Here is a 56,970-nt window from a genome sequence, read left to right as displayed (position 1 = left end):
CTGGGAAAACGTACAATTCATATATAAATCCAAGTTTTTCACGAGAAAAATAGTCTGTATTTTCCCCTATTAATACCCATCCCATTACTTTATTTTTTTCTTTAACGATTAAATAGTATGCTCCTTTTTCTACAATCGGCTTTGTAATCTCAATTGCTTTCTCGGTACTTAATTGACAATTCCCTCTCGTCCCTTCAAAAAGCGATTGAGCCGAATATTTTAATATTTCTTTGGTATCTTCTTGATTCGCCTTAATTATCATTTTTCACAACTCCCCTTGAATAATAGGCATTACTATCGCTTGTTCAAGATTCTCCGCTTCCATAACAATTGCTGTTAATCCGTGTTCTGTACTTGTTTCATGGAGCTCTCCCTTTTCCCAAAACACAGCTTGTCCCGCCTCTATCTTTATCTTTTCTTTATTTACCCCACATACATATCCTGCTCCTTTCACAATAAGAAGCAGTTGAGATACAACTGCTTCATGATTACCGATGATTCCATTCTCGTGTAAATGCATAGCACCGATATGTATATTCCCTCGATGGTTTAATATTTTCGACATGATGAAATTAGATTGAAATACTGATAGGTGCTTTCCTACTTTTTCACTAAAATCAAAAATTTTCATTACTAGTCCTCCTTATACGTATAAAACCATCCTTACTGTCTGCATCATATGTCCTTCAAAGTCTTCTTCAAATTGCTCTAATTCAGCAAAACCTTTCGCTTCATAAAAGCGTTTTCCTTTTTCATTTGCTGCCTCTACATGTATGTACAATTTCCGTATCCCATTTAATTCCTTAATCCCTCTTTGTAATAAAGCACTTCCGATCCCTTTTCCTTGCTGATTTGGTAACAGATAAATCGCACCTAATTCCGCTTCGTTTTGTAGTCTAACAGGTGAAAAGTTCGCAAACCCTATTACTTCTCCTTCTTCTTCCGCAACGAATAAATGTGTATTTTTAAGACGATATTTCATTTTTTCATCAGAGTATGCCTCATCTAAAAAGCTATCTTGAATTTCTCTTGGAATAATGCCTTCGTATGTATCATGCCAAGCTATTTTTGCTACTGATTGTACAGCGTGAATGTCTTCTTGCTTCATTTCTCTAATTATATATGTCATCTCGATGTCTCCATTCTCTTTAAAGTATATTCTGCTAATATACTAGAAGAAACGGCAAAACCATTTTCATAATTCATCTTAATTAACTTTAATTTCTCAATTGAAGCTGTTGCAAAATCAAACTTTCCATAAATATATTCCATTACACTTAAAAACTGCTTTGTATGTAATCTATTTGCAATTGTACAATGCGGAACCCATTTTCCCGGTACGTAATATGAATTTGGGTTGTCATGAAAAGTTTTAAAATAATCATGATAAGAATAATGAAGTTTTAACAATTCATCAGTAACGGTCGGCGCTAGAAAGACCGTTCCATTAGTAGGAAAAATTCCAACAGAAGGAAAAGTTACTGCATCCATATTTTCTTGAATAGCTACAAACTTCCCTAGTTTCTCAGTATACAAATGGACATCTAACTCATTATAATCAGCTAACGTAATATGAGGTTCTACTCCAGCTAATTGATTTGTTCCAATTACATTTGTTAATTCATTTTGCAATTCTGTAATTTTATTAGTAAACACACGATCAAATGTAGCAATAATAGCGTACAATCTTTCTCACCCCTTCATTACACATAGTGCTTCCCATTCTTCACGAATCATGCCCATTCGAATAGAATCATAGTATGTTCCGTTATAATAACGACACTTTCGCATTCTACCTTCTAAGCTCATTCCTATTTTCTCCGCTACTTTCATCATTCGTTCATTGCCAGACCAAGTCGTGATTCCTACTCTACCAATCTCCATTTTTTCAAATAGCAAATCTCTATATAATGTCAATGTTTCTGTACCGTATCCACCATTCCAGTATGTTGGGTCATAAATCACAAGCCCCATCTCTAACCAACGCGTCGGTTTGTATTCCCAATAAAACCCGACTGTCCCAATGATTTGACCGTTATTTTCTATAATTAAATTTGACAGTGGTTCTTCTTTCAAACGAGTTTGCATCTTCTCTTTATAGGAAGAGTATTCTTGCATTGAGAACGGGAAATATGGCGCATCCCATTTCTTCCATTCTGGGCTTTCTTCTTTAAATATGATATTCCATAATGTTTTTATATCCGATTCTTCTATTGTACGAATTGTAACTTTCTTCCCCTTTAATACAACGTTTTGCATAATTCCCTCCTGCATTCCTCTTTATTTCATATATAATTATAATATTTTTTCAGAAAAATCAAAACTAATATCATTTATTATATTGTATAATTTTGTTATTAGATACCAATTATTGATTTAGAAAGCTGGTGATTCAGTGAAGAATCGATTTAGTATTGCTTTATTTCTCACTATTGTTACGACAAATATTATTCTATATTTCTTCTTACCATTAAGTATTGTTACGAAATGGGACTTTAATGGAACGCCTACATCAACAATGGATAAAAGCACTTTTGTAATCATAAATATAATTATATGTTCCTTCTTATTCTTTGTATTTTTAGCTTTATCTAAAGCAGCGAGTAACCAGAAATTTCTCCATTGGATCGGCAACACAATGTTACTATTCTTATTTTTTGTCGATATTGTCATCGCCCTCATCGCTCTTGGCTTTTCACTTCCTCTTGATCATTTCATATTTTTAGCATTAGGGCTTTTATTTATATTAATAGGTTATTTCAGTTCCAAAATTGATACGACTAAATCAACCGTTTCATTAGAATGGAATGATAAGTACCTTGAAAAAAGAGCTTCAAATATTAGTAGTATTTCAATGATGATAGCAGGTATTTTTTTAGCGATACTTCCTTTTATCGTTTCTGCTCCCTATAGAGGTTATGCTATACTAGCAATTCTTTTAGGAATGACGCTTATCATTCTGCCGAGTACGATTTATTTACTTATTAAAGACAGCAAGCAATCTACTCCTTAAAAAAAATAGGAGGTTATATCCCTCCTATTTCAGCTTAATGTTTTATTTTTCACTTTTTCTATCTCAACTAAAATCCCTTTCTCTATCCAACCCTCTACGCCATCTTTTTTAATTAAATCATATCCTGAACAGCTATCATCAATGAGAGAAACGATATCTCCCTTCCTAACGCTTATTTGCGCACAAGAAATATCAGTTTTCACTGTATATTCACCTGACTTAAGTTGTTTCATATATTCATTTTTTACAGTGAGCACATTATTCGTTTCCTTTTGTTTACATACGGTGTAATCTTGCACCTTCTCGATAGGCTCTATGTAATAATACGGATATGTCACTCCGCCCTGCATTTCTGAATTCGCATTAAAATCCGCTATTACTTCGTACTCTGGAAAATAGTCTACATATGTATAAGAAAACGTATCGTCCGTTTGTTTCCTCTGAATAATAAATACGTTTAACTGCCCTGCTTCTTTAATTGCATTTCCTCCATCAATTGCAATAATTTTTTTCTCCTTATCAATAACTGGATTATTAGACGGTGCTTCTTCAGAATAGTTCACGACAGGCCAATGACCGACTATTACATACTTATTTGCTTTATGTGATTGATTGAAAAACTCCGGCATTGCTATCGCATTTTTGCGCTCAGTTTCTTTCCAATCTACTCTATCTTCTAGACCGGCATGCACAAAAATATAATCTTCTGTTTCAATCGCCGTTGGCAACTCTGTTAGCCAATATAGTTCTTGTGAAAATTCACTTAACAATGCTTCTTTCACTTCACGAATTGAAGTGCCCTCATGAACTGAAAAACCCAATTGCTCTAGCCATTCATTAAAAATTGAATGCTTCCTCGTACATAAATAATTAATAAGACCAGGATTTTCATTTAGAAGAGCATCAACTAAAACTTCACAATTCCCTTCAACAACGTGAACCTTTGAATTGTTCTTTACAAGATTCATAACGTAGTTTACTACGCCTACGCTATCTCGTCCTTTCTCGCAAAGATCTCCATTAATAATTAAATAATCTTCATCTTTAAAGTTAACTTTATGTAGTGCTTCTTTTAAAAGATTTAATTCTCCATGAATATCCGATATGACGATAACTCTAGCATCATTAGGGATTGATAGTTTCTTTATTTTTTTCAAGTATAAGCGCTCCAATCATTCTCTTTATTAAATTAAAACTATTCGACAAAATACACTATATAACCTTTTCAAATACATATACCATAACTTACAACCTATTTACGGTTTAATAATAACTTAAAAAATAAGAAGGAGCTGTTCCCAACTTTTGCGGGACAACTTCTTCTTATTTTTTATAATTCTTTATGAAAAGAATAACTCACCTTATCATACCCTTCTCTTTCATAAAAACGATGAGCATCAATTCTTGAAAATGCTGACGTGAGGACGATAGACTCACATTCGTTTTCCTTTCCCCAGTTCTCTATATACGAAAGTAATACTTTCCCATGTCCTTTTGAACGATGTGCTTCTGCTGTTACAAGGTCATATACGAAAACGTGTTTCTTATTATAAAAGTTCGTACAAATCGCTACACCTGCAAGGCTAACAACTTCATCATTCTCATTACGCAGCGAAAATAGTTTATAATTTTCTTCTTTCATATTTCGAAATAAAGAGCTTGTTTCCTCTTTTGAAAGTTTCATTCGTAATTGCTGTAAAACAGGTAATACTTCATGTAATTGCTCTTCTGTTACTACTTCTTTAACATTCATTTTTAACTCTCCCTTAACTATTTAAATAATTTTCTAAATGTTATATCATTATTATAGAAAGTAACTGCCCTTTACTTAAGTGGCAGTTTAAGTGTTTTTTATAAGGCCAGTTTTAAAGGAGAGTTTTATATGGATTTTACTATCCCATTGCAATTACAAAGTAACACACCTATTTACTTGCAAATTTACGAATATATAAAAGCTGAAATTATACAAGGGACTATTTCTGTTGGCACACGTCTACCCTCACACAGAAATTTAGCATCACAACTTAATATTAGCCGCATTACTGTTGAATCAGCTTATCAACAATTATTAGCTGAAGGTTATGTAGAAAGTAAACCGAAACGTGGTATTTTTGTAGCAAATTTCGATATTGACGTTATCCCAAATAAAAAGCGAAATGCAGCAAAGAAGACGAGCAATTTGATAGACGAAAAATTTGAATATGATTGTAGCCAAGGACTTATTGATCAAAATGCATTTCCGATTACAAATTGGAAACGAGCATTACAAGAATCCATACTTACATACGAAAATGCACTATTTGCCAAAGAAGACCCTCAAGGTGAATTCGCTCTTCGAGAGCATATATCAACATATTTATATCATTCTCGCGGTGTCCATTCTTCACCTGATCAAATTGTGATTGGCGCCGGAACGCAGCCACTTCTCTGGCTACTACTTCAACTGCTTGGCCCTACAAAAGAATACGGCATTGAAAACCCTGGATTTCACCGTATACACGCAATCATTAAAAGCTGTGATAGACAAATTCATCCCATACCATTGGATGAAAAAGGTATTGATATTTCTAGTTTATACAATACAAATTCCAATGTCGCATACGTTACACCATCACACCAATTTCCACTCGGGATTATTATGCCTTTATCTAGAAGATTAGAATTGTTAAAGTGGGCTAATGATTGCAGCGGATACATTATTGAAGATGACTATGACGGAGAGTTTCGCTACGCTGGTAAGCCGATTCCTTCTTTACAAAGTCTTGATTCAAATGAACGCGTTATTTATATGGGGACTTTCTCAAAATCTTTTTTACCTTCTTTACGAATGGGATATGTTGTTTTACCACCACACCTTTTAAAAACATATCAAGAACTGCATGGAATTTTCAAACAAACAGTCGCTACAATACAACAACTTGCTTTTGCTAACTTTATACAAAGCGGGAATTGGGAACGTCACCTTAATCGGAGTCGTACACTATATAAAAGAAAACATCATGCGTTAGTAAAATCCATTATGAAAGAAATGGGGGCTAATGTTCAAATTCTTGGCGAACAGTCCGGACTTCATATTGTTTTATGTGTCCATAACAGTATGAATGAAAATGAACTGATTGAATCCGCTAAAAAACAAAGCGTTAAATTATACCCACTTTCTCCATATGATTTCGTGAATGATTTACGTAAGGAATCATACGTATTACTCGGCTTTGGTAGTATTCCAGAAAATAAAATTGAAACGTTGGCTACATTATTAAAAGACGCTTGGTTTCCTAGTTGCAAGGAAACTTTTTAACAGTGGATTTAACTTGTAACATGTTAACAATTCAACAAAATAAAAAAGAAGGCTGTTCCAAAATAACTTTTTGGACAGCCTTCTTCTAGTTATTCACCTGACCTAGCTTTCCTTCCCGGACGTTTCACACCAGTCGTTTCTGTTGAATAGGAAGCTTCGATTATAGCGGCTGGATCTACAGAGAGAACGAGATCTTTCATTTTCGGATAAATGAATCGGTTTGTAATGCAATAAATGATTCTCTTATGCTCCCCTAAAAAACCACCTTCTCCATGTAGATACGTAACAGATAGTTGCAATTCTTTCATAAGTAAATCGCCTATTTCTTTATTCTTACCAGAAATAATCATAACGCTCTTACCTTGATTAATACCATCTAATATAAAATCAATCATCTTCGTAACAATATAGAAAATTGCTAATGAGAACATCGCTTGTTCGATTGAAAATAAAATGGCAACAAAGATGAAAATAACTGCATTTACTGCAAGTAAAAATGTACTAATCGGTACATTAAAGTGTTTATTCATCCAAACTGCTAACATTTCCGAACCGTCAATTGCTCCACCCATTTTAACAACAATCCCAACACCAATTCCAAACAGTACTCCACCATAAAGTACAATTAATAACTCAGAAGTCGTAATTGCTGGAAATGGTTTTAAATAAATTAATCCGAGTGTTGTAACTACATTCGCATAAGATGTACGGATAAAAAATTTCTTTCCCATTACTTTTGCAGTAAATAATAAAATTGGGATATTAATTCCTAAGAACACACCATAAAGCGGCAATCCTGCGACTTTATTTGCCATAATAGCAATAGCCGTTACCCCGCCATCTACTAATCCATTAGGTGCTAAAATAAGCTCTAATGAACCTGCTACTATAATTGAGCCAATTGTTAATAATACGTATTCAAATACTTTCTTCATTCATTACCCCCAAAACTTATATATTTTCTTAGTATTATTTTAACGTAATTTTACTACTAATTCAAAGGTATCGATTTATATACACAAAAGTTTCTCCTTTATCGCTATTTTTATGTAACACATGTAACGCGTAATACTAAAAACACACTTACAAATTAAAAGTAAGTGTGTTTTTAACATCTATTTAATCTTTACGTACGGCTTCATTTTTAATTTGAATATTTCCTCAACTGCCCTTTGATATCCACCGGCATTTCTAAGCGACTCTCCCACTTTACGACTATTCTCCTTAAACGTCACATCATCCATTACTTTCTTTACAGTCTCACGTAACAATTCAGAAGTTAACTCGTTGCGATTAAGTCTTATTCCTGCCCCTACTTCAGTCAATCGTTTTGCAACGAATGGCTGATCTCCTGTTACCGGAATTACAACTAATGGAACACCGTAATATAACGCTTCACTCGAACTATTCATACCACCATGTGTCACGAATACATCAGCATGCTGTAAAACTTCTAATTGCGGGACATAATTATACAACTTAAAGTTTTTCGGGATATTTTCAAATTGACTTATATTTATCTTCTTACCAACGACTAATACGACTGTCGCATCAACATCTTTAAACGCTTCAAAACATTTTTCATACAAAGCAGGTTGTTCATTAAAAACTGTTCCCATAGAAATGAAAATCACTTTTTCATTTTTTAAATCTTCGGTAGGAAAACTCCCCACTTCTTTTCGAGTAGCAATTGATGGACCTACAAATTTATACGATTCATCAAATATCTCTGAACGCGGCTGATATTCTTTTGAAGTATATACAATCGTAATATCACCAGGATGGTTCATAATATCATACATACTATTACATTTCATTCCATACTGCTTATTCCATCTTTCCATTCCCGCTAAACAAGATTGATATAATGGATCCATTTCATCTACTTGTCTCGATTTTTGCTCATCATGAAAATTAATGTACTGATTAACAGCAAACGTTGTACAGGATGAAACGCTTGGTAATTGTAAAATATTCGCTATAATACGTCCTACTGGAAAATGATTATCATATATTAAATAATCATATTTTTCCTCTTTTGTTTCTTCTACAATTTGAGTAACAATACGCTCTGATGCTTCAATCATATGAGATAGCATCGTCAAAGGGCTCCCACCTTCATTTACTCGTTCCATAATATTAATTTGAGAGAGAAAATTCTCAAACACTCGGAATTCCGCACCTGTTGCTTCAACCTTCTTTCTATAATCTTCAATACAATAAGAAACAACTGTTTCCCCTCGCTGAATTAACTCACTTACAACAGCTAAAGTCGGATTAATATGACCTTCCCCAGGAAAATTTATTACGAGTACATTTGCCATAACATTCTCTCCTATCCAATTAATATAATAAAATTAACAATTAATTATATTAATTAATTTAAGTCTATTATAAATGAATGCATTCTACTTCTTCATGCTTTTCTCTTCATTTTATTATTGAGAAATATTTTCTATAGTCTACATTATTGTGATTCACAATCTTATAAATGAATGCTTAATTTTACTTTTACTCTTCATAGATTTAAAGATACGAGTCTTACATTCAAATATTACCACCATTATTTTTAGACAATTCATACAAAAATAGAGAAATATAATATTTTTAATGAGTTTTCACTATAAATGTTAGTATGCTGTCTATCTTTTTATCTTTATCCTCATAACACATCATCTGTTATATAATGAATTTATAGAATTTCCAGAAAAAGGAGTCTTTTCATGTTACAACAACTATTCAATTCACCTATTCTATCCGTTCAAGCCTTGCACCCAGGTTATGAAGATCATGCAAGTGATGTTTTTCTCGTTCAAACAGAAGATACAGAAGTTATCGTTCGTGCTTCTAAAATGAATGAAGAACCAAATAATGATTTTTGGTGGGGATGTAAAAATCTATTTGGAATTGATCCAAGGAACGTCCATCATTTAGAAACTGTACATACATTGCTGCAAGAACATACGAATCTTCCTATCCCAACAATATTAGAAAAACATGTTTTAAATAGCCGTGAATTTGTGGTGGTCGAAAAGTTAGTAGGTAACACAGTTCAATCTTTTATCGAGCAACCAGATTCTATTTTATTCAGCCTAGGAAAAGGACTTGCAGAAATACATAAATTTAAAGCCGATTTCATAGGAAACCCGTCAGGCAAGTTCCAAGTTCCACTAGATGAATTCCAATCACATATTTTAAACGTGAGTAAAGAGCTTGTGAATATGTTTTATTCCGATGATGAAAGCATACAAAATGCATTCCCTACTTTTGAATCACAACTTTCTTCCCTGTCCGTACCAAAGGAATCTACACTCGTCTTAATTGATATGGATCCTACTCAATTTTTATCTGACGGTACAACTATTACGGGTTTAATAGATACTGAAGCTTACGCTGTTGCTCCGCGAGAGCTTGATTTTATCGGACTAGAATATGTACTTACCGAAAAAGAAGCACATGCCTTTAAACGTGGTTACGAAACAATTATGTCTATTCCTCAATTAGAAGAATATAGACAGCCTTATCGTTATTTATACCGACTGTTATCTGTGCAAGGTAATGTGGAATTAAAGAAATGGTTAAGTCACCCATCCTATTTTTAAATACAAATGAGAGGGAGTATACAATGGATATTCAGAAAAAGCGTTCTGTAACAGAAAGTGAAATACAGCAAATGAAGGATTTGGCTTATATTTGTGGGCAACAAGACAATCTTGATTACTCTTCAGATTTACATATCAACTTTTTAAAAAATCGAAATGAAGATTATATAAACGATTTTCTTCTTTATAACGGTACTCAATTAATTGGCGCTTTAAATATGTATGATTTCGAAAGACCAACAAAGCTTGAACTAATAGGCTTTGTACATCCTCATTTTAGAAAACAACGTTTCGGAACTATCCTTTTACAAACTGCAATGAAAGAAATACAAAATAGAGAGACAGATGAAGCTCTTCTTATTATTAATGGGGATTCTATTTCTGGGAATGAATTTGTAAAACATATGAAGTTACCATATTTATATAGTGAATATAGTATGGAGTTCAAAACAAACGAAATTCAAAAAACAACAGATAATAATATACAGCTTACTCTTACACCTTCAGAATCACTTCTTGATCTTATTGAAATTTCTAGTAAAGCTTTTGGTGATTCAGTAGAAAATACGGCTACATGGTTACAAAAAATGATGAATTCATCTTCCCATCAAGTTTACAGTGCCCTTATTGCTGGAAAAGTGATAGGAACAATTACAGTTTCTAAACAAAAGCAATCTACTACACTATCAGGATTCGCCGTTCATCCTTCTTATCAAGGTAAAGGATACGGAAAAGATATTCTTTGTAATATAGTACATACTCTTATTACAGAAGGAGTTTCAACAATTGAGTTAGACGTCGAAACGAAAAATATCCACGCTTTAAAACTATATACACAATGTGGTTTTGAAATTAACACGAGGCATGACTATTATAATTTAATTAATTTTTAGGTGAATACATATGTTAAAAAAACAATTTATTCTAATTATGATATTTTAGCAAACATCTATAATAAACATTGGGGACATTTTGTTGAATACTCCTATCCAGCCTCGTTTTACAAGATGCTCTTCCCTACTCTCGTATATTAGATCTTTGTTGCGGGACTGGTCATCTCTGCCGGTGATAGTTTAATTTAGTTGAACTAAAAAGTGTGTTTCGCAAAGTTTACTCCGTATTACATAACGAGGGTATATTCGCATTTGATATGAATAAAAAAACTGAATCGAAATGATTCAGTTTTTTCTTAATATATTTACAATTGCAGTTGTTTCGTCATTTTCTTTATAGACACGCGGAATTCTTCTATCTAGCATACATGTAACTTCATAGTTTATTGTGCCTAACATATCCGCTATTTCTTCTACTGCGATATTTTCTTCACCTTGTTTACCGTAGAATACTACTTCGTCTCCTACTTGTACTGGCATCGCTTTTGAAACATCCAACATTAACTGATCCATACAAACACGGCCAATAACAGGTACTCGAACCCCGTTAATTAACGCATAGCCTTTATTAGATAATTGACGATTATAACCATCAGCATAACCAATTGGTACAGTCGCAATCCATTCTTCACCAGTTGTTACATACGTATTCCCATAACTTACACCACGATTCTTCTTCGCATGTTTAATATGAGCTACTTTTGATTTTAACGACAACGCAGGCTGTAAAGAAACGACTGAATGATCCACTTCTTTTGATGGATACATACCGTACACTCCTATTCCAACGCGTACCATATTTTGAAATGTGTTACTTAATTCCATTGATCCCGCACTATTTGAACTATGAATATATGGTATTTGAATTCCTAATTCTTTCGCTGTATTAACAACCTTTTCAAATAAACTTGTTTGCATATTCGTATATGATTTATCGATTTCATCTGCCGTAGAGTAATGCGTAAATATCCCTACTACCTCTACATACTCCATACGGTTTAATTCTTCTAAAAATGGTTTAACTTCTTCTTCTTGTAAACCGATACGACTCATTCCTGTATCAATTTTCACTTGAATTTGTACTTTCTTTTGAAGACGGTTTGCAATTTCATTTATACCATGTAAATCTTCTACTCTATAAACAGTCATCATAACGTCATATTGAATTACATCTTCTACAGCCGCTACTGGTGTGTATCCTAAAATTAAAATCGGCACAGTAATTCCTGCTTCTCTTAATTCTATTGCTTCATCTACAAATGCAACTGCAAGTTGATGTATCCCAGCTTCAATTGCAGCTTTGGCAACTTCAACTGCCCCATGGCCATACCCATTCGCTTTTACAGCAGCCATCATCTTAATTTCTTCATCATTTACATGTTTTTTAAATTCTTTTACATTATGTTTTACAGCATTTAAGTCAATTTCTACAATTGTATCTCTTCCATATTTCAAACTCATTGGTCTAACTCCTAACTCAATAATTGCATTCCATTCTATTTCACGTTTCATATGACCTTTTACAATATAATACTTTTCATTATGCTAGTCAAACTACCAGAATTTTCGGAATTTTGAGTATGATATAATATCCTCAAGAAACTATTATATACGGAGACGAGGAGAATTACAATGTTTGTTCAATCTGCATTGCATCAACTAAAAGTTGCTATTGATACTTCTATTTATATGCTTAACCAATATAGTGAAAACGATTTAAAAATACAACCGATTCACTCAAAACGATCATTATTTGAAATGTGTGCACATCTTTCTCTTATTTGTCATGCTGATTTACTCATTTTAAATGGTATTTCAGAAAAAGAATTACATACCTTTTATATAGAACATACACCCGTAACAGTTGCTCACATGCAACAAACGATGATTGAAGGATACAACCTTCTCTCTAAAACATTTCTTTCCTACTCCCAAATAGAATTAGCAGAAGTTATGACTGCCTATTGGGGGATTTCTTATTCGCGCTTTGAATGGTTACTTGAAATCGTTGCACACTTTTATCATCATCGTGGACAAATTCATATTTTATTATGCGAGCATATGAAAGATCCTCGCATTCCTTTATTTGAGTGATTTTCCACTCATTCATTAATTAGCTACAAAACCAATAAAAAGTATCATTCCTAATAAAATAAATGTTTGAGCATAACCTCCTATTTTCATAAGATAAATAGAAATGATAGGTCCTATACTAGTACCTAAAAATAAAATAAAAGTATATTCCCCTTGCTTTCCCTCCTAATTGACCTCCAAGAGAAACTAAAGACGGAACGGATATAGCAATACCTATTACAAAACAGACACTCATCATTACAAGTAGAGATAGATCCGAAACAAAGCCCATTGAACTTAGACTAAAAATAACAATCAACAATCCTCCTTGAAGAACTTTCCTTACTTCAAACCTCTTTGTTAAAAGACCTGCAAGTGGTGACAGCAACATACCAAACAGCCCTGCTAAGCGAAAATAAAGGATTTGTTCTGCAGTTAAATTGTAAGTAGGAGAGCTCAAATAATTCCCTAAAACAGTATACATATTAACAAAAGCCATTATTAAAACAGTATTTTTCACACTGACTAACTATTAGTTTTAAATAATTCGCAACTTCTTTAAGGCATAAGAAATTCCGCCTTCACTCGCCTTCGTTGTAACGAAATCAGCCCTTCTCTTCAACTCCTCTCCACCATTTCCCATCGCAACTCCTAATCCACATACTGCAACATCTCAATATCATTTCCACCATTGCCAAAAGCAATGGCTTCTAATTTACTAATGTTTAAATGTTCCAATACTTTTTGAATTGCAGTTAGCTTCGATACTTTACTATCTTCCAATACATTTATAACGTAACCATGAAAACGCTCAAACGTAAGTGCTGGATATCTTTCAATGAATTTTTGAGCTTCTGTATCATCAGCATACAGACATATGCAATACATCTCATCTGATAAGTTTCTAACTTTGTCAGGATACCGCTCTAAATTTAAAGTTTCATTTAACGCTCGCATGACACGTTCATCTTTGGAAGCAATATTATTCATTGCAAATTCTTCTGTAAAGTAAGAAACACTGTGACCATCTATTATGTATAAAACTTTAATTTCTTAAAACTGCACAAAATGGCTATATTACGCAGTTTTGTACTACATCTAATTTTATAAATGGCAACATATTTCTGGTCATTTGTGACCAAATTCGTTACCGAAATAATTCAAAATTAAACTAATAAAAAATAAAAGAGCACAGCGTGTATAAAGAGTGCGTCAACACTCTTTATACCGTCCGCCTACACCAACTAGGCAAACACTTGCTGTAACTCTTTATGTACTTTATTTTACCGTACGTAAGGGTTCTTCCGCAACAGTTTGCTTACATTTTGTGGCATACTGTTGCTTTTTTATTTTCAAAGGAGACGAGCCCTTATGAAAAAGAAACAAGCCATTACCATTCTTGCTAGTATAGAAACATATGAAAACTTAGTATCTTTTCAAAATCTCAAGGAGCTAAATGACACTGTACGCGCATATAAAGAACAATTTGCTGATCGATTAAATAAAAATCAATTGGCTGTACTCAATCACTTACACACCCATTCTTGTAAATATTTTGGCGTTTCTTTTAAATCCAAAAAGAAGATTGCTGAAGTACTTCATATCAGCCGCAGAACGGTTGTTCGCGCATGCCAACACTTAGAATCACTTGGTATCATCAAACAACTAGAAATGAAACGTAAAAGTGATATGAGACAAACAAGTAACATTATTGTAATCCAACCAATCTTCACAAAAGACGAGTTTGTCACAGAAGCCCCTACTAAAACTGTGGAAATTTGTCACACCAAGAAAACAACTACTAAAACCTTAAAACAAAAGATAAAAGATATAAATAAACGTAAGGTAGATTCAGCTGACACAACACCTGAAAAGAATGTACAACAAGCAAATTTTATTGCACACTGGGTTCCAGAACGTTTTGCTTCTCTAGCCTCTGCTTATTATTCAAAAGCGAGAACTATTCAAGAATTTTGGAAAGTAGTAAAACAGTGTAATTGTGTAGTAAATCATACAACAGGGGAAACTGCTTTTGATAAAGAACAAGAATTACATATTGGTGTACAGGCCATGAAAGAATTTGTGATGAAAATAAAAGATGGAGCCCGCATGAAAAAAGGATGGTTCGCCTATTTCAATGGTATCGTAAACAACTTGATGAACAAATATTATTTTGACCCCGAATTTGGTATGTGATATCTTCTTTTACACTTCAGGTACCACATATACCTTTGCATATACACCATGCTGTACAGCAAATTGTTCTAGCGTCTTTTGCCTATATGGTGTGATTGTAAAGAAGTGAACAATAGGAACTTTCCCGTTATATTTATTTTTATAATACAAGGTGAATTCACCATACTTATTCATTTTTTCGCTGTTCACATTCATCATTTGTGTACGATCTATTTCAACTGCGTTTAAAATCCCGTCACTATCACGGTACTTTACATCTGGAATAATCGTTCTCTTATTTTCATGCACTTTATAACGTATAGGGGCTTCTATCTGCCAATCTTCAGGACAAAATAGATACAACCACGCTTCGTTCCTCATAAGGCTGTGTGCTAATCGAATGGTAGGTACAACCTTTTCTGTATCATCGAATAGCGCACGTCCTTGTTTATTGAGGTAATATACATGCTCTTTTTTATAAACGGTACTATTCACATATGGGCTCAAATCTTTTAGAATACGATTTGCATTCCGTATTCCTCCCATATCGTGAATGGCCATCAAATGTCTTCTTGTCGCAAATTTCAGCTTTCTAATCGAGGTCAAAATCATCATCTGACGATTCATTTTGATATGTGTCTGCATATGCATCTTTTTTCACCTCGTATTGTTTTAATACGTCCCACATTTGTTCATTTGAGATATAAGGGACTTGAACTTCTGTTAATCGATCTGTTTTAAAAAGCGCACGCCCCGGTATACTTTCAATCAATTCGAGACCAGTTTCATCGATGACAACTTGAGAAGCCGTTTGAGTTGGTAACCGAAATCCTAATTTTGCATCACTGTTTTGTTTGACTTGACGTGGTAAAGTATCGCCAGTAGGGTATTGCGTGCAAAAAATCAATCGAAATCCTAATGCTCCACCAATTCGCGCTATATGAGAAAGCATCTGTTGACAAGCTCCTAATAACTTTTGTTGTTCCCGATTCATACTTTTATCAGGACAAAGTTCTGCCCCTTCATCCACGATAATAAAGTAGCGTTCTCTTATATTTGTTTCCACCACATTGGTATAATGGTGTTCTTTCATAAAAAGCATTTTTTCTTCCATCTTTTTTAGAATCGCCCTTAATACCTGAAAAGCTTCCATTGGCTTTTCTGCAATCGACTCAATCTGTTTTACATTTTTGTATGGTCCGAACTCTAATCCTCCTTTTAAATCAATAATAAACAAGTGCGTATATTCTGCTTGTGCAGTAATAAGAGATGTCATCACATTCTTTAGAAATACAGTCTTTCCCATACGTGTTAAACCACCTAATGTCATATGTGGTGTTTTATCAAAATCGTGATAAATCAATTGTTCTAAACTTTGCCCGATTGGCACAAGCCATTTTCCAACTTTCATTAAATTTTTCGACCATTCCCACTTCTTCGGTATTTCTTGATCGAATACACGAATGTTCAATCTATAATTGTCATACTGAATTCGAACAGGTTTATTTAACCCTTCACTTACAACATCTTCAACCTTTCGAATAATTTTACTTGGCATACCAACAGGCAACTCATACACGTATGTTGTACTTCTATCATCATGAGTTCGTTTCTTAAATTTTGGATAATGAATCTTATCATCTTTTTTGATTGCAATTCCTGACACTTCAAAAAACACTTGTATCTTCTTTTTATCATCTATTTTCCTTTTAAACCGATCACTTACGAATGCAAAAGTTAAAGCTGTCATCGGGACCCATAGTAATTCCAACATAAACATTTCTCCTTTAGATATCCTATAAGGATATCATTGCACTTTATTGGAAGCGAACAGGACTAGCATTTTTGCTTGTGAGGTCTATTGTCCCTCTCTTCCACATCGTATTCCTTCATAGAAACATAACGAGAACATAACGTAGAAGATATAAGAACGAGCCCGTAAGCGTTGTATACATAGTCATACGTGGAAGCCAATGTGGAACACTCTTCCCCATTTTTTCAGCTACACTCATCGCAACTACAGACAAGCCTGTTGCCGTCCAAATAATAACGACTTCTCCTGCAAGTGTCATAGCCATTCCTCCTCGGTCAATTCATCTTTCTCACGAAATTTAATCCCCGATTTGGTAGCTACAATCTGATACCGCTCCATTAAATCTTGCCAATTCAATATATCTTCCTCTTCTCCATATAAATCTTCTTCAATTACTTGTGATAAGCTGAAATATCCTTTGTACTCTTTGTTATCAAATACTTCATGGTTCCTCATGTGAGTAAGAATTGATTCCGTTTCTTTTCTGGATCTAGATTCGTTATACATGTGACGTAGTTCTTTTGATGAATATAAATAAGGCGTTGTATTGAGGTAACTATACTGAGAACGCATGTAACCCTCTCCTCTCTTGATATCTACAATGCCATACGGAAGTCCAAGTAGAATTCTTCGTGGGCTTCCGTATGGAAGTAATATAGGTATATGAACCAGAAGGAGGCTTATTGCCTGTACACCTGAAATTTATTTTTTAAGAGGACAAAAATGATTTCACTAGAATATACATACTAGGAGGTGGAATAATGCTTCAAAGTAATTTAAAACAAATTGTAGATAAAAAAGGCTTGCGATATGGATTTATAGCGAAGAAAGTAGGTATAGCAAACTCAACAATGACTAATTTGCTGCAAGGCGGAACACCGACACTTTTAGTAGCAATTAGAATAGCTAAGGTTCTTGATATGCGTGTTGAAGATATTTGGATTGAAAAAAATAAGGAGGATACATAATGAAATTTAAGCTTCGTGTTATTTTATTTTTAGCAACTATTTTTTTAGCAATCATTACCTTTTTCGCATTGACTACTAGGGATGATAATAAAATATCAAAAGATGAATTTAAAAACATCCATCAAGGAATGTCTATCCAGGAAGTTCGAAAAATTATTGGCGGTGATGGAGAAGAAAATAAATTAACTGATACTATTACTGAAATTACATATAAATCAATTGACGGTATAACCAACGGAGAGGTTAAATTTTCATTTAAAGATGATAAATTATTTTCTATTGGAGATTTTGCCTACGCTTCATCTGAAAGTAAAACTTATCCATCTGATCAAAATCAAAACTCAAATAATTCCAATGAAAGTCTTTCCACAACAACACTTCCTACAAATAATAATTTAGAAAAAAAGATTAAGGATATTGTAAAATCGAGCATTGGTTCAAAATCATTAACAAATTTAGAAATCAACAAAAATATGGGGACAGCAACTGAAGATGATAAAATTGCTATACTTACTATCCACGCAAGTGATAACCTTACAGATAATATGTTTAAGCAAGGAATGTGGATGGACACACAAAAAATCTTAAAAGGTATAGCCAATGAAAAAGAAATAAGTGAGATTGCTTTCTTTTGGCAATTTGAAACAGTTGATCCATACGGTACTAAGAAAGTTGATAATGTGATGAAAATAATTTTTAATTGCGAAACAATTGATAAAATTAACTTTAGTAATTTTATCTTTGAAAATATCCCTAAAACAGCGACCACTTATTGGGAACACCCATCTTTAAAAAAAGAATAAATTCAAACAAAAATAAGAGCCGTCAAATGACGGCTTTTATTTTTTATAAAACTATTCTTTTGTATAAATTTCTAGGTGAAACGCAAAAAATCCGTCTCCAAAAAGAAACAGATTTTTCACTATACATAGGTAGATTAGAGACCGTATTTAAAATATAAATTACATTCATTTTACAGTCAAGACCCTGTTCTATCTTTCATTATTATTGCATATATTATTTATGCATCTAGAGAATTACCACATTTTTGACGCCTTCGACTGGGGAAGGCGTCTTTTTATTTTGATGGAACATTATGCACTTTAGAAGCATATATTAAATTGCTCCTAGCATGATACCTTTCTATATACAGAAAAAGCATTCCGGCCTCACCACCTGGATTGCTTTTTTATTTCTGAAGTCATATAACATGATTCTGGTGCATACATATAAAGTGGTTCAAGAGAAACCACAAAAGAACATTCCTCCCATCCAACCAGGAATGTTCTTTTTTGTATATTTACGTCTTATTGTACATAAAATGAATTGTCATTGGATTTTTCTCCTTTTTATAGAAGTGCACCCTGGTCAGGAGCACTTCTTATTACTTCATATACACATAGTTTTTCATCTGTACAATCAACTATCCCTCAAACCTCACATACTCCCCAGATACCCATTGATTTCCGCCAACGTTGTACCAACCATTTTGAATGCCCCAAGATTGATAGCTTTCCCCTCGGTACACATTCTTTACAATACCATAATTCGTTCCTGGTCCTGTACGAACACGTAAGACATCCGCTGTAATTGTAACAACACCTACACCATTATTAGATGGTTTTGTAGAGCTTGCATTCCAACCACCGTTATATGCGTTTTGCACCCTTTCTATAAAAGAATTCCAACGCCCTTCCGCTAACATACGATGCGGGCAGTATTTTCCACTCCACGATTGGTGTGTGCGAACTTTACCTATTGGCATGTTATATTGTTTCATGAGCTGCGCTACAACAATAGCTGCATTATTTTCTGCTTTATAATACCTATCCCCGCCGCTTAAAGAATAACAGATTTCCACGCTAATCGACTTTCTGTTGCCTGAACCATTCCCATCTCCACAAGCCCATGCATTCCGTTCTAAAGGTAAGCCTTGCACCGCTTCTTTATCGTCTACCGCAATATGGAATGACACTTCATTATTATTTCGTATCATATAAGCAATTTCATTCTCAGCTGGCGCATCATTATACGTATTGTGAACTGTGATAAATTCTGGATTCATTGTATAAGGACACTTTGTACCATATTTACTTGAGTCAACTAATTTTTTTCTGATTTGCATTATTGAACATCTCCCTTTTTATCTTCTTGTTTTTGCTTACTACCTAAGATTTCAACTGCATTTGTCAAAGCTTGCGGAAGTGGAATCCCCATGCGCCCAGCATTTTCTAAGATGGAAAGTAATTCATTACCCATGAAGAAAAAAAGTGTCGCTTCACGAATCGCACTATTACTACCAATTGCCGCATCTGCCTGCGTAGCTGCTCCAACCAATAAAAAAAGCACTACCTTTTTGGCAATGCCTTTGAAACCTATCTTGCTCTTGAGTTGACCAAGTATTGAAGCGGCAATCATACCTGTTACATAATCAATTACCGCTAAAGTTACTAAAATCTGCAATGTTGTATCCCACCCTCCCAAAAAATACCCACAAAAGCCACCGAAAGTGGCAATAAAAACTTTTAATACTACATCGATACGATCCACATTCTTTCCTCCTTCTTCAAGATAAAAAAAGAGAGACACTTGTCCCTCTTTCACAAATACTTTTATATGAACAACCTAAATCCCACCTTTGAGTATCAAACCCAAAACTGCCATAACTATTGCACTAATAACAATTCGTAAAATCCATGTGGTATTCAGGCTGATTTTTTCTAATTGCTGATTAATCGTTGAAATATCTTTCTCATTTATCGTTGTACGCATCTCTAGGTTCCTTATATCTCGCATGATTTCTTTTTGCTCTGCTTTTAGGCTGTCGATTTTTACATATACGTCTTCCATACATTCACATCCTTTTGAAATCTTAATAAAGCAATCTCTATATAGTATGAGACAACCCTTTTTTAAGTGAATGCATGGGCTAATTTTTATACAAAAGCCGTATTTTATGCAAAATAAAAAACAGCTTATGGCTGCTTTGGTTCCTCATTTATTAATTGTTGTACTAATACCTTTAATTCAGCAATTTCAGCTTTTATTGAAACTTTCTCAAGTTTTTCTGCTTCAAGTTCTTCTTTAAGAGTATCAACTTCCTGCTTCAACATACCGTGGTCAAATTGAAGATTTTTAACTTCAAAGTGAACTTCTTGTATTGCTTGAATAGAAATTGAAACCGAACTATACAGTGTTACAGCGTCTTTCTGTGGTGTGGTGAATACATCGTCAGAGTCCTCCGCAATCATACCGTAATTAATTGGAAGTGTAATAGACTCCCCTGACTCGAAGCGTTCAACATCTCTTATAAAGTGATACTGTTTGATGTTTACAGAGTTGATTTTATCTAAAGCAGAGAATGGAAGGTCTTCTATGTCTGTTTTAAGCGTACGAGAAGAATTAGGGATAAATTCTTGCGCCCACATACGCCCTGTAGCGCTAATGTTCTCTTGCGCTCGTAATGTTCTTAATTCTATATCTTTCCATCCCTTACCCATCATATCTTTAATCTGGAAGCCATTGTTATAACCTTGCACAATGCTTGACCTTATCATTGCATTACCCATGATTAAATCATGATCGGTGGCGCCGTTTACGAAATGTATTTTATAGTCACTGCCTTTTCTTTTGAAAGTAAACTGCCCCGCGTTATTTGTAAAAATATGTGGTTCAGTTGTAGTTACAGAGAAGTAACCATATCCTGGAGCCCATCCTTCAGATTCAAAAATAATATTATTCAAGTTTTGAAAACGAAATTGTCCATCTGAATATACGCTCAGATGTCCACCGTCATTATGCATTTGAATATAGTTTGACCAAATATTAGTTCCTTCTGCATTTTCTCCTTTAGAAATCCCAAATTTTGCATATGCTTTAGAAGGTTGATCAACTCCATTAATTCGCGGCATGACTTGATAAATATAAAATGATCCTGTACCAGCGTATTTTCTATTATCAGAACCAAGGACTAATGAAGGTTGAATACTTCCATCATCTGTTTCCATAAATCCTATATAGCCACGTGGCTTATCTAAATCGAAAATCTTCATGTCTTGTTTATTTATTTCAACAAATCTGTTTCCACTCGTTTTAAGTGTTACTCCTTCTAAAACTTTTCCTTTGATATGATTTGCTGTTATAAAACCTACTAAGTTAATCCTATTTGCATTCAAAGTAATGTTTTCTTTACTCATATTGAATGCTGCGATTACATCATTTTCTTTTACAGATATACTAACGCCCTTTTCAGTTAACTGAAGACGGGTTTCCATATCTCTTACATAAGATGATGTGGCAAATTGCCCATTTGCTTGCTCTTTTGTATATACCTCTGTCTTTTTGGCCGAGGCATTGATACCCTGTTCATTGATAATAAAGCGGTTATCAATCAAAGTCATTTTTTGATTGAATTGCTCGGTTGCAAGTTTGTTAGCTAGTTCGCCCAACAAATCTTGTTTATTTTTATCAACTGTTTGCTTCAACTCTGGAATCTTAAATCCAGCAACATAATCCTCTACTTGTTTAAGTTCAACTTTACCTTCAAGTGCTTTCGCAGTATTTTCCCATCCAGCTTTCGCCTCTTGTAATTGTCTTCCTTGTTCTGTCTGCGTATTTTGTATGAAAGAGACATTTTGTTTAATAGTAGTTGCATCTTTTTCTACAGTAGCAACACGTTTATCAAACCCATTTTGATTATTTTCCACTTTTGTAATTGTTTCTTTAATTCCATCCACACTTTTTGTAATTTCAGTTGTTTTCTGGATGAACTCATCCGTTGTTACCTGCTCTTCAGGCGGTGCTGTCCAATCCTGCGGCTTATTCCCTTTATACAAGGCAACCCATTCCACAATAGATTTCGTATTACTACTCGGATAATTATATAAGCTTAACTTTCGTTCATTTCCACTTGTAGCCGCAACAGCTTTGAAGGTTACATACGTTATTCCATTCGCGTAAACACTTGTTGCATATCCAACATTACTAGACCCGCCATTCTGCCAAATCCCAAATTTCTGACCTTGCGGGACACTCCCTTTCATTACAAAGGTATATTCCTCACCTGTAGAGAAATTTTCAGTAGAATTGTATTGATTGATTAAATAATCGGTTTTCTCATATTTAACATTTGATTTTAATAAAAGATTACGTCCACCAGATTTATCGTTATTAACTTTCTTTTCTACGCTTTGCAACTTCTCACTAATCTGGCCAGCTTTTTCTGTAATTTCAGTTGTGGTTTTCCTTAGATCATTTGTTGTTTGCTGCACATCAGAAATATTCTTCTTTGTACCTTCTATAGTTTGTTCGACTGTATTTAATGTATTGCTGATATCATTATCTTTTTTTGTTAACGATTCAATAGAAGTTTTAAATCCATTAGAATCCTGTTCAAACTTAGTTACTTTTTTATCGATTTCACCTTGTTTATTTTCGATATTAGAAATTGTACGACTGACACCTTGTAAACCTTCCTGTACTTCATTGAATTGTCCTGTAGCTTGATTCTGTGCTTCTTGTACCTTTTTGTTTAATTCTGCTTTTGTGGACTCAATATTTTTATTAGCCTGTTCAAGTGTTTCTTTCTTAACCGATTCAACATCTGGTACAACCGATTCCCAAACTGTACCTGTCCATATTTTTAAAATGCCGGGCTTTCCATTACTAATATCACGCCATAGCGTTTTATTAGGTTTAAGCCCTGTTGTTGGTGGATTCTTAGCTTCTATGATTTCAACAGTATTGTTTTTAATATTCTCTTGTACCTTTTCAGCAAGTGTTTTCGCTGCTTCTGATTCTTTCTTAGCGCTACTTGCTGTTTCATTAGCTTCTTTCACCAATTTATCTAGCTGATCCAGCATCTCTTGTTTCTCACCGAATTTACTAAGGATTCGGTTGTAAATCTTCCGTAATTCCTCGTTTTGGTCTACTATCTCTCTATAATCCCCAAATTCGTATTTATCTTGTTCAGGATCAGTGAATGATTCGTCACCAGCAATAACACGCGCTTCAAGATATAGCTTAGGTGTGAAGCCTGTATCTTTGATTCGGATTGTATCTCCTTCATTGATTAGTTCATGCGCTAGTCCGAAAATACGACCGATTGATTGTGCCTCTACTTCATACGAAACTGAAGAATTAATACGTTTTTTCAGTTCTATTTCCATTAACGTCATTAAACGTTGTGGCGTCATATTTAACTCTTCTGTTTCTGGCGTATAAAAACCAAACTTATGCTTACCACGTTCGTTCCATCGTTGAAATGCATCATTATCGACAATATACGGAAGTCCCCTATTAATACGTTCAATAGTGATTACACTATCGCCTTCACCTTTTACAAATCCGACTAACGCTGTACAAATATCTCTTGAATGTTCAATACGTGTAACACCTATCAAATCTTTACCTAACTCTATTTCTTTGCCAGTGTCTCGGCCACGCCTTTGAATCATATCGACATACCATCCAACTATTTGTGACCCTTGAACCTCAACACGATATTGAATTTCTAATTTGAACAAAGAAGCTATTTTCTTCAAAAAGGTTAACGGATCCATAAATTCATCAATGGTCATAGTATGAAAACCTGCATAATCTGTTTTTCCACGTTTCCATTTCATGCCTACAAGAGCCATATCGATAAATTCGTTTACTGTTTTACCTTCTATCCTTTGTGGTTTTATAATGCCTGATTTAGCAATTTGAACCCAAGCTCCTGAAGCATATGTGGTAATGGATCGTTTGTCTGAATTCTTCTCTGTTTCTGTAATGACATATGGTACAACTCTTCCATCGCGAACTTCTTTTAGAACAAGATTTTGTTGTTGTAACGTAGCCGAATGAGTTGTTCCATCAAAGACAGCAAAATCCAACATATCAACATTGTTTTTCAGTTCCCAATGCCTTTTGTCATCCCAATAGTCATTTGGCTGGATAGCTGCAACGATTTGATCTGTTTTGAAATCCACAACATGCAAAATCCCGCTTGGTGTTCTCATCTGTATCTCTCCCTATAACTAACAGTTGCTTTAACATCTGGTGGCATTATATCGATACGATTCTCACCACGTATTACAGTTGGAAAATTACTAAAAATGTCTTTTAAATTAATCGCATTTTTACCGTTAATGGTTACAAGACTTTTTTCTGTATCAATTATAATCTTGTCTCCTGTATCAAAAATGTAAGGTGGATTATTTTGAGTATTTAAATTCACTTTCCAGAATTTCAAATCTGAAACGGTCATTGCTTCTACTGGCGGTACATCTTGCCATTGCATAATACTAATCTGGATTTGTGCTGCTTTTTCCATATGATAATTATTTTCATCCGTCCACCTTGCAAATCGTTCTGAATCATCCTTTTCTGGCCCCGGAAGGAATTTCGAGATATAAGCCTCCCACACATTTCCCGTTCTAGCTATCCACAATCTTCCGTAATATTGATTCCATGTATTCGGATAATCACCACTCTCATAAATTAAACCTATTTTTCCCGGCTTATTATCATATCCAATTACCATTGTTCCGAAATTTTGTTCAGCTTGCCAAAACACATCAGACATAGCAATTTTTGAAAGCACCTTGCTATTTTCATCGAGTATCGCTATCTCAACCCGTCCCATTTCATTGATTCTTTTACTCTTACATGTAACGTAAGCTTGCATAATAAAATCTTGCACTGGGCCACCGGGGATATTTTTTTTAACAGCTGCACCATGCCACCCTTTCCCTGCACTAGTACCAAAATCAGAACAATAAAATTGATATTTATCTGATTTCATTTCGCCAATCGGTTCGCCATCTTCCATCGAACTGACTTTACTCCAACCTACAGTGTTAGCCATTTCATCCCATATAAGCCTTTGATTTCTTTCAACAGGTAGTTGCTCTGTTTTCAACGGATAACCGATCCTAAAATAATCACGATTATACGGATACTCACCAAACCATACATCTAAAAATGTACTCGGTTTCTTGGCCTCAATCTCAATAATTGGAGGCGCTTCTACATTACCTTGATTGACGAAAGAAGTAGTGATTTCAGTGGACCAGTTTTGAGTAAACGTATGAGCATTTTGTTTACCTAATTTATACGGCATTGGACAAACAAAAGTAATAACACCTCTACCTCTATTGACTATTTCGTCCAAATCGACAGAACCATCAATTAATGCTAAATAAGTCCTATCTAACTCATCATCAAAAATAAGTTCAGCTGGTTGCTCTGTATATAGCCAATCCGCTAAATCTTCTTTTACCTTTTGTAAATCAGCCATATCTTTTTTCGCTTTAATCACAAGAGGAACATCAATACGTCGTTCCTCCGTTTCGGTATTAAGAAAAAGAGCCCCTGCACGATGAGGGACTCTTACCAATCTTCTTTTTATCGGAGCCCATGAAGGGCGCTTTCTTCCAACTAGCATTTGAACATAATCTTTTCTAATCTTATTAAAAGTAAAACTGAGTTTCCCCAACATGTTCACCACCCTTAAAATTCCGCTCTTCTTTTTTGTTCACGATCTTGAAGCTTTGTAGTATAAGTGTAACTTCCATTTGCCAACTCTTTTCCATCTAAAACATTGGTCATATTCAAAGTGAGATTTAGTTCTTTTTCAATTTGATTCGCATAACTACGTTGCTCAGATGATTCTAGTGGTCTATACCAAACTTCTCCTGGATTATCTGATAAAACTTCTCTCCATCTAGGGAAGCTTCTAACCTCATTGATTGAAAGACCTTCAAATCGTTCCATTTGAAGGCCAATTTCTTTCACAACGTCATGCATACTTTCTGGTATATGTGTAAGCCAATCATTTAGATAATCTCCGTCTACAAAGATAGCATTAAAATATTTCGATAGCGGATCATCCCCATTAAATTGGAATATATCACTTTCCGAAATTTTACGTAAGCCATCGGATGCCATACCTGAAAATGCTGATCCAATGTTGCTCATTTGATAATTCAAGGCACCTACAACTCGTTTCGCAGCGTCTACTACAAATACTTGTCCTTTATCTATACCAACACCAAGACCTTCTGGAACGGCACTTCCTAAAGGAATCATAACTTTTGATGGACTGTTTATATCTAATGCTCCCGCAATTGTATTTTTAATCTCTCCAGCTATGCTTTTCGCCTTACTATATAAACCACCTGTCGCATCATCTAACCCTTTTTCAAGGCCTTCTATAATTGACTTACCAATGGAACGTAAATTTATAGATTTGAAAAATTTTTCAACTGTATTCCACTTATCTTCAATGCCGCGTTTTATTTCTTCCATTTTATCTGTAACAATTTTTTTCTTTTCTTCAAATTTCTTTGAAACTGTATTTTTTATTTCATCCACCTTACTGTTTGCGGATGTTTTCATATCCTCATATTTGTTGGTAACATCTGACCACATTTCTTTCATTTTTCGAACAACGTCATCTTTCATAACCTGATATTTTGACTTTACTTGACCAGTTTCCCAATCTACTTGATTTGCGTGTTCACCAGCTTGTGCTTTAGCTTCATCCACGATTTCCCTATGCTTGTCTTTTGCTGTAGAGACTGTGCTATTATATTGACGATTCGCTTCTGCAATAGCTGCATCCGCTTCTTCTTTATTAAGCGTTCCTGACTCATCCCGTAGACGTATCGCATATGCTATTTTATCATCTCGAGTCTTTTTCGCATCTTCAATAACCTTATCTCTTGCTTTGGCACTATTTTCAACAACTTCTGCTGCTTGTCTAGCTGTAATTTCACTAGCTTGTACACGCATATTCTCATAAATAACTTTTTGTTCCATTTGATTTTTAGACAAATGTTGGATAGCCGTCCTATCCATTTCGTCTTGTAAGGCTTGTAAAGAAATCCTTTCAGATGTAGTAAATTCACGCTTTTCATTTGCTGCTGTTTGAATGATTTCTTTGATTTTATTTTCTTTTTCTTGTGTTTTTAACTTTTCTTGTTCGTAATGTTGATTCATTTGTTCAATCCGCTTATTTTCTTCTTCCGCGGTTAACACATAAGAATCCGCAAAGAACTTTTTAAGCCCCTCAACTTCTTTTTGTTGTCTTGCATTTGTTTTTTCTATAATCGTGTTTCCTAACTTGTCATATTGACCAATCAACTTCTGTGACTGTTCTTCAGTGATCACTTCATGGTTCAATCTAATTTCAGTTAACTTTTGTCTAATGCCATCAGACAACTTAAAATACTCACCAAGGACTTTCTTTGTGGATGAGCTTACTTTCCCCTCTGTATTCGTAGCAAAGCGATCTACAGAAGCAATGCTGTCTTCAGTTGCTTTTTGATACCCTTTATATGCTAATACCCCAACACCAACAGCGGCTGCTACTACACCTAAAGCTATTGCTACTGGTCCTAAAACTGCGGTTAATATTCCTAAAACTGCTCCCGTTACACTAGTAGCTGCTGTAGCTACCCCCATTGCTATTGCTAAAGAACCAATACCAGAAACAACCATACCGATCGCCCCCATTATTACTCCAATAACAGTAGCAACCGCTGTTAAAGCAAGAACAATACCACCTGTAATCGCAATAGCCTTTTGTACTGGCCCTGGTAATGAGTTAAATCCATCCACAAGTTTCTGCAACCCAGCAACAAAAACACTAACCACAGGGGCAAGCGCATCACCAATTGTCTTTTTCATTGTCGAAAACGCTGAATCTAGTAATGTAAGACGCCCCTTTAATGTATCAATCTTAGTGGCTGCAACCTCAGCTGCTGTCACTTTTGACATCGCATCCCACATGCTGTTTACCCCATTCGCACCTTCTTTGAAAAGAATCGTTGCACCACGTACAGCATCCGATCCGAATAACGTTTCCAAAGCCATACTTCGTTGCTGGTCTGTTAAATCTTTCATTGATTCATGAAGTGTTCCTGAAATATTTTCTAGACTTTGAATATGTCCTTGTTGATCATAGAATTTTGAAGATAAGAAAGCCGAACTTGTAGCTAATTCACGGAATGTTGTATCGCACTTGTCATTCCACTTTTTCGCACCTTCTATTTTCATGACATAGCCTTCTAAAGCTTGCTCAATATCACCGACGCTCCTTGAAGCTGGTTGTATACCATTTTTAACAAGAAAATCATAACCAGCTTGTGCATTATAAGTAATTAATCCTAAATCCCTCATTTGATTATATGCTTCTTTTGTCGTTGGATTTAAGCGCATAAGCATTGTTTTTAGTGAAGTACCTGCATCAGAACCTTTTACATTCGTTATATATGAGCTCTTTATCTCATATTCTCCAATTTTCACTGGAGTATCGGACTATATCATCATCCTCGCCTTACACGTTAGGATGGGACGCGCTCGTGGGGTTTTACTGTCCGTTCTGGACTCCATACCCTAGTCTCTGAACCCTTCATTTATTCCTAAATAACTCGGCTGCTGATTAGCATAGTTATGTAACCTTAGCTTCCCAGCAATTCACGTCCTTTACGTTGCGAATCTCGTCGCAACGGGGCTATATGTTAACCCATTCTGAGCAAATACGGCTAAAGTTGTAGCTGTATCTTTAAATGTCATCCCAGCTCCTGCTGCTACTGCTGAAGAAGCTGAAAGACCGTATTTTAATTCGCGTACATCTGTCGCTGAAGCATTAGCGGCTCCAGATAAAATATTTGCTGCATCCGCAACAGAAAGATGATCTGCTTTAAATGCATTTAAGGCTGTGGATGCAATCTCCGCCGCTTCACCTAATTCTAGTTCTCCTGCTGTCGCTAAGTTAAGAGCACCTTCTAACCCACCATTTATTATATCTGTTAAACTAACTCCGGCTTTTATTAATTCCTCTATACCTTGTCCTGCTTGAACACTAGAGTATTTTGTTGTTTCTCCCATGTTGACAGCTAATTCGCTTAATTTCTTCATTTCTTCTCCAGTAGAGCCAGACACAGCTTTCACATTGGCCATTTGTTGCTCAAAATTCATGGATTCTTCTACAGCTGATTTTAAACCCCGACCTATTGCATAAGTCATTCCGCCAAACACCATACCGATTTGCATACCAGCATTCTGCAAATGATTACCTAACGTCTCCATACGAGTACCGAAGTTTAATAAACGATTTCCTTGTTGTTCTAATTCATGGTTCGACTGACGTAATTCGTTTTCAAATCGATTTAGTTCACCTGTTGCTCGATGGATTTGTTCGGCGTACCGCTGCGCTGACTGACTTGCTTCACCTTCTTCAGTTTTGGCACGATTATAGGCTTGTTGAAGTTCCCTGATCTTCTCTTTTTGTTTATCTACCATACGAGATAAAACATCTACTTTAGCTCGTGTTTGTTCTGTCGCATTAGAAAAACCGCCCATGCCTGTTGTAATAGACTGAAATTCAGCCTGTAGAGATTTTAAAGAGTTGTTTAACTTATCCATCCCTTTTTGTTCAGCTTGACGGTTTACTTGCTTTAATTCATTTTCAAATCTATTTAAATCAGCAACTGCTTTATTCACTTGCGAAGCATATCGCTGGGTTGCTGCATCATTTTCACCTAACTTAGCCTTATTTTGATCGTAGGCTTGTCGCAAAGCTCTAACTTTTTCTTTTTGCGCTTCAATAAGCCTGCTGAGTGTATTCATTTTCGCTTGCGTTTGTTGACTAGCATTTGCGAAGCCACCCATTCCTGTACTTACAGATTTCAGCTCATTCTGTAATGTTCTAACCGCACGTCCTGAGTTTGCTATACCTTGACGAAAATTCACATTATCAAGGGACAGCCTAACGACTAAATTATTCATTTCATTCGCCATCATCTTCCCCCTTATTAGATAATGTTTTCTGCTGGAACTTCCATTTCATTTAAATTCTGATTTCCACTATTTGAATGATCTTGTTCACGATATTTTTGATTTAGCCTTAAATAATGCCAGATATCCATTTCGTTATCGATATGATGGTGTTTATACCCCTGACGTAATAAAGAGAGGTAGAGCTCGTCCATAAACTCACTGAACGTTAGCCCCCCGCCCTCTACGCGTTTGGGTTTGTTTCTTCCCCAGTTCCTGGTGTACCACCAGCCGCATCTACTGTTGCATTGATAATTGCATTAATTACATCGGAAGTTGTGGATAAAAATTTACGAGCATCCACGCCGTCCCAATATTGATCTAATGTAAATTGTTCACCGTAAACTTTCACTACATATTGAACCATTTTATCCATATCCTCAGGGCCTGGATTATTTGGAATATCAGCAAGCTCAGGCGCCTGACGGATTAGACGTGCTGGAATAAACTCCGGTAAATTAAAAGTTTTCTTTTCTTCCTTGATCATTAATGTTAATTTCATGGCTTTTCCTCCTCGTTAATAAAAAAGAGAGAGCTCTTGCTCCCCCTTACTTTCCTACTGGTGTTGTTGCTGTTTTTTCATATACCTTTTTAAACCAGTTATCACCAACGGCTTTTGTAAATGTAGGCTCATCGGCATCAGCTGTAAATTTTGGTCTATCATCAAAGTCTCGTTCAATAAATGAACCTTTCAGTTTTGTTGTTTGGAAGTTAGGCTTATCCTTCTTCGTTTCGCCTTCTTCTTCCTCTTGTGAAAGCTTCCCTTTTAATAACCAAACATATCGATATTTCCCATTAGCCTTTAAGAAACGCCAGCCGATTGCTAAATAAGGCTTTTCACCTTCGCGTCTCTCATCTAGCACACCGTCTTTCACTTCTGGATACCCTTCAATATCTGCTTTTGTTGATAATGAAATACTACGAAGTTCAATCTCTACTTCTACTTCCCCATCAGACTCAGCAATTTCCGATTTTTTGTTATCGCTCCACATAATCTCCGAAGCTACCTTTTTAGAAGTTTTAATCTTTACAGCGCCTTCCATTTCTTTCACTGCACTATAGTCAACACCTGTTGCATCATCTTTTAATAACTTTGCGTAAACAAGGCTATCTACACCGACAGTTGAACTAATTTTAATCACTTCTCCGGCCATCTATAACTCCACTCCTTTTGCGAATCCCATCGCGTAATGAAAAATTTGTGTATCATCTTCATATAAATCAGCAACCGCATAGCGTGAAAAACCAATACTTTTCATGATTTCATTTACTTTTTGATGGATTGCTGTTGTACTACCTTTTGACCAAATATCGATTTGAAATGTGATTTCACTTTCATTTTCTTCATTATCCGAAAATCCATCTGGTCTATTGTCTAGTTCAAAAAACGTAATACGCGGAAACTCTTCAGCATTTTTAGCTTTACGATAATAAACACGTCTTCCGCCTAATAAGGAAACAAGCTCCTGATTATTTTCAAGAGCTTGCACGATTTCAGGTCGTAAATTTATCATACATTCAACCTCATTTCATTCTTCAAAATATCTGTCATAGCACGAATTGCCGCTTCTTTTGAAGAATTAAATCCAGGTTCTATAAATGGCTCTGCTGGCATTTTAGACGTTCCCCATTCTAAGAACTTTCCGTAGAAATAGGGGGAACGATCCGCTTTATCTATCCCGATTTTAATCGTTTTTATGCCGCCTTCCATTTTAGCTTTTGTAACTCGTATATTATCAGCCAAATGTTGTCCTGTACGCCACGGTTCACTTTTTGTTGCTTTTTTAGGGCTATCACTCCTTGGGGCTATTTCAGAAATAGCTTTTCGAATAGGTTCTCCACCTGCTGCAAGAGCTTTATCTTCAATCTTTTCCCCACGTAGACCCATTTGCTCTAATTCAGATATCAAGCGATCAAAACCTAAGAAATCAACACCATCAGCCATTCATTCCACCACGCTTCCACATGATTGATAAAGTGTGTTTTTCAGTTGGAATAACTGAAATAATGTCATACATTACGTTCTTATACTTAATCTTCATATCAGCATTCACATCTGCGCGAAATCGTATTTCCGTTTCACCCTGAACTTCACTATTAGCTGATGCTGCTTCAAAGTATTTTCTTCCCTTTAAAAAAATAAAAGAGCCCCATACAGTAAAAGAATCCTTATAACCTTCTATTGGATCACCGTCTGGGCTCTTTGCTTCATCGTCTTTCACTTGAAATGTAAGACGTTTATCTAATTTACCTGGATTCACTTGCATCACCACCACAATATTGCAACTGAACTAATATCGACTGCAAACTAAATGCTAATTGTTCAGCCTTTCCAACTGCTTCACGATTTTCATGCCAATGAGCAATTAAAATACGAGCTGCTAATTTAGCAAGCTCGCTCTTCAAATCTACATTTTTACTTGTAGCATTTTTAATATATATTTCAGCTGCTATTACGAAAGATGTAATGAGATCGTCCTCTTCATCACCATCCACACGAAGATACTTTTTTGCTTCTTCTAATGTTAGTACCAAGAAGAACCCCTCCTACATCATTAAGCTTTAGCTGTAACTGTAATTTGGCCATATACAACCGCTTCTGTATCCCATAACGTAACGTCTTCACGTTCAATTGCTCGGAATTCTGTTGTATTACCTCTCCAAGCACTTCCACCCTCTTTTGTCATATCAAGCGATAACTGCTGTCTATCCCATAACACAACTGCTTCTTTCAGGTCCCCAACAATAAATGGTGCTTTACCATCTTTATCTGTAGCAATTGTCTTATTGGATAAAACAATAACGGGCTTTCCTGATAATAGCTTACGTGTTGGATTTGTTGGATCTGGTTGAAGAAGTGGACGGCCATCTTTATCTTCTAATTGATCTAAGTAATTGAATCCATCTTGGTTTGTAATAATGTTTGCTACAGCCGAGAAAGCTGGATCTAATGTGACATTTAATGCTGTTTTAATGCCTTTATAATCCTTTAAATCAACTTTTGTTAATTTGTTGATTTCTTGTAAAATTAAATAATTACGAGTTGCAATAGATTTCTTCGCAATCCACTGACGTAAATAAGCTTCTAGCGCTTGATCCGTATCATTTAATAAATCATTTGGTACAGGTAGAAATCCTGCATAATCCTCAATAACATACGGTAAACGATCAAATTGTGGTGAAGCAATTTCTTGCATTGCATTTGGGTTTCCATACTCAGATAATGGAGCGAAAGGTGTAGATGCTGCCCGTTTTTCTAATGTGCGAGCTCCCTTATTCGTTGAAACAGGTTGCACATTTACATATTGCTCTAAGTTATCAACCGTTTGTTTTAATTGATTAATCGTTGTCGTAATATCTTCCGGAACAATATAACCGCCATCTTTACCTGTATTCTCAGATAATGCTGCTTTGTATTCCTGCATAACGCTTGCTTCTTCATGACTTAAATTTTGACCACGTATAGCTTTCATAAACACTTCTTTATACGATGAATCTTCATTTTTAACTGATGATGGAGGCAAAACTTTTGCTTGTGAATTTACAGGGTCAGAAACTTGAATTTGCATCATTGCTAGATAGTTATCCAATTCATTTTTCGCGTTTTTCGCTTCCTCAATTTTTGCCTTTGCATCTTCATATTTACCGCTGTTATTAAACCCTTCCGCTTTCGCTTTCAAATCAGCAACTTTTTGTCTTAATTCTTGTTCACGTTTATCCATTCCGTATTTCCTCCTTGTTTTGGCACAAAAAATAGACCTATAGCTCTAACAGGTCTAGTGCGTTTTGAATTTTTAGTTGTTCATTATTGTCTTTCTTTGGAATAGAAGGAGCTTTTGCTACTACTTTACTAGGTGTTTTCTGATATTTATCAAAGTAATCACTACTACAAGCTGCGACTTCTTTTGCTTCCACAACTTCAATATTGAAGTATTTTTCAGCTTCTTCACCACTTAACCAGGTCTCAGCATCTACTAATTGCTGAATTACTTCAATTTCGATGCCTTCTTTCAAGTTTTCTTTGTATACATTCATAATTCCAGCCTCAAGATTATCCAAGTCCTCTGCCATTTTACGAAGTACATTTGCATTCCCTCTACTTACAGTCCATGGTTTATGGACCATTAAAAAAGCATTAGAAGGGACAACAACACGATCACCAGCCAAGGCGATTACGGAAGCGATAGAAGCTGCAACACCGTCCACATAAACAGTTTTTTGCGCTTTATTACGTTTCAACATGTTATAAATAGCTAAACCAGCGAATACAGAACCACCACCACTATTTACATAGATATTTAAATTACTTTTATCATCCAACTGCCCTAAAATATTTTTCACATCATCCGGCATCACATCGGAATCGTCCCATTTCCATCCGGTATTGTTTATGATGTCACCATAAATGAATAGATCAGCTGAAGAATCTGTTTGATTTTTAATTGTAAATACGTCTTTAATCGTCTTCATCTCCCTTCTGTAACACTCCTCCATTAGCTTTTGCCAATTGATATTCGTCTGCGATTTCAATAGATACATGGTTTAAGTCAACACGGTGTTTATCACCGTATTCCCCAATCCCGTCCATATCCTCCAGTTCTAGCACCTGGTTAATTGAAAATGCACCAGCATCTAACATAATTTTGTAGAATTCTGCTCGTGATTTAGAATCAGCACGTAATAAGCTTGTTAGGTTAAACTTCAAGTAATATCGTTTTTGCTCATGAAACGAAAATGATTTATAAGAAAACTCTTCTTCATATTGAATAAGAATTGGACTCAATGTATTTTGAATAAAATCCAACGCTTGTTGCTCAATATTGGAGAAAGTAGCACGATCTAACTCATTAATCATATGCAAAGGAATATTAAAAATATTTGCAATCTCACCTTTATCAAACTTCATACCTTCGATAAATTGAGCATCTTTCAAAGGCATTCCAACCTTTTCAAACTCTAGTCCAGCATCTAAAATAGCTATTCTTTGCGCATTATTCAACCCTGTATTTGCTTCTTCCCAGGCATCACGAAGTTTATTTTTAGCCTCTTTATTTAAAGGTTGTTCTGTTTTTAATATCCCGCTATGCGCTGCACCGTTTGTAAAGAATTTACCTTTAAACTTTTGGGCCGCCTGTGAGCTACCTATAGACTCTCTTGCAATTTGAATAGGAGGTTTCCCCCTTAAACCATCAGTAGATAGTGTAGTAAGATGGATTATGTCTTCATCAGGTATTTTTATAGGTGTACCGTCTGGCAAGCTCGTAAAATACCATAGTTTATTGGTCTTTAAGTCCACCGTGGGCGTTGTAACAGCTGGATTTAATACCCACAACTCTTTTGGCCTTCCATCTACACCCCAATGAATATTGATATAGGCATTTCCCCATGTATTTCGATGTGTTTCGATTAAATGTTTAAATTTAAATGGGCTGTGGTAAGGATTCGGGCGTCTTTCCAAAACAAACGATACTTGATGTGCCTTATCCCGTTCCCTTCCCTTCGCTGTCTTTTTAAACGTTTGAAAAGGAAGCATCGCAACACTATTTGCAAGGATATTAATACATCGATAAACCGTCGGAACACCTAAAGAGGATTCAACCGTTACCTTTTCACCGCTTGCGGCTTGATATCCAAATAAACTTTTAAACCAAGGAGAAGGATTTTTTAAATCTGTCGTATCCTGATTTCTAAATAACTGCCGAAAAATCAAAAGTTTCACCTCCTTTCTATCTTCTTATCATCACCACCCCCAACATTGTGAGAATAATCCCTAGCAGATACCATCCATAAATCGGGTTAACAAAAAAAGTCGTCCCTACAATAATGGACAACCCCGAAATCAATAGAATATCTTCTAAAATACTTATAAAAAACAACAAGAATCGCATGTCATTCCTCCTAAAATGAGAAATCTTGACTTAATATATAGGAATTTAAGTCCATCTCACCAGAATTGAGCATGCATCGAACATGCGAGTTAATAACAGCCGCTATCGGATCAATTCTTTCTGTAGTTTTCGACTTGTCCAACATGATATTTTCGTTCGCATCCTGTTTTGTTATAGCATTACTCGTTGCCCAGTTCAGCACAGGGTTGTTATTATGGATGACATTCTTTTGATACACTTGTTCACGAAAATCCTTTGTAGGGCCTGATAAAGTTGCCATCCCTTGGCGTATTTCTATCATGGTATACCCTTCTGTCTCCATGTCTTGCATAAATTGCGTTGCATTCCATGGATCAGCACATATTTCTTTAATCTTAAATTTATGGTCTTTTTCCATATTTCTAATATGCGTTTTAATATATTCGTAATCAACTACTGCACCAGGTGTTGTTGTGATCCATTTTTGTTGTACCCACAGATCATAAGGAACTTTATCCGTTTTTCTCTTTTCAGCTAACGTATCTTCTGGCATAAAGCTATGACTAATTACGATATACTTATCATCCTTTTTAAATTCAAATGAAATACTTGTTAAGTCAATTTTTGCTGATAAATCGACACCTACTGTGCATTCCAACCCTTTTAATTCTGATAATTCCACAGTTTCTTTGCAATCTTTCCATTTTTGCATATCCATGTAGCCATTTTCTTTCATATCTACCCATCTATTCATGTTTTTCGTGAGATAATTACGCATTTTCTCAGGTACATCAAGGGCTGATTGAAGTTCTCCCTTTAAGAAAGTACGTCCTTCTTCATAACTACATAGGATTGGGTTTGCTTTCTCCCACACTTCTGGATTCGTAATCTCATCATCTTTATCTAACTCATTAATCATGACAAAGTATTCTTCGTTTTCAATATCAATATTAGGGTCCAAAATCTTAGAAACATATTGATACTCCACACGATAGCAAGGATGGCTCAAGTTGAAACCAGCTGTTGTAATAATCATCATGAGTGGATTCGGACGAGCACCTGAACCTGACACCAGAACATCATAAATTTCAGAGGTAGGATGGGCATGATACTCATCAATAATCCCGCACTGAACATTTAGTCCATCCCCGGATTTTCCCGCATCTTTTGAGAGCGCGGAAATAAAAGAATCTGTTTTGAGATGCTCAATTTTCCCATACGCAATATTGAATTTTTCTTTTAGGTCTTCGCACCCATTCATTTGCGCTTTAATTTCGTTCCAAACAATTTTACTTTGCTCTGTTTTTGTGGCACCAACATATACTTCAGACATATTCTCACCAAAGGCCATTGCTTCATATGAGCCCACGCACGCTAAAGATTGTGACTTTGCATTTTTACGTCCGACTTGCCAATATGCCTTTTTAAATCGACGTAACCCTGTATTTCGGTGCACCCATCCATAAATATTGCTAAATACGAAAATCTGTATGGAATGTGGTTCAATTCTCTGACCTGCTAATTTTCCTTTTGTATGTTTAAAAAGAGACATCCACTTTAAGAAACGAAGCGCCTTTTCTTCCTTAAAAACATATGGAAAATCTTCAGAACCTTCACACTCAATATCTCTTAAAAATCGCTTACAAGCTTGTTTATGCTTCTGACAAGCAACAACTTCACCATGTAATACATCGTCACAGTAGTCCAACATCCATTCTCTAATCATGTTATACGTCAAACTCCTTTTCTACATTTGTTTTCGGATCTTGTTTACTATTTGGAATGACAATTTTCGCTCTTGCACTTGGTGTAAGACCAAACTCAACAGCCAAAGCCTTCATTTGTTCATGCAACTGCTTCTTCTTTGTAAGTAGTGGATGTGGAACTTTATTGGTTTCAGCTGCCTTATTAGTATATTCAACAAGAAGTCCTTCTTCTCGGATAATTTTGGTGCATTCAACATAGTCAGAATAAGCATCACAATACGTTGCTAATGCATTCACATCTATGTTCGTAATTACGTCTAGCTCCAATAATTCACCAGCAATTCTCCTAAACTCTTTCTTTGCAACTGAATCTAACCACGTTGGTGGCTTTACCTTGTCTTTTTTTGCTTGTAACTGTTTTTCAGCTTTTAATCGTTGTTCAATTTCATCTTTTGTCAATCGATTTGTATTACCTTCTAATAAATGCAAATGAATCGGCTTCGCTTTCCTTCCTATGCGAACCACCTCCCTCAGCTGAACCCCCTTTTATGGAATAAAACGAACTTTTTACACGGAAAGCTAGGCGGCGGTCTCCAGGAAGTCGCCTTTTGCTTTTTCATAGTGGGGGGATGTTTATGAATTTTTTCTTTCGAATTAATTTTTGTTTTTCTTCTCATCTTCTTTTGTTTTCTTGTTGTGGCAAGCATGACAGAGTGTTTGTAAATTAGTCGGTTCTAATCGTTTCGACCAATCAACTCGAATAGGAATGATATGATCGACTACATCACCTATCTTAATGATGTCCTTGCTTCTACATTGAACACATAAGCCATGATCTCTACGATAAATAAGCTCACGCATATCCTTCCACAGTCTTGAGTTGTAGAATGAACGTGAGCTTTTGTTTCGAATATGTTTGTCGTAATATCTTACGGTTTCTTTTTCCTTTTGGATATGTTTAGAACAATACTTATCCCGTGTTAGTTCATTGCAACCTAATGACTTGCACGGCTTGAATGGTTTACTTGGCACCTTCCATCCTCTTCCTCAATCGTTTCATTTCATCCTCGATGGCCAGATTCTTTTTATTAATCCGTTCATGACACTTAGCTATATCCGCTTGATGCTTACGAATCTTATCGTTCACATATGCAGCCACATGCTCATGTTCGCAATGAGGACATGTGAAGTAACACTTCTCAATGCGATTAGAAAGCTGTGCTACTTTTGGTTGCATATTGTAATCTTCATTGCAGTTAGAACAGTAGACTTTCATCTATCCTCACCTCATTTAAAAGAATATTCTAATTATATATTTACAAATAAATACAAATTGTTATAATAGAATTAACATTGCCATTTGGAAAAGTAATTCGCCCCCCAAGCGAGTTGCTTTTCCTTTTTTTATAGCTATTTTTCTAAGAATTCATCCACCGCTTTACCAAGCAAACTAATCATTGCTTCTCTCTTTTGCTTTGGTGTTGTATTATCTTGCATTTCATTAAAGATAGGAAGTACTCTTTCTAATTTCTGTTTATCGATGCGTTCATTTACAAGGTCTTGTCCTAGCATTGAAATGAATGTACCAATTGCAACCGCTTGCTCTTGTTTATTTAGTTTCATTTTTTATCACCTTAGGTTAAAGCCTTTCTCTAGTTTCAGTAAACTCACTAACTTTTTTAGCTATTGCTTTATCATTTAAAACAACTGGAACTTCTATAAATAAAGAATCCTTTTTATTTGTAAGTCTACCCATAACCTTTTCTAACTTCTCTAACGCTTCCGCACATTCATTTGCAGCTTCTGTTACTTCCTTAATCCCTTCTAATGCTTCAGTTGTATCAGCAGTTACTTCAATAATCAATTTGTTATTAGCCATTTTGTGAATCCTCCTCATATTGTTTAATTAATTGTTGAACATGAGTTATACCAACTTTCGTCGCTAACGTTTCTTCTAACATATTGACCTTTCTATTCAATGCTTCTACATTCGTTGAAACATTAAGTAAAGCTTGTTTCATACCATCATTATCTCTTTGTAAATCGTTAACGCTTCTTTCTAAATTAGCAATTATTTTTGTTATAGATTCCATCCTTCATCCTCCTCCGAAATAAAAAGCAGATACTCAGCTACTTGATCAATCACAACTTGACGAACTATCAAATGAACTTCCTAAATCATGCGATGAACATGAAGTTGAATGATTACTATTATAGCCACCATAATCTGAACTAGAGCTTATTACACTTGCTGTTGTCGTTTGGATTAACAAATCATTATTTGTACTTTCAGCATTCCTTTTTATATTGCTTTGAGCAACTGCCTTCTTCCGTTTCTTTCTTTTGAAAAAGAACATATTTTTTCACCCCCTTAAAAATAAAAAAAGCACCTGCTATGGATGCTTTCCCTTCAATCTTTCATTATTTGTTTCCACTCTAAATACGGAAGGAACGGTCTTTTGTCTTCTTATACTAAATTCTTCAATTGTTGCTATATGCTGAGGATTTAAATTAAATTGCATCTTACTCCCTGTTTCTATATCTATTTGTGGAACAAGAATAAACTTATTGTAAATTTCCCCATCCTTATCTATAAGTTCCTTTTCAATCAAAAGACTAGGCTGGATTGGCACAATATATTCATTTCCATTGGATAAAATAATTTTAGAATAGCCACTCATCCTGATTACCACCCTTGCTCCATAAAATGACTGACTTATATTACATTGTTGTATACCTATTTTCACTATTTATATTAGATTATTTGTACTTTTAATACATATTAATTCTAAAAGGAGTACTTCATGAAGTTTGCACACTGTTTGTTATTTATTTTTGCTCTTCTCATACTTATGTTTATGTGGTTCGCTTAGTAATAAAAAAGAACATCCAAATGGATGCTCCTTTTATGGACGGTATCATTTAATCAGTACCATCTGCTGGTTTCGGATTTTATGTGCCGTCATTACGAACCGTTTAGAATTCAAGAAAAACATAGTGAGTTGTGTTTTCCGCCACTTCTCATAATACAAATATAACATGCTTTTATAAAAAACGTCGGCCTTTTTCCTGCCAAAAAGCGGTCAAAATTCTGCCACTTTTTTTATCCTCCTCATTTCAAAAGTTTCCACTTCACTTGTCAGTTCTACTTCAACCCCGAGAAACGTCTGATCCAAGTTCTTAATTTTCTTTTCAATTAGCCAATCAGGGTAAGCTAATTGCTCTAATACTGTTTTATAGTAATCTTGGTTTAACCTTAATGTGTTTGGCTTTTCTCCTTGCTGCATTTGATATTGAACCAATGCTTGTAACAACTCTTCACACATCATCTGTTCCACCTCTCATTCATTCTATATAACCTTTATACGTCATGTGCATATTTTATACCTTCCAATTACCCATATGTTTAATTGTGTGTCATTCACCAAAACGCTACATCCCTTGTTATCAATGTTTTGATAAGACTTACTTTTCTCAATTACACAGTACGATATTTATGGGTAATTAGTAGAAATATAAAAAGAAAAAGCAATGATTAGATTTTAAATCTGCTCATTGCTTTATCCATTGCATCTTGGTTTACTCCGATATACCGTAACGTTACTTTTTCACTTGAATGGTTAAAAATCTCCATTAACAAAGCTATATTCTTCGTCTGCATGTACATATGATACCCATAGGTCTTTCTGAGTGTATGTGTACCGATTTCATCCAATCCAAACTCTGCCGCTGTACTTTTTAATATTTTATATGCCATACTACGACCAATCGGACGATTTTTCCCTTTCCTACTCTTCAATAAATATTCTCCAACGTCTCTTCCTTCGTTAAACCACCTCAGCTCTCTTTTTAAAGATGAGGTAATTTGAATACGTTTTTGCTTCCCTGTCTTCATTTCACGCATTGAGATGTGACTTCCTTGTACATCTCCTACCTTCAGTTTTAGAATGTCACTTATGCGTAACCCTGTATTGATTCCCATTACAAACAAAATATAGTTACGTGCATTCTTTTCTTTTAAATATTCTTTGATTTGTTGTATTTGCTCCGGATCACGTATGGGCTGGACAAAATTCATAGGTCATCACCCCCGTATTGCTTCTCTGTCTCATAAACTTCTAATCTAAGAGCAAAAGCCAATTTATAAAACGCTCTAGCTTTCACACGTCGATACGTACGTTCACTCATGCCAATTTCGTTATACACCATATAATCGCATACATCTTCGTCTTCTAAATATCGTTTAACTATAATGTCCCTCTGGTTTTTTCCAGCTGTACTGTTTCCGAATCGACTTAATGCTTGTTCAACTCGAAATGCCATTTTCTCTAACCATACTTCACGTTTGCTTTGTTGAATATTAGAGATTGCTACATTTTCTAAAGGTTTTCCCACTGCATATGTAGGTCCATGTTCTCTCATTTCATAAGAAGGAGTAACTTTCATTTCCTTACGCATCATTCCAAATTGCTTATATATACGTACACTTTCCAGAATCCCCTCTAATTTCTCTTGTGTTGCTGCTCTATCTATTTTCGGTAAGAAAGATAATTGTTTCGTCATATAAAATCACTCCTTTTTATTTTTGCATTACTTTTGTCTCATAGCTCCATGTCTACGCTCATAACAAGGTCTATGAATCCCCATTAATTCCTCAATTTCACGAATACTAAAATTTTCTTTTGGTTTTGTCTTATTTTTCTTTTTTGTTTGTTTAGTTTGTTTTTCCCATTCACGTAATTGTTCTCTTAGTACTTTCATTTTCTCCATCCCCCTTACAAAATAAGAAAGAGGACACCATTTTTTAAAACAGCTTGATTGCTGTTCTAAAAATCGGTGTCCTCTAGTTTTCTAGCCGGACTGTATTCCATTCCTCTACTCAAATCATGTACGATAACCTTATTACTTTCCCCTTAATTAATTATATATTATGCTTTAACATCTTCCATTGCTTCATTCTCCTCCTCTTGTATTACTTTCAATGCACTTAACATTAACTTGTAAAATGTATAATTATTTGTATAGTCTATCTCTTTATAACTTTGCTTCATTTGAGTTACTACAGAAGTATCTTTATGATACTTTTCTATATACAAAATGCTTTTTGACACCCAAACTCCAAAATTAACTGAATCAAAGCATAATCTACCCTTAGATTGCTTTACTTCAGACTCTAATGCTTCCCCTAATTTTATTAAATGATATAGCATATACTGTCTCCCTCCTTCTAGTTCATGTATCAATTCGACAGTAAATTTGCGCATCCTACCAATTCTGATAAAATATTTTTCGCTATGAAATTACAAAAAACATTTATATACCACTTAAAAGGATTATTTTATTGAAAAATCCATTCTAATTTATAAACACTAGCTTTTCCTTATATTTTCCATTAAAATTTAATAAAGATATTTCGATAACAAAGGAGCAACCCTATGAAGCATAATATAAATCTACGGTACTTTATTTTTTCACTCATTTGTATCGGTTTATTCTTTTTATATCTTGAAGTATGGTCACCCCAAATGAATATACCTATAAATACAGTATCATTTCATCTTTTATTTACTTTACTAGCCTTAACAATAGGAACTTTTTTTGTTATTTTGGTAAGATTCTCTAAGATAAATAATTGGAAAGCGATGGCCCTACTAGCCTTCTTTATTATCTTTGTTTTTAGCACTTATTTTGTTTGTGGAATATAGATTAAGTTAAAATGAAAATCTTTAAGTTCCCCGCTGAATAAAACTCAATATTCCGTTAATACTAATACCGAACTACCTTCCCCAGGTAGCTTCCAACCCGTTTTTTGAGCAGTTAGCATTTGCTAGCTGCTTTTTTTAGTACAGGCACTTATTGACTAACAGTACATAAACTATTTTGAACCTTACTTTTCGACTCATTTAATTGTTCATGGCTCACAAACATAACAAAATGAATGACGTCATCTTATAAAACGAGCACTCTGGCACAAGTGCTCGTTTTATTTCGTTGATTTTCTACAAAATGAAATTTGTGTTTAGTTTTCTTACCTGCATAATATTTTGATATTCGTTTATACTATAGTTGTAACTTTTTGTTACAACATATATCCGTATCGATTAAAACTTCTAAAATTGTACAATGGAGCAGTTAGCTATTTCGGCTAGCTGCTTTGTTGTGTAAAATGAAATATTTTTTACTAAGGCACATATTTATAAAGCAAGCATACTGTATAGAGTACAGCTGAAATTCTTTACGATCTCCTTTTTAGGGCCTTTTTTCTTAGAGCACATGCTTTCATGTGCTCTATTTATGTTTAAAATTAATTATCAAATGAAGTTTTTATTTGGTTGTATAAACATCTACCTAGCCACATAAAATAACCAAAAATCAGGAGTTAAGTAATGAAAACATCAATCAAAATTCTTAAATGTTTTTTATTTATACTTTTAGTTATATTCTCACTTTTTTTGGGGTACGTATGGTATTTTTAATCTCCAACCAAATAGCGTTTTGATTAAAGTTTCTTAACATACTCCCAAACGTCATCAATTTTTTCGTTTTGTATATCCAGCATTTCCTTATAAGTATCTAAACGTTCTTTTGAGCGTTTTAAATCCAATTTTATACACAAGATGTGACCAAACAAAATACCAATAATTATCCATAAAACCAATTCCATTACCTTTACCTCACTTCCACACAAGATAACGTTTTTGTTTAACTATGACTTTTTATCAATCCCTACCCCTATACATCGGATATCTACCACTGTACAAGGCAGATACATCTTTTTCGCTTTTAAAAACTCCTTAACAGCCTCAAATGCTTCTCTGTCTGTTTCTGGCCCCTGAACATCGACAAAAAATTCTTTCTTAGATTCATCTTCCTGGATTAATACATTCCATACATCCCCAGTTTTTTTATGGTGATAAAAGAAATTCTTCTCCCTATGTTGATACTGGACACCTTCTTGTTTCGGATAATATTCAAGGAAACTATCTCCACAATGTGGACAGTATGCGATATCCGGAACACTAGAAAATTGACCTATTTTGAATTTAAATGAACAAATTTCACATTGAAGACTCAGAGCCATTCCCATTCCCCCTTTTCTCCAAAATAACGATTTTGTTAAAAGTCGAATAAAATTAAATATTCCATTAATAATAATCACAATACAATCTGCTTCTTACCCAGGTTGTATCGAATCGAGTAGTTTCTTCATTAACTGCTCGATTTTTATTTTTGTTACATAAACTTGATATTTTGGTCCATACTATAATCAACCATGTAATTTTGTACTCCTAAATTCATGGGTATAATTTCTCATTGCAGTTAGCTTTTGCTAGCTGCTCTTTTTTATTTTCTTTTATTTCTGAATAACATTTTCAAATCTACTCATACTATTTCTGTAGCTTAAAGTTACAAACTATTTCTGTAAGTGCGGCTTTTCCTTTGTACAACAGGCAGTTAGTTTTATAAACTAGCTGCTTTGTTGTGTAAAATAAGAATTTTGTTTAGTTTGTATAAGTTCCATCCTTCACCAATACATCATCACGCACACTATTCCAATCTCACATAACTTCCTGTTTTTGATTTCCGTTGAATTGCACCCAAGTTCCGAATCCTTCTACTTCCCTGATACCTGTAATCGTACCTTCTCGCCCCTCGACATCCATTAACACCATTCCGTTTTGTATAAATTCCAAGTCATTCAGCCTTTTCATTTCACATTCCCCTTTGCGAATAATCTTTTTTACATTACACATACTATCTACGAGTCAGCTACACTCTTTCATAACGGGGCTTTACCCCTTCGGACTGTTTAGGCACATGGCAGGTGATCTGGTCAATTACCTGCCATTTCCGATTAAAATAACGCTTTTGTTTAGTTTTCTTTATATTCAATTTCGCTAGCATCTATCGTTTCAATATTTTCAATTGAACCAAAGCTAGGATTCTCATTTATTCCTTTTAGCCATTCTGTAACTACCTTATTAATTTGTTCTTGAAGCTTTTCCCCTTCGTCCATCGGCACACTTGAAAGCCAAGATTCTGCAACCTCTCCACATTCATCGGCTGCCCGTTCATACAATTCGTCCAACAACACATCCGCATTGATCCATGGCGCATACTGTTTGAATTGTCCAATTTGGAATTCGTTATCGACTGCCGCTCTATCCGCTACCATTCTATCTACCCAATCTTTTAAAGCTGCTTGAATAGCTTCTTCTTTTGTTTCATATTTATCACTCGTCCAAATATCATTATTACTATCAAGGTTGTACATCCATTTCATGTCTCTCATTCCCCTTTTCTTATAAAATTCAAATTTTATTTGATTCCGGTTGACTATCATTTGAAAAATCGGAAATATTTACTCGATGTTTTTTCTGAATACTCATGCTATTATGTAGTTGCTGATGTTCACCATCCCGTGCACTCAGTAACTGCACCCACTGACTCTACTCTCACCCTTTTGAGAGTAGAGTTTTTAATTACTGGATTACCTTTGAATAGCATAATTTCATTTGAACTTATTCGTAATCGTTGTTTGTGTATGAGACACTTTTCCCTTTACCCAATATAAGACTTGCTGTCCGTAGCCGCTCTTTGGGGGTTCTTCGAAGTTGATTTTTCCATCCACCACAATGTAGATGCCGTTTGTTTTCATGTCTATTTCTCTTTTCATCTATGCCTGTTCTCCTTTGCATTAGCTTGTCCATTTTAGGAAATTCCTGTGCTCTCTTGATAAAAATGCCCTTAGTCCAGCTCCATAATTTCTTTCAATGTTCGATTGGACACATATACTTTAATGATTTGAATTCTCCCGTATGTTTCTACTGCTTTTTCTTTTGCTTCAGCCTCTGTATTCACTTCAAACCAACGTAACTTCTGTTTTTCATCTCGGTCAAAAAATTCTACTGCATAGGTAGGTGTTACTGAATGATTAGAGAGGAATTTCTCAGCCGTACTATGCGCTGTATAATCCATGTTTCCTACGATATCTTCAAAGGTTAATTGTTCCATACACTCAACTCCATTCCCACAAAATGATTGATTTCTCCCCTTTACCGTCTATAACTTTCTCCCTCGACTTCAATCAAATAGTCATTTGCCATCCCTAGCAATCTATCAGCAGCTGCAAACCCAATTTTTTCAGGTAAGGTATATTCATCTTCATTTGAGCTAAAAATGATGGGCGCTTTACGCTTATATCGCTCATTAATGATTTCGTAGTACATTTCTTCACGGGATTCTGTATGTTTGCTCTTACCTAGATCATCCCAAACCAGCACATCCGCATACTCTACGACTGTATGGAGCTTTTCAAAGTACTCCTTTTTATCATCACGCTTTGCTGACATAATCTCTGTCATAAAAGTGACATCACTTATACAAACTACTCTGCACCCTCTCGGTTGTGCATTTACAATGTCTTTATTTACAGTTTGAACATTATGTATAATCCATCTAGCAGCTGCTATTTGTAGATGCGTTTTACCTAATCCGTAATTGTTGTGAAGTTTCATTTTCTCAACCCGTTCATTGATGGATAAAGCTTTTAACCTTCCCTCGCCATATGTAGCGATATATCCAAAGCTATTGCGCTTCGTATCCCTGATTTCATTAAACTTTTTTAAGTATTTCATCATGCTGTTAAACATTTTCTTTTGCATATCGGTATGACGAATATAATTTTTAAAACGTGCTTCTTCAAATTCTTCTGGTATCATTGCATTTTTCAACCTTGCTATTTCAGATTGTTTCTTTTGGCAATCACACATTCTACCTGTCCATCCATTTAAGATCATTCCCGTTCCACTGCATAACGGACAGGTATCATTAAGCGTCTTCTCCGAGCCATTCAATGTTATTTTCATATTCTTGTTGTGATTCCTTTCGTTCCTTGTCTGTAAGCTCTCTCCACTTTCTTGTTGGTTCTGGCAGTTTTTCATAGCCCTCTTTTGCAAATCTGCCATGACTTCCGCTATGCTTGCGAATCTGCTCATTTTTCTTCACCTCGTGTTCTTCTTTGGCTTCAATCACCAGCCTGTCCCATTGCTTTCTCAACTTACTAGGTGACAATATATTCTTTTTCCAGAAGGAATGATTCTGGGACCATTCCAAGAGATACACAATTTGTTGATTTGTTTTCTTGTCTCTTTCACGAATTAAGCGAAATTCATTGGCCCACTTCTCGAAGTTCGGTTCTTTATGTTCTGAATTGGTTTCTAAAATTAACTGAAATAACAATTTGGCATGCTCCATGTCGCAAGTTTCAAACTTGTGACAAGAAGTCTTTTTATTTGTAGTAATCTCTGTAGTATTCTCTGTAGTAATCTTTGTATTTGTCCCACGTTTCAATGTAGGAGCCTCCTCCGTTTTAATGCGGGAGTCTCTCTCATTAGAATGTAGGAGGGTGTCACTTTCTGATGTGATAGGTTCTTGATATAAAATAGAAATTTTTTCGATGTTTTTCACAATTGGTTCCACATACATAACGTTGTTATGCCTCGTCCCGTTAACTATGATCGTACGAAATTCAATTGCAATTAATTCTCTTTTTACTAAGTATTTGCATGCTTCTTGTACTTGTCTTTTAGTAAAACCAAATGAATCAGCCAATTGTTGATAACTTTTTTGAAGTTTGTCTGCTTTAAATTTTTGTTTATACTGGATTTCATTCGTTCTTTCATCCTTTATTTCAGTTGGTTTATACCAATAAAAAATTTCGCTAAGTATTGTAATCGCAACCATATATGGCTTGCCGTTTTCTAGAGTAAGGTACTTAAACCACCCCTGGTCTAAAGTGTTACCTTGAAGATTTATTCTTGCGACTTGTATTACATTGCTATTCATCCCGTCACCCTTCTCTATCTAACATTTTTTCAATATATCTTTATTGCCAGGGTATTTGATATTTCTCAACGAAAAGATTTAATATTTTTTATTTTCAATCTTTTATTTTTCACTTTTTCCTGTTAGAATGATGAATAAGTTATATTCTTTCACGAAATACCCTGACTTTTGACCTGCTATAACAGGTCTTTTTTTGCATCTCGTACGCAACATGTGTTATGATGACACCACATGTGTTTCTATTAGATCACCAGCCCCAACTGGCGGTTTCTCTTTATCATTCTTTTCCCCAAGAAAAAGGATTTTTGTTTTATTGGCTTATAATCTGGATTCATCTTTAAAAATGCCCGTGTCTTTCTTGTTTGAACAGTAGATTTTTTCATCTCTAATTTTCTAGCTATTTCTTCTGTGGTATACCCTTCACCGACGTGCAGAATAATTGACTTTTCTTGTTCTTCAAGTACACTCGTCACTTCTTCAAATTCAATGGATAATATTGCTTCTTTTTCCACATCAATAGGAGATACTGCATAAAATTCTTTTACTGTTTCCTCATCTCGATGCAAATCAATCGAATGAATATTCATTTTATTCCGTTCCTCATGACCAACTCGTCTGCTTATCTTAAAAGGCGTCCCTTTCAAGTGAAGCTCATCACTCATTGCCCATTTCATGCCTTTCATCACGTATGCATTGAATGTATCTACTCTCTCTGGATCATAATTCATACAATGCTCCCATAAATACAGATGGCCAACTTGTATTAAATCATCCAAATCCATATTGTTTATTTCTGCAATCTGTCCAGCTCTTGCGATACTTCCAAATTGTTGCTTAACTGCTGCAATCACTAAATATTTCTTTTCTTCAAATAATTCTTCTGCTGTCATTTTCTTTTACCATCCCTTCTTGTTTTTAAATGTAATAGTTTGCTATACAATGTACCCTCTCCACGGCTGAAGCATTGATGCCTCTACTTCTTAAATGTTCCACAATCCCTAAAATGCTTTTACGATCCTGTTCAAGTTGATTATCATATTTTTCTTTCTCATGGTATAGCACTATAAGCTCCCGTCGAGCCAATCGTGCTTCTTTAATCCAAATGCAAAGTAACAATGGATCATTCTTTTGAATCGCCTCTATTTGTTTCTTTTCACAATGCTGCAAGAATTCATCTAGTATTTGTTTTTTCTGTACATCTTTCTTTAAAACTGATAACGTCATAGCGCTTTCTCCCCTCAAAATCATTCCACATCTTTTGTAAATTCTTTAATTGGTTTATCTAGTGCATAAACAGCAAGTAAAAGCCCACAGATCAGAAACCCAGTGATACATACTGAAAAAACACTTTCTTCCATCATGGTTATTTCCTCCTTCCAGCCTTTTTTACATCTCAGAAAACTTAATTTGAGAGTTCACTATATTAATTTTCTCACTCAGCACAATAGGTAACGTATACTCTCCAACAATCTTTGTTGCTAATGCTAAATGACCACGTTTAATTGCTTTATGGCTTGTTACTCCAAATTCACGATACAGCTGCTTATAGATATCACGGTAGACTTTACCTCTAATCCCCGCATGCTGGTACGCATTAGACTGTTTACCACCTAATAGCGCAACGCCATGACGCTTGACTGCATTTGATATTTCATCGCATTCTACAGCAAATAACGGAGCGTTTTCTCGTAAGTCTTTGACATCTGATTTGATGTGCTGAAGCTCTTGCTTTTGCCCTTCTAGCGCTTCAAAAGTAGGCTTTAAAATACTCATGGGATCTGTAGGAACTTGTTGCTGTTTTTTGATGTATTCCTTCATATGTTTAAATTCTTGTATAAATCGAATTTTTGTTTGCACTGCTTCTTTCGTGTTGTACCCAAAAACAACTAATGTAAATGCTTCTTCTGTTAAATTGTACTTTGGATATTTTCGACCACGTTCATTTGTGTATGTTGACTCCTCAAAATTTAGGAGTGAGAATTCTGCTCCTGCATAATCCATTTGAAGTTTAATATCTGATATAACATTATCGTGTCGTTTACCGAAAATCTCAGCAATTGTCAAACTATCTGTTACTACCTCACCATTACTTTCAAATACCAGTTCGTTTGCTACTGTTAATCCATCCATGTAAAGCCCTCCTAAATTTTAATAATGCTTGTCCAGTCCACCCCCTATGCACTTGGAATGACTCGTATTGAGTTCGTATGACGATGTACTAAATGTAATTCATCATCTACTTTCTTAAAGATTAGCCAATTATCAGGATTTAAATTATATGAATTGATATGTATCTTTTCTCTCTTGGTTGGTCTTTTACCATTTTTCATAAATGCTCCTCCCACCTTTTCTGTTTATTTTTCAAACAGCTCGTCCACTGTTGTTTTGAAGTATTTTGCTAGTTTCTGAGCTTCTTTTAGGGTGAAATCACTTTTACCGTGTTCCTTAGCAAAATATGTTCTCGGTGAAATATGGATTAAATTTGCAATTGTTTCTTGCGTCATACGTTGCTCTTTTCGAGCAATAAATAAGTTTTTGTGCATGGATATCATTCCTTTTCTAATTAAATTAGTTTTCAATCATAATCCAACATAAAGTTAACACTGTTAACATTACAGTTAAAAAAAATCGCTGAATAAATCATCCATTGGAATTTTAAAAACTTCCGACATTCCTAATAATTTTGAGGTTGTTGGCTGGATTTTTCCGTTTTCCATTAAATTAACTAAAGAATGACTACAGTTTAATAATTGAGCCAATTCCCTCTGTGAAAACCCCTTATTTTTTCTTAATAAAGACAGTTTCTTCCCATTAAATTTTTTCATTTTCGCCCTCCATCTGTTACCTGCGTTAACATCATACACTAAATATATTTTCTTTGTAAACCCTTTTTATCTTTTTTTAATATCTTGTTCTTTAAAAAACATTGCTTTGTTATACTTTTTTAGTTATCATAATCAATAGAAAAGTTTAATTCAGTTAACCGGAGGGTGTTAGTAATGGTAACGTTAGGAGAGCGTATAAAGTCTATTCGTACGAAAAAGAACATATCACAAAAAGAACTAGCGGAAGCTTTAAATGTAAATAGGTCTGCGATTTCCTTATACGAAACCAATAGAAAGAGCCCTTCACGAGAGAACACTTATAAAATAGCTACTGTCTTAGGCGTCTCTATCGACTATTTATTGGGTATGCAAACCGACCTTTCACTTGAAACAGAAAAAATAAATTCGGAAACTGCTCATCTCATGAAACGTCTCGACAATATGCCGCAAGAAACAAAACAAAACATTATAAAATTAATTGATGATTTAATTAAAATACACGAAAAAAGCCATGATTAATTATTATTAATCATGGCTTTAATTTTACTAACTGCAAGTATGTATTCTTCATCCTCACTAAAAATTTGTTCTAACATTAACATCTTTTTAATTTTATCTTCAGTGTTTTCCTGTTTAATTTTTTTAACATTTATCTTGTTCATTTGTCTAATCTCTCCTATAAGTAATAATCTCATCACCCATTGTAAATTAGCACCTTTTTTATAATTTTATTACTAATTTTTATAGATGTCTCAAGACTAGCCAAAAAACAAAATGCTTTTTTTTAGCAAAATATATTGACAAATAAAAAAGACCCACTTTTTCAACTTCACTAAGTGGGTCCATATAATTCAACCGCCTGGTCTAACATCCATATAATTAGTGTATTTATCCAAAACCTTTCCTTCTAATCCCTTATTAGGGACAAATGGCATCATCATTAAAGTTAACATCACTGAAAATATCAATATTCTCTTCTTCAACTTCATTCCCTCCCACTTCTTGTTTATAATCCATCATCCACTTAATTATAGCAGAATCTTCCCCTCTCTTATATAATTCTCTTGCGCTTAGACTGGAAAAAAAGTAATTGCCTTGAGTAAAGAATTGCTGAAGACATTTATGTAAGCTTTCATTAGACATATCTTGCATTGCCTTAAATAACACAATAAAGTCTTCCTTTTCTTTTTGATAAAAAACTTGAGCATATTTGTCGACGTCAGCCAATACACTAGCCGTCCCGTCTGTTTCCGCAGCATAATACATTTCTACCATTTTCATATTATAAAACGCCTCATCCTCGTAGCCCTGATCACCAATCCGTTTAGATAAATTATATGATTCTTTTATCATTGATAAACATTTCTGTTTATTTTCAAGTAAATAAGACATGCCAATTATATATGATGCATCTGAAATAGCTTTGATACCAACGTTTGCATTTTTAATAATAGAAGCATATTTTCTTGCCATATCTCTATTATTTGATCGTAGATGTACAGGTGCTAAGACTTCGTATACCTTATAAAAATAGCAATGCTGGAGAAAATCCTTACGTCCACCACTTAACTGTTTGAGTCTCTGCTCTATTTCTTTGCCAAGCCCCATCATCATTGGAAACTCTTTAGAAAAATAGTAACCATAGCATTTCATAATGCTAATTAATATTCGCAAACAACAATCTGTAGGTTGTCGTAAGTTATTTATTTCTTCAATCAGTGATTCCCCATCAATCTGCCTTAGCATGTATTGATACAGTATTTCGTAAACATCCACAAACTCCTGAATACTTCCTTTATCTTTTCGATATTTTCCTATCAAACGTTTTAACAATTCAATATCCCTAGTAATCGAAGCGTACTCAAAGCTTTGTTTGATTAGTTCTGTTGTATCAACTTTCAAGCAGAAATCACGCATTATAGTTTTGTAGTTTTCATCCGGCAACGTTAATACTTGCGACAATTTCAAGAGACTACAAAAACTAATTGTCCCACTTTTTTTGAACTTAGACATATATTGAGGACTTACTCCAATAGCCTCAGCAACACTCCCATATGTTAGCTCTGGGCTATTGTCAATTAATTCACAAATTTCAACGTGTAGCGGCTTCAAAGTATTCTTCCCTCCATCCGGTAACATAAAAAGCCCCCTTAATTTTCTCAACTCAGAACACATTTTAAAATTACTAGGTGTGTGTTACACTGACGAAGAACTCGTATGATGCAAATGTTTGTCCTAAAGTAGCTAGGATGAACAGTGTGAAAGGCTTTGTTAGTTGTACCTCTTACACACGCTCTGCGAGTTTTTATGCTTTTATTTATTTTGTTTTTTACGATTATTCTGTCTATTAATTCTACAGAAACCTATTTACTGTATACAGAGCTAATTTTAGCATGGGCTCATATTCTATTCCACACTAAAATTTATTTCTCAATATAACTTCTGAGAAAAATGTTGAAAATATTTGAATGCAGTTTCATATGTTTTATATTCGTAATGAGCATTGGTTCATTTTTCAATATATTCTGCTAAAACCCATGTAGAAACCAGCCATTTTTTAATAATTGCACCCCACCAACTTGAAAATATATTACAATATAACAAGAAGTAAATGTTTGAATTTCTCAATATGCGTCAAGACATTATTATGGTACTATGATTTTATCCTTACTTGTATCATCCTGATTGGTTTCCCTACCAATCTTCTCCACTATTATTAGTGGGGAGTTTTTAAGTTATATGTTATTAAAATTAAAGTGGTTCAAGTCAAAGTAAGACGCTCAATTTATTTTGAGCGTCTTTTCTTTTGGTAACAAACAAGTTATAATCTACTCAATAAATTGAATTATCGATCTTTATTTATACAGGAGGGATTCTTATGGTGATTTACAAAGATAAAGAACGAGGAACATATTTCTTCGTCGTCAGAGTCCGTCAGTTTGATGGCACTCAAAAACAAGTGAAACGTCGTGGGTTTAAAACAAAAAAGGAAGCTCGTGAAGCTGAAGCTAAAATGTTAGTTGAAAAAGAAACAAATTCAAACTTAACATTTGCTCAAGTTGCAGATAGTTATTTTGATTGGTATTGCCAAAGACGAAAGCACACATCAATAAACGTTATAAGAAATATAATATACAATCATTTAATACAAGAATTTAACAAAATCAAAATTGACCAGATTACGGCCAAACACATTATGCATTATCAAAATAAAATTATTAACAACTATTCCGCAGACCATTTAAAAAAAATTCATACTGTACTCTCTTCCATATTCAACTTCGCAATTAAATTTCATGGATTAACAAGTAATCCTGCACGCATTGCTGGAAATTTCGAAAAGGAATCGAATAAACGAATGAATTTTTGGGAGTTTGATGAATTTCATCAATTTATTGATAGTGTAGACGATTTATTATATAAAACTTTTTTCTCGACACTTTATTATAGCGGTGCTAGAAAAGGGGAGCTACTAGCTTTAACTTGGGAAGATATCAATTTTGAAGAAAAAACAATAAATATAAATAAAACAGAGTTTAACAGAAAAATTACAAAACCAAAAACAAAATCCTCAAATAGAATTATTATGTTACCATCTCTTGTAATCGATTTATTGAAAAATTTAAAAGAGCATGCTACAGTAAAATCACCTATCAAAATTAATTACGTTGTGTTTGGCGAATTTTATACTAGCATATCAGCAAGCACTCTCGATAGAAAGTATACAAACTATGTACTTAACGCTGGTGTTAAAAGAATCTTGTTACATGAATTTAGGCATTCCCATGCATCATATCTAATTAACAAGGGTGTAAGTCCACTTATAGTAGCACAACGTCTTGGTCATTCAGATGTGGCTACAACCCTAAATACGTATAGCCACCTATACCCTTCAAAACAAGCAGAAGTAATTGCATTTATAGAAGAAGATTTATTAAAAAAGGTACCAAAATGTTGCCACAGGGTTTAAAAACCCTGTTATAATCACATTAAGAAACACTGTGACCATGTAATTCAGCAAAATTTGAAATATCATGAACGATTTCGCTTGAAATTACTGATTTATGTATAACTTCTTTCCCACATTTTATATGTGCACCATTTGCTGAAATAAACGTATTTATACCTAGTTCCTTAAATTGTGAGCATAAACTATACGGTCTTCCAGTTGTAACAACTACGTGAATTCCTTTATCTATTAACCTTCGTATCGCTTCTTTTGTACTTTCGTGCATGCTTCTATCAATCTCACTTAATAACGTACCGTCAACATCGAAAAATACAACTTTGTACATAAGTCTTTACATCCCGTCCAAATGATTCGTATCATTAATGAAATGCACCGTTTTTTGTTCACCCTCAATTTCAATTAAACTTATTCCCGTATCTCCCATTTTGAAATAGTAGTCCATTGAAATTGGCATTTTGAAAAATGCACGTAATAGACTATTAATTACGCCTCCATGGGCAACAATTGCAATTCGATCATATGTATTCTCTATCATAATTTTAGAAAAGATTCCTTCTATTCTCATTCGAAACTCAATAAATGATTCTCCGTTTTCAAAACGGTCATGAAGAAACTTTGGCTCTGGATATTTCTTTGCTTCTTCAAATGATAAGCCTGCTTGCACTCCATTATTAAACTCCATTAATTCCTCTTCTAATTGAATTGGACAACCAATTGCTTCTGCTAATATTTCACCCGTTTCACGAGCGCGTTTTAATGTGCTTGCCCAAATGAAATCTGGCGCAAAATCTTTTTTCACTTTCTGTACAAGTCTTTGTACTTGTTGTCTCCCTTTGTCAGTTAACTCAAAATCAGCTCGACCTTCATGCACATGTAAAATATCAGCTTCTGATTCTCCGTGGCGTATTAGTAGTATTTGCATGTTTCTCTCTCCCTTTATTTAACATTCATAAAATTCCATTATATCACTTTTTAAGATTCGAAAATAAAAAAGGAACGGTCTCTGGTATTATCCCCTATAGGTAGACAGTAAAAAAAGAGTCCATCTGATATGATGGACTCAATACTGTTTTATCTGGAGGGGATTTTTTTAT

70 protein-coding genes and 5 pseudogenes (1 of these 75 only partly in view) are annotated in these 56,970 nt (G+C 34.7%); 11 read left to right on the top strand and 64 right to left on the bottom strand.

Features of this window, described 5'->3' with window-relative positions:
• The 5 genes and pseudogenes from MR169_RS16315 to MR169_RS16295 all read right to left on the bottom strand — a co-directional run.
• Positions 1-262 (bottom strand): annotated as a pseudogene (locus MR169_RS16315) (GNAT family N-acetyltransferase); it reaches 151 nt to the left of the window's first position.
• Positions 263-265: 3 nt separating this feature from the next.
• Complete coding sequence (locus MR169_RS16310; RefSeq protein WP_000688078.1) at positions 266-631, bottom strand: hypothetical protein; 366 nt, start codon at positions 629-631, stop codon at positions 266-268.
• Between the two features lie 12 nt (positions 632-643).
• Positions 644-1,129, bottom strand: coding sequence for a GNAT family N-acetyltransferase (locus tag MR169_RS16305; RefSeq protein ID WP_098616373.1), 486 nt, complete (start codon positions 1,127-1,129; stop codon positions 644-646).
• Positions 1,126-1,686, bottom strand: a complete 561-nt coding sequence (locus MR169_RS16300) for a 2'-5' RNA ligase family protein (RefSeq protein ID WP_242319665.1) — start codon at positions 1,684-1,686, stop codon at positions 1,126-1,128. Before MR169_RS16300 ends, MR169_RS16305 begins: the two co-directional genes overlap by 4 nt.
• 6 nt (positions 1,687-1,692) lie before the next feature.
• Entirely contained in the window at positions 1,693-2,259 is a 567-nt protein-coding gene (locus MR169_RS16295; RefSeq protein ID WP_001181855.1) for a GNAT family N-acetyltransferase, read from the bottom strand.
• A gap of 136 nt (positions 2,260-2,395) precedes the next feature.
• On the opposite strand from MR169_RS16295, the gene MR169_RS16290 reads away from it, so the two are divergent.
• Positions 2,396-3,013: a DUF1648 domain-containing protein gene (locus MR169_RS16290; protein ID WP_242319664.1), complete on the top strand. Its 618-nt coding sequence runs from the start codon at positions 2,396-2,398 to the stop codon at positions 3,011-3,013.
• A 29-nt stretch (positions 3,014-3,042) separates the two neighbouring features.
• On the opposite strand, the gene MR169_RS16285 is transcribed toward MR169_RS16290, so the two are convergent.
• Together MR169_RS16285 and MR169_RS16280 are read right to left on the bottom strand one after the other, a co-directional pair.
• Positions 3,043-4,170 carry a metallophosphoesterase gene (locus MR169_RS16285; RefSeq protein WP_000721383.1) on the bottom strand — a complete coding sequence of 376 codons (1,128 nt, stop codon included), beginning with the start codon at positions 4,168-4,170 and terminating at the stop codon, positions 3,043-3,045.
• A gap of 173 nt (positions 4,171-4,343) precedes the next feature.
• Complete coding sequence (locus MR169_RS16280) at positions 4,344-4,766, bottom strand: GNAT family N-acetyltransferase (RefSeq protein ID WP_001101110.1); 423 nt, start codon at positions 4,764-4,766, stop codon at positions 4,344-4,346.
• Between the two features lie 129 nt (positions 4,767-4,895).
• Between MR169_RS16280 and pdxR the strand changes: the two genes are divergently transcribed.
• Entirely contained in the window at positions 4,896-6,311 is a 1,416-nt protein-coding gene (gene pdxR / locus MR169_RS16275; protein WP_000348037.1) for a MocR-like pyridoxine biosynthesis transcription factor PdxR, read from the top strand.
• Positions 6,312-6,400: 89 nt separating this feature from the next.
• On the opposite strand, the gene MR169_RS16270 is transcribed toward pdxR, so the two are convergent.
• Both MR169_RS16270 and MR169_RS16265 read right to left on the bottom strand, forming a co-directional pair.
• Complete coding sequence (locus MR169_RS16270) at positions 6,401-7,246, bottom strand: YitT family protein (protein ID WP_000755125.1); 846 nt, start codon at positions 7,244-7,246, stop codon at positions 6,401-6,403.
• Between the two features lie 180 nt (positions 7,247-7,426).
• Entirely contained in the window at positions 7,427-8,635 is a 1,209-nt protein-coding gene (locus tag MR169_RS16265) for a macrolide family glycosyltransferase (protein WP_098299553.1), read from the bottom strand.
• Between the two features lie 399 nt (positions 8,636-9,034).
• On the opposite strand from MR169_RS16265, the gene MR169_RS16260 reads away from it, so the two are divergent.
• The 3 genes and pseudogenes from MR169_RS16260 to MR169_RS16250 all read left to right on the top strand — a co-directional run.
• Positions 9,035-9,913 carry a nitrate reductase gene (locus MR169_RS16260; RefSeq protein WP_098299554.1) on the top strand — a complete coding sequence of 293 codons (879 nt, stop codon included), beginning with the start codon at positions 9,035-9,037 and terminating at the stop codon, positions 9,911-9,913.
• 23 nt (positions 9,914-9,936) lie between these two features.
• On the top strand, positions 9,937-10,806 hold the full coding sequence (locus MR169_RS16255) for a GNAT family N-acetyltransferase (protein WP_242319663.1): 870 nt from the start codon (positions 9,937-9,939) through the stop codon (positions 10,804-10,806).
• Positions 10,807-11,069 (top strand): annotated as a pseudogene (locus MR169_RS16250) (class I SAM-dependent methyltransferase); the annotation flags it as partial.
• Between the two features lie 22 nt (positions 11,070-11,091).
• Here the strand turns inward: MR169_RS16250 and alr are convergent.
• Entirely contained in the window at positions 11,092-12,267 is a 1,176-nt protein-coding gene (gene alr, locus MR169_RS16245; protein WP_242319668.1) for an alanine racemase, read from the bottom strand.
• A gap of 171 nt (positions 12,268-12,438) precedes the next feature.
• Here alr and MR169_RS16240 point away from each other — a divergent pair, with 171 nt between their 5' ends.
• Positions 12,439-12,900, top strand: coding sequence for a DinB family protein (locus MR169_RS16240; protein ID WP_000498002.1), 462 nt, complete (start codon positions 12,439-12,441; stop codon positions 12,898-12,900).
• Between the two features lie 118 nt (positions 12,901-13,018).
• On the opposite strand, the gene MR169_RS16235 is transcribed toward MR169_RS16240, so the two are convergent.
• Positions 13,019-13,378, bottom strand: a complete 360-nt coding sequence (locus MR169_RS16235) for an MFS transporter (protein WP_003284084.1) — start codon at positions 13,376-13,378, stop codon at positions 13,019-13,021.
• A gap of 39 nt (positions 13,379-13,417) precedes the next feature.
• Positions 13,418-13,911: pseudogene (locus MR169_RS16230) on the bottom strand (HAD-IIB family hydrolase); the annotation flags it as partial.
• Between the two features lie 339 nt (positions 13,912-14,250).
• Between MR169_RS16230 and MR169_RS16225 the strand changes: the two are divergent.
• Positions 14,251-15,075 (top strand): helix-turn-helix domain-containing protein, encoded by an 825-nt coding sequence (locus MR169_RS16225; RefSeq protein ID WP_016098418.1) that lies wholly within the window; start codon positions 14,251-14,253, stop codon positions 15,073-15,075.
• A 9-nt stretch (positions 15,076-15,084) separates the two neighbouring features.
• Here MR169_RS16225 and MR169_RS16220 read toward each other — a convergent pair whose 3' ends face one another.
• The 4 genes from MR169_RS16220 to MR169_RS16205 all read right to left on the bottom strand — a co-directional run bounded on the left by MR169_RS16220 (position 15,085) and on the right by MR169_RS16205 (position 17,440).
• On the bottom strand, positions 15,085-15,705 hold the full coding sequence (locus MR169_RS16220) for a replication-relaxation family protein (RefSeq protein ID WP_042597925.1): 621 nt from the start codon (positions 15,703-15,705) through the stop codon (positions 15,085-15,087).
• A complete protein-coding gene (locus tag MR169_RS16215; RefSeq protein ID WP_000891545.1) occupies positions 15,647-16,828 on the bottom strand; it encodes an FtsK/SpoIIIE domain-containing protein in 1,182 nt (393 codons plus the stop codon). Before MR169_RS16215 ends, MR169_RS16220 begins: the two co-directional genes overlap by 59 nt.
• 115 nt (positions 16,829-16,943) lie before the next feature.
• Entirely contained in the window at positions 16,944-17,126 is a 183-nt protein-coding gene (locus MR169_RS16210) for a hypothetical protein (protein WP_016098414.1), read from the bottom strand.
• Positions 17,123-17,440, bottom strand: a complete 318-nt coding sequence (locus MR169_RS16205) for a hypothetical protein (RefSeq protein ID WP_016098413.1) — start codon at positions 17,438-17,440, stop codon at positions 17,123-17,125. The genes MR169_RS16210 and MR169_RS16205 overlap by 4 nt, the downstream gene beginning before the upstream one ends.
• 188 nt (positions 17,441-17,628) lie before the next feature.
• Between MR169_RS16205 and MR169_RS16200 the strand changes: the two genes are divergently transcribed.
• Together MR169_RS16200 and MR169_RS16195 are read left to right on the top strand one after the other, a co-directional pair.
• Positions 17,629-17,835, top strand: coding sequence for a helix-turn-helix transcriptional regulator (locus MR169_RS16200; RefSeq protein WP_016098412.1), 207 nt, complete (start codon positions 17,629-17,631; stop codon positions 17,833-17,835).
• The gene (locus tag MR169_RS16195) at positions 17,835-18,638 is read left to right on the top strand and encodes a hypothetical protein (RefSeq protein WP_242319662.1); all 804 of its coding nucleotides are present in this window, start codon (positions 17,835-17,837) and stop codon (positions 18,636-18,638) included. Before MR169_RS16200 ends, MR169_RS16195 begins: the two co-directional genes overlap by 1 nt.
• Before the next feature lie 620 nt (positions 18,639-19,258).
• Here the strand turns inward: MR169_RS16195 and MR169_RS16190 are convergent.
• From MR169_RS16190 to MR169_RS15975, 44 genes and pseudogenes are all read right to left on the bottom strand, one after another.
• Positions 19,259-19,960, bottom strand: a complete 702-nt coding sequence (locus MR169_RS16190) for an N-acetylmuramoyl-L-alanine amidase (RefSeq protein WP_042597921.1) — start codon at positions 19,958-19,960, stop codon at positions 19,259-19,261.
• Positions 19,960-20,385 (bottom strand): phage holin family protein, encoded by a 426-nt coding sequence (locus MR169_RS16185; RefSeq protein ID WP_033669515.1) that lies wholly within the window; start codon positions 20,383-20,385, stop codon positions 19,960-19,962. Before MR169_RS16185 ends, MR169_RS16190 begins: the two co-directional genes overlap by 1 nt.
• Positions 20,386-20,460: 75 nt before the next feature.
• Positions 20,461-20,685, bottom strand: a complete 225-nt coding sequence (locus MR169_RS16180; RefSeq protein WP_016098407.1) for a hemolysin XhlA family protein — start codon at positions 20,683-20,685, stop codon at positions 20,461-20,463.
• A 125-nt stretch (positions 20,686-20,810) separates the two neighbouring features.
• Entirely contained in the window at positions 20,811-24,836 is a 4,026-nt protein-coding gene (locus tag MR169_RS16175; RefSeq protein WP_042597919.1) for a phage tail spike protein, read from the bottom strand.
• Positions 24,833-26,317 (bottom strand): distal tail protein Dit, encoded by a 1,485-nt coding sequence (locus MR169_RS16170; RefSeq protein WP_242319661.1) that lies wholly within the window; start codon positions 26,315-26,317, stop codon positions 24,833-24,835. The genes MR169_RS16175 and MR169_RS16170 overlap by 4 nt, the downstream gene beginning before the upstream one ends.
• 11 nt (positions 26,318-26,328) lie before the next feature.
• Entirely contained in the window at positions 26,329-29,127 is a 2,799-nt protein-coding gene (locus tag MR169_RS16165; protein ID WP_134207682.1) for a phage tail tape measure protein, read from the bottom strand.
• A 183-nt stretch (positions 29,128-29,310) separates the two neighbouring features.
• Positions 29,311-30,624: pseudogene (locus MR169_RS28340) on the bottom strand (phage tail tape measure protein); the annotation flags it as partial.
• Positions 30,625-30,844: 220 nt separating this feature from the next.
• Complete coding sequence (gene gpG, locus MR169_RS16160; RefSeq protein ID WP_042597911.1) at positions 30,845-31,162, bottom strand: phage tail assembly chaperone G; 318 nt, start codon at positions 31,160-31,162, stop codon at positions 30,845-30,847.
• Between the two features lie 46 nt (positions 31,163-31,208).
• Complete coding sequence (locus tag MR169_RS16155) at positions 31,209-31,814, bottom strand: major tail protein (protein ID WP_042597910.1); 606 nt, start codon at positions 31,812-31,814, stop codon at positions 31,209-31,211.
• Entirely contained in the window at positions 31,815-32,174 is a 360-nt protein-coding gene (gene gp17 / locus MR169_RS16150) for a tail completion protein gp17 (RefSeq protein ID WP_242319660.1), read from the bottom strand.
• On the bottom strand, positions 32,171-32,605 hold the full coding sequence (locus MR169_RS16145; RefSeq protein ID WP_000763219.1) for an HK97-gp10 family putative phage morphogenesis protein: 435 nt from the start codon (positions 32,603-32,605) through the stop codon (positions 32,171-32,173). Before MR169_RS16145 ends, gp17 begins: the two co-directional genes overlap by 4 nt.
• Positions 32,598-32,921, bottom strand: a complete 324-nt coding sequence (locus MR169_RS16140; RefSeq protein WP_042597906.1) for a phage head closure protein — start codon at positions 32,919-32,921, stop codon at positions 32,598-32,600. The genes MR169_RS16145 and MR169_RS16140 overlap by 8 nt, the downstream gene beginning before the upstream one ends.
• Positions 32,908-33,195: a head-tail connector protein gene (locus MR169_RS16135; protein WP_006919625.1), complete on the bottom strand. Its 288-nt coding sequence runs from the start codon at positions 33,193-33,195 to the stop codon at positions 32,908-32,910. Before MR169_RS16135 ends, MR169_RS16140 begins: the two co-directional genes overlap by 14 nt.
• A gap of 20 nt (positions 33,196-33,215) precedes the next feature.
• Entirely contained in the window at positions 33,216-34,382 is a 1,167-nt protein-coding gene (locus tag MR169_RS16130; protein ID WP_016097358.1) for a phage major capsid protein, read from the bottom strand.
• Positions 34,383-34,419: 37 nt separating this feature from the next.
• Positions 34,420-35,130, bottom strand: a complete 711-nt coding sequence (locus MR169_RS16125; RefSeq protein ID WP_042597903.1) for a head maturation protease, ClpP-related — start codon at positions 35,128-35,130, stop codon at positions 34,420-34,422.
• Positions 35,117-36,370 carry a phage portal protein gene (locus MR169_RS16120; RefSeq protein ID WP_062804419.1) on the bottom strand — a complete coding sequence of 418 codons (1,254 nt, stop codon included), beginning with the start codon at positions 36,368-36,370 and terminating at the stop codon, positions 35,117-35,119. Before MR169_RS16120 ends, MR169_RS16125 begins: the two co-directional genes overlap by 14 nt.
• A gap of 188 nt (positions 36,371-36,558) precedes the next feature.
• Positions 36,559-38,253 (bottom strand): terminase large subunit, encoded by a 1,695-nt coding sequence (locus tag MR169_RS16115; protein WP_042597899.1) that lies wholly within the window; start codon positions 38,251-38,253, stop codon positions 36,559-36,561.
• Position 38,254: 1 nt separating this feature from the next.
• Positions 38,255-38,758 carry a phage terminase small subunit P27 family gene (locus MR169_RS16110; protein WP_062804311.1) on the bottom strand — a complete coding sequence of 168 codons (504 nt, stop codon included), beginning with the start codon at positions 38,756-38,758 and terminating at the stop codon, positions 38,255-38,257.
• A gap of 129 nt (positions 38,759-38,887) precedes the next feature.
• Entirely contained in the window at positions 38,888-39,265 is a 378-nt protein-coding gene (locus MR169_RS16105; protein WP_042597898.1) for an HNH endonuclease, read from the bottom strand.
• Positions 39,255-39,509, bottom strand: a complete 255-nt coding sequence (locus tag MR169_RS16100) for a hypothetical protein (RefSeq protein WP_042597896.1) — start codon at positions 39,507-39,509, stop codon at positions 39,255-39,257. Before MR169_RS16100 ends, MR169_RS16105 begins: the two co-directional genes overlap by 11 nt.
• 134 nt (positions 39,510-39,643) lie before the next feature.
• Positions 39,644-39,856, bottom strand: a complete 213-nt coding sequence (locus tag MR169_RS16095; protein WP_000773601.1) for a hypothetical protein — start codon at positions 39,854-39,856, stop codon at positions 39,644-39,646.
• Positions 39,857-39,872: 16 nt separating this feature from the next.
• Positions 39,873-40,112, bottom strand: coding sequence for a hypothetical protein (locus MR169_RS16090; protein WP_042597894.1), 240 nt, complete (start codon positions 40,110-40,112; stop codon positions 39,873-39,875).
• Positions 40,105-40,326, bottom strand: coding sequence for a hypothetical protein (locus tag MR169_RS16085; RefSeq protein ID WP_016098393.1), 222 nt, complete (start codon positions 40,324-40,326; stop codon positions 40,105-40,107). Before MR169_RS16085 ends, MR169_RS16090 begins: the two co-directional genes overlap by 8 nt.
• 45 nt (positions 40,327-40,371) lie before the next feature.
• Complete coding sequence (locus tag MR169_RS16080) at positions 40,372-40,590, bottom strand: hypothetical protein (RefSeq protein ID WP_033669512.1); 219 nt, start codon at positions 40,588-40,590, stop codon at positions 40,372-40,374.
• 36 nt (positions 40,591-40,626) lie between these two features.
• Entirely contained in the window at positions 40,627-40,914 is a 288-nt protein-coding gene (locus tag MR169_RS16075) for a hypothetical protein (protein ID WP_000017440.1), read from the bottom strand.
• Positions 40,915-41,316: 402 nt separating this feature from the next.
• The gene (locus tag MR169_RS16070) at positions 41,317-41,559 is read right to left on the bottom strand and encodes a hypothetical protein (RefSeq protein WP_000333056.1); all 243 of its coding nucleotides are present in this window, start codon (positions 41,557-41,559) and stop codon (positions 41,317-41,319) included.
• A gap of 209 nt (positions 41,560-41,768) precedes the next feature.
• Entirely contained in the window at positions 41,769-42,311 is a 543-nt protein-coding gene (locus MR169_RS16065) for a site-specific integrase (RefSeq protein ID WP_001012130.1), read from the bottom strand.
• The gene (locus MR169_RS16060) at positions 42,308-42,796 is read right to left on the bottom strand and encodes an ArpU family phage packaging/lysis transcriptional regulator (RefSeq protein WP_042597891.1); all 489 of its coding nucleotides are present in this window, start codon (positions 42,794-42,796) and stop codon (positions 42,308-42,310) included. The genes MR169_RS16065 and MR169_RS16060 overlap by 4 nt, the downstream gene beginning before the upstream one ends.
• A gap of 27 nt (positions 42,797-42,823) precedes the next feature.
• Positions 42,824-42,994, bottom strand: a complete 171-nt coding sequence (locus MR169_RS16055; protein ID WP_042597889.1) for a hypothetical protein — start codon at positions 42,992-42,994, stop codon at positions 42,824-42,826.
• A gap of 167 nt (positions 42,995-43,161) precedes the next feature.
• The gene (locus MR169_RS16050) at positions 43,162-43,443 is read right to left on the bottom strand and encodes a hypothetical protein (protein WP_242319659.1); all 282 of its coding nucleotides are present in this window, start codon (positions 43,441-43,443) and stop codon (positions 43,162-43,164) included.
• Between the two features lie 1,289 nt (positions 43,444-44,732).
• Positions 44,733-44,897 (bottom strand): hypothetical protein, encoded by a 165-nt coding sequence (locus MR169_RS16040; RefSeq protein WP_042597884.1) that lies wholly within the window; start codon positions 44,895-44,897, stop codon positions 44,733-44,735.
• A 42-nt stretch (positions 44,898-44,939) separates the two neighbouring features.
• Entirely contained in the window at positions 44,940-45,314 is a 375-nt protein-coding gene (locus tag MR169_RS16035) for a hypothetical protein (RefSeq protein ID WP_042597882.1), read from the bottom strand.
• Positions 45,315-45,792: 478 nt separating this feature from the next.
• Positions 45,793-45,945: a hypothetical protein gene (locus tag MR169_RS16030; RefSeq protein ID WP_242319658.1), complete on the bottom strand. Its 153-nt coding sequence runs from the start codon at positions 45,943-45,945 to the stop codon at positions 45,793-45,795.
• A 161-nt stretch (positions 45,946-46,106) separates the two neighbouring features.
• The gene (locus MR169_RS16025; protein ID WP_242319657.1) at positions 46,107-46,517 is read right to left on the bottom strand and encodes a hypothetical protein; all 411 of its coding nucleotides are present in this window, start codon (positions 46,515-46,517) and stop codon (positions 46,107-46,109) included.
• Between the two features lie 228 nt (positions 46,518-46,745).
• Positions 46,746-46,910, bottom strand: a complete 165-nt coding sequence (locus MR169_RS16020) for a DUF3954 domain-containing protein (RefSeq protein WP_016098383.1) — start codon at positions 46,908-46,910, stop codon at positions 46,746-46,748.
• 71 nt (positions 46,911-46,981) lie between these two features.
• Positions 46,982-47,248 carry a hypothetical protein gene (locus MR169_RS16015; protein ID WP_000436951.1) on the bottom strand — a complete coding sequence of 89 codons (267 nt, stop codon included), beginning with the start codon at positions 47,246-47,248 and terminating at the stop codon, positions 46,982-46,984.
• 41 nt (positions 47,249-47,289) lie between these two features.
• Complete coding sequence (locus MR169_RS16010) at positions 47,290-48,102, bottom strand: DnaA ATPase domain-containing protein (protein WP_042597877.1); 813 nt, start codon at positions 48,100-48,102, stop codon at positions 47,290-47,292.
• The gene (locus MR169_RS16005) at positions 48,065-49,081 is read right to left on the bottom strand and encodes a hypothetical protein (protein ID WP_042597876.1); all 1,017 of its coding nucleotides are present in this window, start codon (positions 49,079-49,081) and stop codon (positions 48,065-48,067) included. Before MR169_RS16005 ends, MR169_RS16010 begins: the two co-directional genes overlap by 38 nt.
• Positions 49,082-49,323: 242 nt before the next feature.
• Complete coding sequence (locus MR169_RS16000; protein ID WP_242319656.1) at positions 49,324-49,971, bottom strand: sigma-70 family RNA polymerase sigma factor; 648 nt, start codon at positions 49,969-49,971, stop codon at positions 49,324-49,326.
• A 25-nt stretch (positions 49,972-49,996) separates the two neighbouring features.
• Positions 49,997-50,305, bottom strand: coding sequence for a hypothetical protein (locus MR169_RS15995; RefSeq protein ID WP_016098378.1), 309 nt, complete (start codon positions 50,303-50,305; stop codon positions 49,997-49,999).
• A gap of 162 nt (positions 50,306-50,467) precedes the next feature.
• Positions 50,468-51,211, bottom strand: coding sequence for a Rha family transcriptional regulator (locus MR169_RS15990; RefSeq protein ID WP_242319655.1), 744 nt, complete (start codon positions 51,209-51,211; stop codon positions 50,468-50,470).
• Positions 51,212-51,255: 44 nt separating this feature from the next.
• Positions 51,256-51,411, bottom strand: coding sequence for a DUF6906 family protein (locus MR169_RS15985; RefSeq protein ID WP_000788399.1), 156 nt, complete (start codon positions 51,409-51,411; stop codon positions 51,256-51,258).
• A gap of 24 nt (positions 51,412-51,435) precedes the next feature.
• A complete protein-coding gene (locus tag MR169_RS15980) occupies positions 51,436-51,624 on the bottom strand; it encodes a helix-turn-helix transcriptional regulator (protein WP_000549467.1) in 189 nt (62 codons plus the stop codon).
• A 75-nt stretch (positions 51,625-51,699) separates the two neighbouring features.
• A complete protein-coding gene (locus MR169_RS15975) occupies positions 51,700-51,906 on the bottom strand; it encodes a helix-turn-helix domain-containing protein (protein WP_016098375.1) in 207 nt (68 codons plus the stop codon).
• Positions 51,907-52,080: 174 nt separating this feature from the next.
• On the opposite strand from MR169_RS15975, the gene MR169_RS15970 reads away from it, so the two are divergent.
• Positions 52,081-52,425, top strand: a complete 345-nt coding sequence (locus MR169_RS15970; protein ID WP_000258007.1) for a helix-turn-helix domain-containing protein — start codon at positions 52,081-52,083, stop codon at positions 52,423-52,425.
• On the opposite strand, the gene MR169_RS15965 is transcribed toward MR169_RS15970, so the two are convergent.
• Entirely contained in the window at positions 52,422-52,568 is a 147-nt protein-coding gene (locus tag MR169_RS15965) for a hypothetical protein (RefSeq protein WP_001033792.1), read from the bottom strand. The genes MR169_RS15970 and MR169_RS15965 overlap by 4 nt on opposite strands.
• A gap of 256 nt (positions 52,569-52,824) precedes the next feature.
• Positions 52,825-54,045 (bottom strand): AimR family lysis-lysogeny pheromone receptor, encoded by a 1,221-nt coding sequence (locus MR169_RS15960; protein ID WP_242319654.1) that lies wholly within the window; start codon positions 54,043-54,045, stop codon positions 52,825-52,827.
• A 739-nt stretch (positions 54,046-54,784) separates the two neighbouring features.
• On the opposite strand from MR169_RS15960, the gene MR169_RS15955 reads away from it, so the two are divergent.
• The gene (locus tag MR169_RS15955) at positions 54,785-55,876 is read left to right on the top strand and encodes a tyrosine-type recombinase/integrase (protein ID WP_016098373.1); all 1,092 of its coding nucleotides are present in this window, start codon (positions 54,785-54,787) and stop codon (positions 55,874-55,876) included.
• A gap of 22 nt (positions 55,877-55,898) precedes the next feature.
• Here MR169_RS15955 and MR169_RS15950 read toward each other — a convergent pair.
• Positions 55,899-56,201, bottom strand: a pseudogene (locus tag MR169_RS15950) (HAD hydrolase family protein); the annotation flags it as partial.
• Positions 56,202-56,207: 6 nt separating this feature from the next.
• Positions 56,208-56,798, bottom strand: a complete 591-nt coding sequence (locus tag MR169_RS15945; protein WP_001166433.1) for a histidine phosphatase family protein — start codon at positions 56,796-56,798, stop codon at positions 56,208-56,210.
• Positions 56,799-56,970: the final 172 nt, after the last annotated feature.

The organism is Bacillus cereus group sp. BfR-BA-01349 (genome assembly GCF_022663795.1).
GTDB lineage: Bacteria > Bacillota > Bacilli > Bacillales > Bacillaceae_G > Bacillus_A > Bacillus_A cereus.
The sequence above is the reverse complement of the archived record's forward strand: the minus strand, read 5'-3'. Positions and strand labels throughout refer to the sequence as shown.

Bases quoted from the DNA above. Each gene is read 5' to 3' on its own strand.
- MR169_RS16145 (WP_000763219.1), bottom strand. From the start codon at position 32,605: ATGGCTGATGGTGTTGATTTCTTAGGTTTTGATCGCTTGATATCTGAA.
- MR169_RS16305 (WP_098616373.1), bottom strand. From the start codon at position 1,129: ATGACATATATAATTAGAGAAATGAAGCAAGAAGACATTCACGCTGTA.
- MR169_RS16190 (WP_042597921.1), bottom strand. From the start codon at position 19,960: ATGCAAATCAGAAAAAAATTAGTTGACTCAAGTAAATATGGTACAAAG.
- MR169_RS16155 (WP_042597910.1), bottom strand. From the start codon at position 31,814: ATGGCCGGAGAAGTGATTAAAATTAGTTCAACTGTCGGTGTAGATAGC.
- MR169_RS16255 (WP_242319663.1), top strand. From the start codon at position 9,937: ATGGATATTCAGAAAAAGCGTTCTGTAACAGAAAGTGAAATACAGCAA.
- MR169_RS16100 (WP_042597896.1), bottom strand. From the start codon at position 39,509: ATGAAAGTCTACTGTTCTAACTGCAATGAAGATTACAATATGCAACCA.
- MR169_RS16030 (WP_242319658.1), bottom strand. From the start codon at position 45,945: ATGAAAAGGCTGAATGACTTGGAATTTATACAAAACGGAATGGTGTTA.
- MR169_RS16220 (WP_042597925.1), bottom strand. From the start codon at position 15,705: ATGCATATGCAGACACATATCAAAATGAATCGTCAGATGATGATTTTG.
- MR169_RS16265 (WP_098299553.1), bottom strand. From the start codon at position 8,635: ATGGCAAATGTACTCGTAATAAATTTTCCTGGGGAAGGTCATATTAAT.
- MR169_RS16040 (WP_042597884.1), bottom strand. From the start codon at position 44,897: ATGGAATTGGTTTTATGGATAATTATTGGTATTTTGTTTGGTCACATC.
- MR169_RS16085 (WP_016098393.1), bottom strand. From the start codon at position 40,326: ATGGAATCTATAACAAAAATAATTGCTAATTTAGAAAGAAGCGTTAAC.
- MR169_RS15985 (WP_000788399.1), bottom strand. From the start codon at position 51,411: ATGAAAAATGGTAAAAGACCAACCAAGAGAGAAAAGATACATATCAAT.
- MR169_RS16080 (WP_033669512.1), bottom strand. From the start codon at position 40,590: ATGTTCTTTTTCAAAAGAAAGAAACGGAAGAAGGCAGTTGCTCAAAGC.
- MR169_RS16260 (WP_098299554.1), top strand. From the start codon at position 9,035: ATGTTACAACAACTATTCAATTCACCTATTCTATCCGTTCAAGCCTTG.
- MR169_RS16035 (WP_042597882.1), bottom strand. From the start codon at position 45,314: ATGGCTCTGAGTCTTCAATGTGAAATTTGTTCATTTAAATTCAAAATA.
- MR169_RS16215 (WP_000891545.1), bottom strand. From the start codon at position 16,828: ATGTTGGAATTACTATGGGTCCCGATGACAGCTTTAACTTTTGCATTC.
- MR169_RS16200 (WP_016098412.1), top strand. From the start codon at position 17,629: ATGCTTCAAAGTAATTTAAAACAAATTGTAGATAAAAAAGGCTTGCGA.
- MR169_RS16205 (WP_016098413.1), bottom strand. From the start codon at position 17,440: ATGCGTTCTCAGTATAGTTACCTCAATACAACGCCTTATTTATATTCA.
- MR169_RS15965 (WP_001033792.1), bottom strand. From the start codon at position 52,568: ATGAACAAGATAAATGTTAAAAAAATTAAACAGGAAAACACTGAAGAT.
- gpG (WP_042597911.1), bottom strand. From the start codon at position 31,162: ATGAAATTAACATTAATGATCAAGGAAGAAAAGAAAACTTTTAATTTA.
- MR169_RS16070 (WP_000333056.1), bottom strand. From the start codon at position 41,559: ATGTGTGAAGAGTTGTTACAAGCATTGGTTCAATATCAAATGCAGCAA.
- MR169_RS16050 (WP_242319659.1), bottom strand. From the start codon at position 43,443: ATGCTATATCATTTAATAAAATTAGGGGAAGCATTAGAGTCTGAAGTA.
- MR169_RS15960 (WP_242319654.1), bottom strand. From the start codon at position 54,045: ATGTTACCGGATGGAGGGAAGAATACTTTGAAGCCGCTACACGTTGAA.
- MR169_RS16065 (WP_001012130.1), bottom strand. From the start codon at position 42,311: ATGAATTTTGTCCAGCCCATACGTGATCCGGAGCAAATACAACAAATC.
- MR169_RS15955 (WP_016098373.1), top strand. From the start codon at position 54,785: ATGGTGATTTACAAAGATAAAGAACGAGGAACATATTTCTTCGTCGTC.
- alr (WP_242319668.1), bottom strand. From the start codon at position 12,267: ATGAGTTTGAAATATGGAAGAGATACAATTGTAGAAATTGACTTAAAT.
- MR169_RS16235 (WP_003284084.1), bottom strand. From the start codon at position 13,378: ATGGCTTTTGTTAATATGTATACTGTTTTAGGGAATTATTTGAGCTCT.
- MR169_RS15980 (WP_000549467.1), bottom strand. From the start codon at position 51,624: ATGCACAAAAACTTATTTATTGCTCGAAAAGAGCAACGTATGACGCAA.
- MR169_RS16115 (WP_042597899.1), bottom strand. From the start codon at position 38,253: ATGATTAGAGAATGGATGTTGGACTACTGTGACGATGTATTACATGGT.
- MR169_RS16180 (WP_016098407.1), bottom strand. From the start codon at position 20,685: ATGGAAGACGTATATGTAAAAATCGACAGCCTAAAAGCAGAGCAAAAA.
- MR169_RS15945 (WP_001166433.1), bottom strand. From the start codon at position 56,798: ATGCAAATACTACTAATACGCCACGGAGAATCAGAAGCTGATATTTTA.
- MR169_RS16125 (WP_042597903.1), bottom strand. From the start codon at position 35,130: ATGAAGACGATTAAAGACGTATTTACAATTAAAAATCAAACAGATTCT.
- MR169_RS16175 (WP_042597919.1), bottom strand. From the start codon at position 24,836: ATGAGAACACCAAGCGGGATTTTGCATGTTGTGGATTTCAAAACAGAT.
- MR169_RS16075 (WP_000017440.1), bottom strand. From the start codon at position 40,914: ATGAGTGGCTATTCTAAAATTATTTTATCCAATGGAAATGAATATATT.
- MR169_RS16270 (WP_000755125.1), bottom strand. From the start codon at position 7,246: ATGAAGAAAGTATTTGAATACGTATTATTAACAATTGGCTCAATTATA.
- MR169_RS16310 (WP_000688078.1), bottom strand. From the start codon at position 631: ATGAAAATTTTTGATTTTAGTGAAAAAGTAGGAAAGCACCTATCAGTA.
- MR169_RS15995 (WP_016098378.1), bottom strand. From the start codon at position 50,305: ATGACGTTATCAGTTTTAAAGAAAGATGTACAGAAAAAACAAATACTA.
- MR169_RS16170 (WP_242319661.1), bottom strand. From the start codon at position 26,317: ATGTTGGGGAAACTCAGTTTTACTTTTAATAAGATTAGAAAAGATTAT.
- MR169_RS16060 (WP_042597891.1), bottom strand. From the start codon at position 42,796: ATGACGAAACAATTATCTTTCTTACCGAAAATAGATAGAGCAGCAACA.
- MR169_RS16210 (WP_016098414.1), bottom strand. From the start codon at position 17,126: ATGACACTTGCAGGAGAAGTCGTTATTATTTGGACGGCAACAGGCTTG.
- MR169_RS16000 (WP_242319656.1), bottom strand. From the start codon at position 49,971: ATGACAGCAGAAGAATTATTTGAAGAAAAGAAATATTTAGTGATTGCA.
- MR169_RS16005 (WP_042597876.1), bottom strand. From the start codon at position 49,081: ATGAATAGCAATGTAATACAAGTCGCAAGAATAAATCTTCAAGGTAAC.
- MR169_RS16025 (WP_242319657.1), bottom strand. From the start codon at position 46,517: ATGAAATGGATGTACAACCTTGATAGTAATAATGATATTTGGACGAGT.
- MR169_RS16010 (WP_042597877.1), bottom strand. From the start codon at position 48,102: ATGAAAATAACATTGAATGGCTCGGAGAAGACGCTTAATGATACCTGT.
- gp17 (WP_242319660.1), bottom strand. From the start codon at position 32,174: ATGATAAATTTACGACCTGAAATCGTGCAAGCTCTTGAAAATAATCAG.
- MR169_RS16095 (WP_000773601.1), bottom strand. From the start codon at position 39,856: ATGAAACTAAATAAACAAGAGCAAGCGGTTGCAATTGGTACATTCATT.
- MR169_RS16055 (WP_042597889.1), bottom strand. From the start codon at position 42,994: ATGAAAGTACTAAGAGAACAATTACGTGAATGGGAAAAACAAACTAAA.
- MR169_RS16295 (WP_001181855.1), bottom strand. From the start codon at position 2,259: ATGCAAAACGTTGTATTAAAGGGGAAGAAAGTTACAATTCGTACAATA.
- MR169_RS16280 (WP_001101110.1), bottom strand. From the start codon at position 4,766: ATGAATGTTAAAGAAGTAGTAACAGAAGAGCAATTACATGAAGTATTA.
- MR169_RS16015 (WP_000436951.1), bottom strand. From the start codon at position 47,248: ATGGAACAATTAACCTTTGAAGATATCGTAGGAAACATGGATTATACA.
- MR169_RS15975 (WP_016098375.1), bottom strand. From the start codon at position 51,906: ATGAAAAAATTTAATGGGAAGAAACTGTCTTTATTAAGAAAAAATAAG.
- MR169_RS16240 (WP_000498002.1), top strand. From the start codon at position 12,439: ATGTTTGTTCAATCTGCATTGCATCAACTAAAAGTTGCTATTGATACT.
- MR169_RS16090 (WP_042597894.1), bottom strand. From the start codon at position 40,112: ATGGCTAATAACAAATTGATTATTGAAGTAACTGCTGATACAACTGAA.
- MR169_RS16020 (WP_016098383.1), bottom strand. From the start codon at position 46,910: ATGAAAAGAGAAATAGACATGAAAACAAACGGCATCTACATTGTGGTG.
- MR169_RS16225 (WP_016098418.1), top strand. From the start codon at position 14,251: ATGAAAAAGAAACAAGCCATTACCATTCTTGCTAGTATAGAAACATAT.
- MR169_RS16130 (WP_016097358.1), bottom strand. From the start codon at position 34,382: ATGGATAAACGTGAACAAGAATTAAGACAAAAAGTTGCTGATTTGAAA.
- MR169_RS15990 (WP_242319655.1), bottom strand. From the start codon at position 51,211: ATGGATGGATTAACAGTAGCAAACGAACTGGTATTTGAAAGTAATGGT.
- pdxR (WP_000348037.1), top strand. From the start codon at position 4,896: ATGGATTTTACTATCCCATTGCAATTACAAAGTAACACACCTATTTAC.
- MR169_RS16195 (WP_242319662.1), top strand. From the start codon at position 17,835: ATGAAATTTAAGCTTCGTGTTATTTTATTTTTAGCAACTATTTTTTTA.
- MR169_RS15970 (WP_000258007.1), top strand. From the start codon at position 52,081: ATGGTAACGTTAGGAGAGCGTATAAAGTCTATTCGTACGAAAAAGAAC.